This is a genomic window from Paenibacillus sp. FSL H8-0548 (assembly GCF_038630985.1).
Taxonomy (GTDB): Bacteria; Bacillota; Bacilli; order Paenibacillales; family Paenibacillaceae; genus Pristimantibacillus.
Genome location: NZ_CP152049.1, coordinates 1,112,743 through 1,155,000, shown reverse-complemented (window position 1 = coordinate 1,155,000; position 42,258 = coordinate 1,112,743). Strand labels below are relative to the sequence as shown.

Below are 42,258 nucleotides of genomic sequence, written 5' to 3'. Positions count from 1 at the left end.
CTTTGCGAAGCTTACTAAAGGGACTCGAGATATAGAGCGATGCAGTAGACTTTTTAGCTTTGCGCACATCCAGACTGCTGGAGCTAATTTTCCGCAAAGCATTTTGCAAGCCAAGAGAATTACGAGTCAGCTCTACCGCTGTAGCATCCGCCAAATACTCACGGTTTCTTGAAACTGCTAAATGGACGAACCTGGCTGCAAGCGGTGATAACAGAATAAAAATGAGTGCAACAATATAAAATGCTGGATGCGTTTTTTTATTGTCGTTCCTTCTTTGCGTAAATAACATCCTTGAGCCGATATCGGCTAAAATAGCCACGACGGATATTAAAGCAATCGAAATCGTCATTAGACGAATATCATAATTACGGATATGGGCAAGCTCATGGGCAGCAACCGCCTCGAGCTCCTCCCGATTCAGCTGCTCAAGCAAACCTGTTGTAAAAGCGACCGCGCCTTTCTCAGGCTTGATCCCTGTTGCAAAAGCGTTCGGAGAGGGATCGTTGATCACGTAAATTTTTGGCATCGGGATTCGGGCAGGTATACAAAGCTCCTCCACGATATGATAAAGCTGCTTATGAGTTTCTTCATTTGCAAGAACAGCCCCTGACATGCGAAGCACCTGCGAGCTTGCAGACATATAAGTAATCGGAACATAAACGAGCAATATTACCGCCGCTATGATCGCCCCGATCCATATATCCCCAAATCCCAAATAGCCAACTGCAATGCCCGCTCCAAGCACGATTACGCTAAAGAGCAGCACAAGCAGCACGGTTTTGCGTTTATTTTGTTCAATTTGCTTATAAAGCATAGCTTTCATCCTTTTCCTTGGGCGAGTATGAGCTTCCATATTAATTGGTTTCAGTAAGGAAGCTCATACTGCGTTTAGAATATAAGCCGAATATGATGCTCAGACCAGTAGAGGTTTCTATTCTTTTTTTAAAAGGTGATTTTCGGTACGATTTTCTCCGCTTCAGGGGTAACCAGCAGCTGCTCCTCTTTAAAGCTGAACATCCCGGCAATGATATTAGATGGAAATGACTCGCGCTTAATGTTGTATTCAGCAACTGTTTTATTGTACAGCTGACGGGAATACGCTACTTTGTTCTCAGAATTGGTTAATTCCTCCTGCAAGCTCATGAAGTTTTGATTGGCCTTCAAATCAGGATAAGCCTCACTAAGCGCAAAAATAGACTTCAATGCGCCTTGCAGCTGATTATCGGCTTCCATTCTCTCATTCGGCGTACCGCTGAGCATCTGATTACGAGCCTGAACGACCAGATTCAACGTTTCCTGCTCATGCTTGGCATAGCCCTTGACCGTTTCGAGCAGATTTGGAATCAAATCATGACGGCGCTTCAGCTGAACGTCAATCTGGCTCCATGCTTCCTTCACCCAGTTCCTCATCTTCACAAGCCCGTTATACGTTGCAATCACATAGATAACCAAAATAACGGCTATGACAATTCCAATAATCAATCCCATCGTTAGCACTCCATTCTTATTTCACATTTTTGGTTCAATTATCCTTCATTACGATTCGACCATCCTCATTCACAAATGCAAAGCCGCGCTCGATGGCACAGCTTATGCCGTTTCTAGCCGCTTTATCCAAAGCAGAGCCAGATCTTGCATAGCCAAGCTGCTTAACCGTTTGCTTTACTACATCCTCCTGCGGCAAGCTAATTTGGGTCAACAATACCGCTTTAATGACATTGGCCAGCTCTTCGGCAGGCAGCTCCTCTGCGCTTCGGCGATCTGTTTCGTTTGCAGCAATACGAAATCCGCTATATGCTTCAGGCTCTATATCTTCCGGCCATAGAAATAGCATGCCATCTGTATGTGTGCGCTGCAGGTTTAATTTTGCAAGAAGCTCCTCGAAATGACGCTCCAGCTTAGCCCCCATCCGCGATATTCCCCATGCTTGAAGAACACGCTTGATGAGAAGAGAACGGCTAATCGGCCCCTCCTCCTTAATAACTTGCTTCATTTGCTCCAAAATAAGCAGTGTATGTCCAGTATTGTAGAATGCCTCTGTAGAGAATGTTACCGGCTCCAGCGTTGAGCGTCTGTATACCGCTCCCCCGCTTAATATAGAAGAATCGTTTTCTTCCTCAATCGGATTCTGCGGAATGGCAACAAACATATGGGGCGAGGGCTTGGTCGTTTCTCTTCGGGCCGTGGCTGCTGATTGCTTCCGTGTTCCCGCATTTTCAATTGCCTTCTCAATCTTCCGCAGCTCCGCCTCTCTGTTCTCCCACCAGTCCGGAAGCCAAAGATGATGAAGACTCCAGCCAAGCTGCTCCAGCACCTGAATACGCAGGACGTCACGATCGCGAGCTGTCTTGGCATCCTTATACATTGGACCATCAAGTAATATACCGAGCTGATATTGACCGTGCTGCTTCGGATCTCGTATCCCCACATCAAGTCGATAGCCCGATGATCCGATATAAAGATCAACCTCGTAGCCTCGGCTAGTCAGCTCCTCTGCGAGCGCCCGATGTACATTAGGGATAACAAGCGTCTGTTTCGTCATTGCGGTAGTTGGCAATCCCTGCTTTCCTTTCTCCGCGTAATCAAGGAATGCCTTCAGGCCAATGACGCCTTCCGCGCTTGTACGGCTCGCGCTCAATTGATGAGCATGCAGCGTTGAGAATACCAGCATCTCTTGTCTTGCCCGCGAGACGGCGACATTAAGGCGCCGCCAGCCCCCCTTCCGATTCAGCGGTCCAAAGTTCAAGCTCACCTTGCCGGAGGCATCCGGACCATAACCGATAGAAAATAAAATAATGTCACGCTCATCACCTTGAACATTTTCTAAATTTTTGACAAAAATAGGCTCCGGAAGTTCTGGAAGCAGCAGCTCAAGCGATGGCTCCTTGCGCAGCGCTTCATCTAATAAGTCTTCGATAAGCGTCTGCTGCACGGAGCTGAAGGTAACGACTCCGATGCTCTGCTGGCGAAGGTCCTCATCCTTCAAGCGACGGACAATTTCAGCTACGACTGCATTGCCTTCGGCGCGGTTGTGCTTCGTTCGCCCACGGTCATAATACCCCTCTACCGGTCGCCATGAAACGCTAGAAACTGGTTCATCAGGTGAAGGGAAGGTCATTAGCTTGTTATCGTAATAATGAGCATTGCTGAATGCAATTAAGCTCTCATGGCGACTGCGATAATGCCAAGATAGATGCATTTGGTACATACCAAGCGCTAGGCAATCATCCAATATGCTCTCCATATCCTGAGCCATCTCGTTCTCCTCATCAAACTCCTCGCTTGATTTGGAGAAGAAGCTGGTCGGTGGAAGCTGCTTCGGATCTCCCACAATAACCGCTTGATGACCTCTTGCCAATGCGCCCACAGCTTCAGCCGTAGGTACCTGAGAGGCTTCATCAAATATGACCAAATCAAATTTAGGGCTCTTCGGGTCCAAATATTGAGCAACAGAAATCGGACTCATCAGCATACATGGCGTTAAGCGCGGCAGTAGGTTAGGGATATTGTCCAGCAGCTTGCGGATAGACATCGCTCTTCCTCCGCTTCGAATCGCCCGCTGCAAAATACCTGCTTCCGAGCTTTGAGCAGCCTCCTGCGACATTTGCGGTACTCTCGCTGAGAGCCTTGCCGCAATTTCCTGACGAGTAAGCTGTTCAAACCGCCGATCAGTCTCACGAAACCGATTTATTTTTTCTTCGAAAAGTGTACCAGAAAATGAACCTAGCAGCTCCTCTTGGTCAAAAATATAGCTGGCGCAGCTTTTATACAGCCCTCGTTCATATACAAGCATGAGCTCCGTATCGGGCATTTGCCCTGCTTCATGTGCAATAAGCAAAGCACTAAGACCAGCTTCCGCTGCTTGCTCCCGTATTCGGCGCCATGCGCACCAGTCGCGCAGCTCATGAAGATGAGCTTGCCAGCCTTCTGCTCGCAGCCGCATAAAGCCATACCAGCTCGAGTCACCTGCCTCAGCTGCAAGCTCATCTAGCTCCAAATGCAGCAGCTCGCTCAGCCGCTGTTCGCAGCCTTCTGCTTGGCTAAATAGCGAAGCCGCCTGACTGAATATCACGTTATGCTGAGCGAAAGCATGACGTCCCCCTTCTAATAAAGCAGCTATTCGTTCTTTTGTTTGCATCGCAGCATGCAGGTCCCCATGCCATTCCACTAAGCAGCTATGAAGAGAGCTTGCCCAGTCTGCAGCCTCTGAAATTGCTTGCCAATTGGCTTGCCCCTCATTCCAAAGCTCAGAGCCAAGCAGCTCTTTAGCACCATCAGCCTCTGATGCCAGCTTCTTCTCTTCCTCTTGCCACTGCACGATTCGAGATAAATGCTCCCTGGCTTGCTCCTTCTGAATGATTCGGCTAGGAGCCGCCATCGCTTTTAACTGTTTCACAATCCGCTTCTGCATAAGCAGCTTAGGCAGAAGCCACTTCAGCTCTGCTTTGGCCCATTCAGAGAGCAGCATGGGCGCATCCAGCTGAACAGCCTCTGGTGTGAAATGCTCGACAACGATTTGCCTAATCTGATCTCTTCGCTCACCTTGCTGGCTGAGCCTTCTCAGACGACCGACTGTCTGCTCTGCGTCAGCTCCTTGAAGCAAGGCAGGCAATACATCGGGAACGCTAAGCATCAGCCCAATGAGCTTCGCCAGCGTTTGGACCTTTGCATAACGAAGCGGCATGTGCGATAGCTGCAATATGCTCATCATCTTCTGCAAGGCATCCTCAACTGAGTTCATTACGCCGCCATACCCGAGCAAAGCTTGCTCTACATCCGACTTTAAGCTTTGCGTAAATAAGGTCACACGCGCATCACGCCATATATGTCCTGCTAGGCCGCCGCATTGCAGACTAGCAGCTAACAACTGCGCAACCAAGTCTCGCCACACGGTTATTTTTTCAGGTGTTAATGCTCCGATATCCGCCTGATCAAAGACGACGATATCTGGTCCAGTGCCCGTCTGCTCATAACCAGCAATAGCTTCAAATAAAGAAAAGCCAAAAGACTGCTTGCGATGCAGCGCTGATATATAGCCGTTTAGCTCGCCTCGTAGGTTAGCCAAGCGATCAGCCTCTTTGCTCCATTGCTCTGGAGGCATAACACGAGGGGCGTCTATAGCCGCGCCTAACTGATCCAACACAGCACGTTTCGTGCTTTTATTGGAGTGAAGCTCCAAGCAAAATGACCCCAAGCCGATATTCTCCAATCGTTTCTGTACGACGGATAAGGCGGCCATCTTCTCTGCTACGAACAGCACTCGCTTGCCGCTCGCCAATGCATTCGCGATCATATTCGTAATCGTCTGCGATTTGCCGGTTCCGGGCGGTCCGTGCAGAACAAAGCTTTGACCAGCGGCGGCAGCCCGAATCGCAGATAGCTGCGAGGAATCCGTACTAATCGGCACCAGCTGTTCACCGGGATGCTGCTCATCAAGCGGGGTCGTGCTAACTTCTTCCTGCTGCTGCCATTGCAGCTGATTCGCCATCAAGCTTGCCACAATTTTATTTTGCGCCAGCTCATTTGAACGCGTACGAATATCATTCCACATCACAAATTGGCCAAAAGAAAACAACCCCAAATAAGCGGATTCCTCCACATCCCACCTTGGCACTTGCAGCATCGCATGTCTTATGACATTGAATATTTGCTTCAAATCGACGCCCTTGTCATCACGCGGAAGTGTATCGAGGCCGCCAATCGCTATGCCAAAATCCTGACGCAGCATTTCGAGCAGCGTAATATTGATTTGCGGCTCCTCGTCCAGTCCGCGAACGATATACCCACTTCGTGACAGCTTCTTTATAATTTGAACCGGTATTAGCACAAGCGGCGCGTATCTCGGCAGCTCGCTTGCTGGCGACTCATACCATTTCAGTACGCCGAGTGCCAAATAAAGTGTGTTGGCCCCATTCTCCTCTAATGAAAGACGAGCAGAACGATAGAGATGCACCACCCTTTTCTCCAGCTCATTATCTTTCAAATCTACCCTCAGCCGCTTGCGATTAAATTCTTCACGCAGCAGCTGCTCCATGGGATGGTTGCTGCGAATGCTTTGAAATAAACTAATGCTGCGCAAATCATCCTGCCAATCGCTCGGCCTCGGCAACATTTCGAACTCTCCGCGCTCAGCAAGCTCATCCTCAAGCTCACCTAGCTGCGTCGTCATAATCTGAATGCTTGATTTCGTTAATTTGAAATTAATAAGCGTATTTCGCAGTGACAAATCCAGCAGACGACGTTCCCATTGCTTCTGCCTGCTAATCGGAATTGTATCTACCTCTATCGGCTTCTCCAGTACGTCCATGAGTTCAGGAGCCAGATGCTCATGTTCACTCTTTACCGGTTCTGCTTCGAGCTCCCATCCGCCGGACTTTTCCGTGCGAAGCGGCAGTGGGCGAATCCCGCCTGCGCGAGCTCGCTTAACATCGACGATACAATCAAACTTATCCGGATCATGCAAATGCTGATTAGCGCGGGCGGAGGCCTCATCAAATCGTGCCGTTTGCCCCTCATTCAGATAGGTAGCTTCTATCAAACAGATTTCATTAATACCCGGTGCAATTCTTTTGGTAAGCAGCGATATATCGTCCTGTACACTCTCAGAGAAGGTTTCTTCGATCAGCCATACCCCGACAAATGCATGACCTTCCGTGAAAATAAGCAAAGGATGCAAACCAACCGCCTCCAAGCAGGCAGCATAAAGCAGTGTTAAATCCAAGCAATTGCCTAGGCGATACGCGAAGATCGTATCCAACAGCCGAACACGCTGCCCGATTTGTTCAAAGCTCGGCGGAGCAACACAATAAGCAATGGCTTTGCTTTGAATGACACTATAAATAGCAGCCGCCTGAAGGCGAGCACGATTAGGGTCCTTGCTCTGGTAAGCACTAAAGGTCGGGCTGCCATTCCATTTCCCTAATGTACTAGCTGCCTCTCGCACTACCTGCAGCACCTGCGAATGATTAGGCGTCACAAACGACGCAGCCATCTCTGGCAATATGGCAAGGCCGCTCCATTCATCAAAAGCAAGAATCGTAATCGAAGCCCGCTCCTCGAAGCAAGACTTCTCATTTTGAATAACCGAAAGGGTAAGAAGTCCAGTCACACGCTCGGATAAACCCGCTAGGTAAGAGCCTAAAAGCTGCACATGCATAACACCCAAATCAATCGATTGCCCTGCGGGCAACACATCCAGCACCTTAGTCCACTCATATGCATATGCCGGTTCTGCCGACAGCTTGACCGTAACGAGGCGAATATCCTCCTCTGTCACATTGGTCAACACGATTTTCCTAACGATAGGGACATGATTTTGCTGCATCGCATAATTAATGACTTTGCTATATTCCCATTCGCAGCGAACGCTCTGATTCAACACATAAGCCTCCCAACCCTTTAGTAGCTTTCTAAGCTCTATCACGACCAAATAGGTAACTAACTTCTAATTTTATATTGATTCTATAATAGCATTTTATTTCCAATAATTAAGCAAATATCGACTTTTTATCACAAAAAACTCATCCTTCTTGTTGTATAATGGATGAAATAAGGAGGCAGTCATCTTGGAAGTGGAATACAGCTTACAAAAGGAAGAAAACCTAACCTTCAAACAAGGCGTTCAAGATTGCATTCCTACGCTGCTAGGCTATATCGGTATCGGATTGGCCGCTGGCGTTGTCGGCAATTCAGCTCATTTAAGCATTTTGGAAATTGGACTACTCTCGGCTTTAGTCTATGCGGGCGCCTCTCAATTTATCATTTGTGCCATGCTAGTTGCTATGAGTCCTCCTTCAGCCATTATTGCAACAACGTTTCTCGTTAACTTACGTCACTTCCTGATGAGTGCAGCGCTCTCCCCTCACTTTACGCGCTACTCACTGCTGAAAAATATAGGAATAGGAGCCCTCCTGACCGATGAATCCTTTGGAGTTACATCACTGCGAGTTTCCAAGGGACTCGCGATTAACGATCGGTGGATAAATGGGTTGAACGTTACCGCTTATGTTACGTGGATCGCTTCCTGCCTAGCAGGCGGCTGGATGGGCAGCTGGATAGGGAACCCGGAGGCGTTTGGACTAGACTTTGCATTAACCGCAATGTTCGTGGCGCTGCTCGTTCTGCAAATGATCGCTCTGCCAGCATCCAAGCTGAGACATTATCTTGTACTCATTGCCTATACGGTTTTAGCTATGTACATCCTATCGTCCTTCTTTTCTATTTATGCTGCAGTCCTTCTTTCCACTGTCATTTGTGCTGCGATCGGGGTGGTGAGCGAAAAGTGACGGTCGATCTCCATCTGCTTCTTATTATCGCAGGCTGTGCAATCGTAACGTTCATCCCACGCACCCTCCCGTTTGCTGTTATTCGAAAGCTCAAGCTGCCAGCCCCCATTGTCAAATGGCTCTCCTATATTCCGGTATGCCTGCTAACCGCACTTATCGTTCAAGGAGCTATTCGTCCAACTGCTTCGATACCGGCGATCAACTGGCTTCATTTAATGATCCTCGTGCCCACACTGCTGACGGCTCTAAAAACAAAAAGCTTGCTGCTCACGGTTGTCGCAGGCATTTTGACCGCTGCTTTGGTTAGGTGGATTTTCTGACGAGGTTCGTCTGTTAGGGTGTGAGTGTTATTACTGCAAACAAAAAAGCGTGTGTGGTGAGCAGCGGCTTTCCACATACGCTTTAAGTTTCCCGTACTCTTTGGAGCTTCACATTACCTAAAACAGCTCCACCTGCGTCACATCGCCCAGACGTTCCATCGATAATGGCGCGTGGTCGCGGAAGTAGGCTTGATTAATCGTCTTTTCCTTCGTCATAATTTGCTTGTCCGCACCCGCTGCATGGCGCAGCCTGCAGCTAAAGACGATGGGGAAATAATCCTGAAGAAACTTTCCTGTCGCATGCGCAGTCAATGCAATCATTTGAAATCCTAACTGCTCTGCAATAAAGAAAACCGGACTGAGTACATGATCACTTGATGCCTTGCCAAAGGGGTTGTCTAAAATTACTGCACGGTGACGCTTCATTCCTGTTTGAATATGCTGCCGCTTCTCAGCCGTATAATTAAGCAGCCCGAGGAATAAAGTCATATTCTTGCTCCACTTCTCACCGCCGGACCAATTGTTTGATTGCTCCCATGAGTAGGCAGCTCTAGTGAGCGTATTCTCATTCGTTACCTTGCGACAAGTTACCTTCATCGCTTTATCCTTAAGAATAACCTGAAGCAGCTGCTTTGTATCCAGCCATTTCGCCAAATCCTTTTTGACTGCAGCATCTTGTGCCTGTCCTTGCTCGTTCTTATATTTCTCATGCTCAAGCTGTGTTGTAATCCAGTCCAAATACTGCCGAATCGCGCCTTTTCCGTCTTGCTCCTCCCAATCGGGAATCGTGAACGTATAAATCGGCTTCCACTCGTTATCCGTTTTGACCCGTGTCTTATTCGGAATATCTTTAAGCTCCGCGGCAACCTGCTTCAAATGGGCATGGACATGGACGATATATTGCTCCAGCTGCTGATTATCCGTCCGCATCGTTTCCTCGGCAATATGATTGGCGTTATGAATTCGTTTCTGCATCGTTTCATGGAATGTAAGTATCTGCCCATAGGACGCCGCCTGTTCAACACCCTGTTCAGCCATTTCCCGAAGCTTCACATTATGAATATATCTGCGGCAAAAGCTTTTAAAACGATCACGCGCTTTAGCTAGCCGTTTCTCCTCTTCCTCTACTGCTTGATAGCAGATAGAGAGCTGCTCCAGCATCGCATGAACGATAGCGACTGGATTATAGCCGAAATTTGTAGTTGCTTCCGCTGGGAGATCCGCTGCCACAATGTGCGGATTTTCAAATCCATGCAGCAGCTTATACGGCCTTAGCTCATTTATCGCTTTCTGGATTTTCTCAAGCTGTGAATGAAGCAGCTTGCTTAGCCGATCAAGATCGCGCTTCTCTGTCGCTAAGAGGCTATCCTCTTCCTCCAGCCGCGACCCTATTGACGATAAGCTTTCGTGAAAGAGCAGCGGCTGTTCATCCTTATGCTCACGAGCATACATCACCAGCAGCAGCTTAACCTTCTCATCCTGACGAGTAAGCTTCTGATCAGCTTGCTTATATTCAGCAGTCAAGCGGTTTTGCTTCTCCTTGAGCTGCTGTAGATCTACGAGCAGTTCCTTCATTCGTTCTGTTCCGTTTAACGGAAAAAGCATATTAAGCAGCAAACCCGCATGCTCAGATTGCAGCCGCGTCATCTCATCGTCCAGCGTATTTTTTTTGGCCTTGGCAGCATCACGTTTCGTTTCCAGCTCGCTTCGACTCTTCGTTATTTGCATTCTGCGTTGAAACAGCCGAATACGCTGCTCCTTCAACCGTTCGATGTGCAGATCAGTTGCAAGCGGAAGGAAACCGCGAACTTCAGAGTATACATCCTGTGCCCGCAGCACCAGCAATTCATTCTCGGCCTGTTGCAGCTCCCGTTCAAGGACTGACAGCTGCTCCTGCAGCGCATTATAGTCTCGTTTCTGTAATGCTGCTCTTCTGTTAATCGCAGCAGCTTGCTCCTTGATGCTTGCAAGCTGCTTCTGCAGCTCAACGATCTCTTTCCCCAGCTTCATATACTTCTGAGCTTGAGAGAGCCAGTGGCTAAGCTGATGATGCTCATCCTTCTGCGTTTCGATTCTTTTGGCGTTCTGAGCGTGCGCAGCCTCATCCTGTTCGAGCAGCGACCGAAGCTGCTCCAACTCACGCTCATGCTGACGCAGTCGTTCCTTCCCCAAGACGATAAGCTTCTCAAGCTGCTGCAGCTGATCAAAGGGATACTCCTTAATGAAACGCGAGAATAGCTTACCCGCATCCTGCCAACTCGTCAGCTCTTCCTCCTGCAAGATTCGCGCCTGCCTTGAACGTTCCGCCGTTTCCAGCGCCTCATGCTGCCATTGCTGGAACGAGGCTCTCTCTGCGTTGCTCGCCCAATGCGCAGGCTCCACCCATTGCTGTTCTAGATCCGACTCCTCGCCCTTGGCAAATGCAGCAGCCTCGTCCGTAGAAAGAATCCGAATCGGATATTGAAGCTGCATGGAATAAGCGGACAGCCTTTTGCTCAGCTCAGACTTATCCGCTTCCAGCGTAATAAGCGTAAGCGCCCATAGCGATGAAACCGATTCTTCACTTGATAACGGCATATTTTCCAAATATTCAATGCCCGTCATAAGCACTGTAAACTGATTAGACCACTTTTGGATGACACTTGCTATAAATGAATCTGCAAAAAAACGATCCTGCCCCGCATAATCATCTACAAAACGAAAGGTTAAGCGCTCCTGCTGCAATAGCCGCTCCTTATCGCCTAACAGACGCTCAGCTTCCTCCTCCAGCTGACGCTCAATCGAGTCTTGTCGATCATAGACCGTTTGAAGTTTCTCCCAGGACGGACGCAGCCTGCTTAATTCAACTAGCACCGCTTGCTGAGCTTGCTGCTGTGCAGCCAAATCTGCCTCATGACCACTAAGGCTCTCAACCTCATGGCGTATCGCCGATTGAATTTGGGCCGTATGCTCCTGCAGCTCTGCTCTACGCTTAACTATTTCTCTGTTTTTTTGCTCAAGTGAAACATTGCTGTCATCAAGCTCCTGCTGCCTGACAATCCACAAGACCAGCTTGTCCTCTACCTTCTCCATCGCTGGATTGGCCAAGATTTCTTTGCTAATCTCATTTCGCCGCTGCTCCAAGGCACTCTCGCTCGTTCTCAGCTCAAGACTCTGGTCCTCACAAGCACGCAGCTCCTTACCCAGCTCCGCTACGCGCTGCTCCTCCAGAGCCAGCCTTTCGAGCCGCGCATTTATGTCCTGCTCTAAAAGAAGCTTTTCCGCTTCCCATCTATTCTCTAAAGAATCAAGCAAATACCGCAGCTGCCCGTTATTGCTTTCCCAAGCTTCGTCCAGCTCACGCTCATCCTCTGACTGCCCTAGCTCGCTAAGCTGCTGCTCCGCGGAGTGCTCCTGCTCCCTTGCTTCTGTTCTCTGCTTCTTATATTCGGCATAACGAAGAGAATAGTATTGCCGCTCCGCATTCTGCCTCTGTTCATCCACAAGCTGCTTATCATCGTCTACCAATTGAGCCATTTGCTGGCTAGCCTCCAGCTCCTGCCGCTCCCGTGCAATTTCTAGAGAATCCTTTTGCCGCTGTAATTGTGCTCTGCGATGATTCCATTGCAACTGCTGATCCTCAAGCTGTGTTAGCAAGCGACCCTGGGCATCCTCCTGTTCCTGAGCAGCACGCCAGTAGCCTTTAGCCTCACTCTGCTGCTCTCCATATATGATTTGCTTCGCATTCACCTTCTCATAGGCGGTCACGTAGGTATTAAGCTCAACCAAAATACGCTCGTTCTCTTCTACCTCCTCCTTAAGCTCCTTATATCGCTTGAAGATCTTGCGATGCGATTCAAATGCTTCCGCAAACTTGCCGTCCGCATAACCGGACATTGAATCCTCCACAACGGGAATGAGCAGCCGATCAAATAGAAGCGTTGTCGTCTTGCATTCATCGAAGAAATGCTCGATTCCGCCTTCCGTTTGATTGATTTTGGCTATCCAATCCCATTCTGCGGCAATGATATGCAGCTGCTCCTCCAAATATTTGTGATAGCTCTTAATCGTCGGAAACAGATGAGCGTTCATTCGTTTAGCTGTCATGGACTGATAATAGTCCTGTATTTCACCTTTTTCCGAAGGACGCGACTTGCCCTGCACTTTTTTGACAAACGGAATTTCATCGATACCATCCGCATCATGCGCAGCATAATCATACACATAACGAAGCGAGTCCAGACCAGTCCCCGTCAAAAACAGCGTGACGCAGGTGACCGCATATCTTCTAGGCCGCTCATTCAAAATCCACTCAATCGCCACATGCGCCGGACCATTTTCAAGAGAAAAAGTTTCCTTAAGCTTTCGCCCTGCCAGATCGCTATGCGGCAGTACTGCTTGGAGCGCAGTTTGAATAAATACCGTTTTACCGCCGCCGTTCTCCAGCAATATGGCTCCGTTATGACCGTCGAATTGAAAAACCTCGTCATTATATCGCTTATTTCCATCCTCATAAACGACATTCGTAAAACGAATTTTAGAGATTGCCGGCATGGCCTGCTTCCTCCTTCCTGCTATGCTCAAACTGATAAAGAAACTCTAATACCCCTCGGTTATATTCCAGCTCCATAAAATACCGCTGCACAACGATCTTGGATTTTTCTGTTAAAACCAGCTCCTGGTTTCCGATATCCTGAACTAGCTCCTGCGCAATCATAAACCGCTTTACCGTATCAATAAAGCTTACTCGGCTAATTGTATTTCCGCTCTGACGCTGCGCCGTTTCTTTCACATCATCCATCGCTTCCCACTTCTCAATGATTGAGGTCCAGTGGTAGGAGAACTCCTTCTCCATCGCCTTTAACTCCTCTTCAGAGTGCTCGGCAAGCATAACGATTCGCTCATTAACGAGTTCCGTCCACTCATCAAGCCGCAGGAAGCTGCGGGTCGGCTCAAGTGTCTGATAACTGTCATAGAAAGCACCGATAAGTACAATGATGCACACATACATTAAATAAAGATCCGCATTCACTGCATTCGTTCGCATGTAATTTTTTTTAATATAATCATTGCTCACATGGAATGGCGATAGCCGCGTCTCCGGAATCATATAGAGCTGTTCGCCTGCCACTACCGTCACACAATCCACCTCGCGCGCAAATTGATCCACAAGTCCCCGCAACGCATCATCTGCTACATATTCTTGTAAAAGCTCTTTCCCCGCATAAGTATCGCGTGCTAACTGCACATACATACGGAACGCCTTCATCACTACATTATGATCAATCGCCATAACCGTCCTCCTCCCATGACATCCACATGTTTTGGATCGTGAATCTCTCATTTACTTTAAAGAGTGATTTCGCCTCTCGAACATACAGTGTCCGCTGGCCGAGCTGACTAATCACAGACTCCAGCCACTGGCTCTTGTCCATATCCTCTGCATGCTGATTAACAGACTGAAGCGGACTTCGCTGATGCAGCAGCAGCCAAAAATCATAAAAGGAGCGCTTCGCAAGCAGCTTTTCCTGCCCAAGCTCCTTCACATGCTCGATCAAGCGCGAGAGGTCTACTCGGTTTTCTTCTTCCATTAAGCCTATAAGCAATTCCATATAATAAGAGAATGCGCGCTTGCGTTCCTCAATAAACATTTCACTCTGCTCTTCTGTCTGGGCCTCCATGAAGCTATTGTCCCTATCCGAGCTATCTTGCTCCTCTTGAATATTTTGCTCTGCCCAAACCGTTAGCAAAGACCACTGCTTCGACTGCTCCACATTCAACAAGGGGGCAATGATCCCTTTCATGCTCTCAAGCGGCAAGGGCACGCTAAAAATAAGCGATGCGATATCCTGCTCAAAGCTAAAGGAATGAAGTCCCGTATAATAGAGGGATTCCCTTGCTGCTGATAAGGCATGTGCTTTCAAATCCATGCTTTGGCGAAATAGCACCGTATGCTCGCCATGTACGCTCTCAAGCTCATTTCCTATTTTCAAAATCAGCTCATAAGGGCGTTGATCCTTGCTTCGCGCCGCCTCCGCCTGTATGCGATCCTTCGTATCCTTGCTAAATTGCCTTAGCTCCTCAAACTCTTCATTCTCCCTGTTCAACCGAGAATAAATGTCGTCGAGCAAAGCCTTATACCGATTAAACGTTTCCTCTGATACGATATTGCGCTTGATTTCATGCTCCAGCTTCTGCATTCTCTCCTGCAGAGATTCCACATCCACCCGCATCTCATTAATTTGCCGCAATGCACCGAGAAACTCACCCTTCTCCAGCTGCTTGCGCAGCACAAGCTGATGAATGGACAACTGAAACTCCATATAAAACTCTTTTGTCGCAAAAACGAGCTCCAGCCCATCCTCATCCAGCGTATAGTATTGTGTATTTGTTTTGAGATCAAATGCATGAGCGCGAAGAATGGAGATATGGGCTTGCTCCGCTTGCTTTGTCTCCCAGTTATAGAAGGAAAACTCCCGCTTCTTGCCCGATGCCGGCCGAAACACCTGTACGATCTGCCGCGCAAGCTCCTCGGCTTCAACCTCTGTCTCTCCAAGATCATAGACAGCAGCCGTAGCGCGGTACAAATACTGTGCAAGCTCCTTAATGCCCGCCTTGCTGCTGCGAATCAGCTTCTGTTCGAAGAAGAACAGCAGCGACAGCAGCCCAAGCTCCATCATATCAATAGGCTTTTGCTGACGATCTGTCCTTCGTTTGCCCCGCAGCTCAAACAAGGGATCAAATAGAGCAAGCTTCGTCATACGATCCTTGAAGCCATTCGTAAGCTGTTCCAAATTCAAATCTAAATGATCCATGCGGCCGACCTCCAAAGCGCTTTAAGCTCCGCTGTCTTCAATATTTCTTGCGGGTAATAGCCTCCGGATGCTAGACAGCTATTAATGCTAGCTTGCTCCGCCTCGGTGAAATGGGAGCTAAATGCTTCCACTGCGAGCAGATCCCGTCTTTGCGTTTCCTTGCCAAATACATTTTCCTTCGCCAGACATGCCCGGTAAAAAGGCAGCGCAAGCCGAGCCTCCGATTGATAAAGTAATTTCATCCTCTCATTCAGCGATGCCCAAATATTAATGCCTTCATGATCTATGTCTCCAAAATAATAAAAGTTATGCCGCGCTTCTGGCAATGGAAGCTGCAGCTCGAATAACTCAATGCTCTTAATAATCTTCTTCCCACAGCCATAGATCAAAGTCGAGAACTGTGTGTCAGCCAACGCTGGAAGCAAGCCTTGATAAGTCGTTTTATTCTCCACAATGAGATGAAGCTGCGCTGCAAGTCCCGCCTGTTGCGGGTTAAAAGCAAGCATCAACGGGTCTGCCACCGATATGATTCGCATCGACGACCATAGGCCAATTCGCTCGAGCAGCTCCATTCCGTTGTTTTCTGTAATCCATTTTTCATCACCAACCAATGCAAAGCTGCGCTCAGGAGCAGGGACAGACTCCTCCGGGAGCGACTCTCTTCTTAAATATTCATCGATCTGCCTAATTCTCGGCTCATCTTGCTGCCATGCTTCTGCTGGCAAGCTATAATAGGCATCTATTCGAATATGCGGATGCAGTTGAAGTCTTGCCTGCTGCAGCTGGCGATGCAAGTCCAGCTTAAACTTGCTTTTATTAATCCGATAGTTATAGGCAAGCGAGGGCTGCTTTCCGTTGCGTCCTTGTGCCTTTACCATCTGCAATGCTTCACTAGCCTCTAAAGACATAAGTACTTCACCAAGCTCCTGATAGCTAGTCGAACTAGCCGAGCAGATTCCCTCCAGCTCTGCCAAGGAAATGGTCTGTTTCTTGTGCCGACTCAAATAACTCTCTATTTGCTGCCTAATAGGCATATTTTCACACCTTAAATGACAAATTTAGTTCTATTATATCAAAATGCGATAGGTTGATGACATGAGAAACTTAAGAAACTGATTTGGAACAAAATCACCCTTACGGTTGATTGGAATTCGTAGAGGGATCCGCTCACACTTCTAACGGAAACCACAGACGCTAAATCGCCTTTATTTTTCGTTTCAAGAATGTAACGGAAACAGGGGCCTCTATTTGCACCCTACACGCCCGATCTCGCTTCATTTCTGCGGAATAGCGTCTCTGGCTTCCGTTAAAATGTGACGCTAGCCAAAAATGGAGCTTTAGCGTCTCTGGCTTCCGTTAGCTTTCGTTATCCGCTCTCCGGCTGCTCGCGCAGCATCGTTATCAACAGGGTCGGAAAATGCATAAAAAAAGCCGCTCGCTCAATTTAATCTGGCAATCGGCTTATTTGATTTATACAATCTTTATTGCAATTGAATAGAACCAGCATAAGAGTATTCGATGATTTGATCATCCACAGTTTCAAGCCATGCGCTTGTTCTATGCGCATAATCGCTAATTTCGCGAGAACCAAACGATTCAAAGTATGTCACTATTTCCGATAACGTCTGAAATTCGGCCGGCGAAAACCATTCATCTTGAAGCTGTCGCTGCGATGTGATAGAAATTCTTGTGTAACCATCATCACCTTCCTCAACCAAAATAGCAATTTGTCCGCTGCTTTCCATATAGGCCAGAACCGCCTCATATTCTTTGGGAACAGGTCCATATGGTTTGTGAATATACGTAACTCCACTTATTGAGCTTTGAAATCTCTTGAAGTGCAGAAAATCAGAATACCATAAAAGTTTCATTAGTTTTGTCTTTAATACTCCATGCTGTGTGAAAAATAAAATCATGTTTAAAAACTTATTAGTGTGAAAATGTACATCCCCATTACTTATAGAGTTTTCAAAAGGTTTATAGATCGTTTCAAATAAATGATAGCAGCTTCGTTCGTACTCACTCTCTCCAAACAATTCAAGAAACCTTTTTTCAACAATTTCTTTCTCTGAGGGCAGCAAGTTCAAAAGATTCGTCTCATAAAATTTGAGCATGTTTTCTGGTGCATACTTCAATAATTTAAAAATACCCATTTGGGTGACGTCCGGTGAAGATCCACCACGTTCGTATCTTTTTAAAGTGGACAATCCAATATTTAAAATTTTAGCAAATACAGGTTGAGTAAAACCAAAGTATAACCTGATTTTCTTTATTCCTTCCGCATGATACGTATGCTTTAATTCATAGGCTTGCTGTAATCTTCTTAATGTTAACGAGTCGAGTTCTTCATCAGAAACCTCTTGGCCACAGGCCATACATGCTGCAAAAACCTCAATGACCGAAAAAGATTCATCCCCATATGTCAAAAGTGCTTCTCTTTCTTTAATTTGAACTTCACGCTCACATCGGCACTCATTGCAGTAACGGATACGTTTCGTCAAGATCATTACCTCCAAAAATCCCAAATTTATATATAGGTACAACACCCCTCCTCATTTTAAACAGAAAGTATCAATTGATACTTTTATCATGCATTAATTCTTCAAAAGGTTCAATTGATACTTTTTGACGAGCGATGAATAGTTCCTCAAAATAAGTCATAGGCGAACTAAACCTCTGTAGTAACTCTACAGAGCCATACCATCCACATTCGCTGAGAAAAATAATTCTATTTTCTTAATAGTTGACGGGTCCAAATTAAATCCACCGCAGACGAACATGTTTTGCTGCGAATGATCGAGATAGGCTAGCTTGGATAATGTGTATTCCAATATAAAATGTCCACTCCGATCAACGCTTCTAATTGTAAGCATAAACTCGTTTGGACTCATGCTAGTAAGTAATGCCGCTACGCTGCAGTTTGTACAACGTAATCGACGTTACGTGCCTGAAACCAAGGTGAAACGGCTATCGCCGTCCTTTGGCGGCGCCAGCGCGTTTCATTCCGAGAAATATAGAGAAAGTATGGCGAAATGATATCCTTTCCTATATTTTGAAAAATTAAGATTTAGCGAAGCGAGAAGATCGTTCTGGAGAAACGAAGTGTTCGCCTTTGCAGCCGGATTCTTACCTTTAGATGTCTTAGGAAATCAAAGAATCTGGCTGCAACAGCGATCGTAAGAATGATCTTCTCGCGCAGCGACCAAAACGTAAATGTTTAGTTCAACTTATACATAAAAGAACTCTTATTATTCGATTCAATTTTCATTTTACACAGCTCCTTCACTCAGCTAGAAATTTTTGTTTATAAATCTATTTTATTGATATATACTTTTCTCTTTAGCATATTTTTTAGCAGGAACAGAAATAGAGAGGAAGAAGCAGTATGTTTAGAAATAGTATGCTAAAGCCAGTTGCCCAGCTCGCTCGTCAGTTTGAAACTGACCGAGCCGAATATACGAAAATTTTCTATTTGTTTGGTTATTTATTTTTTATCGTTTCTGCTTCAACCCTCAGCCGGACGGCTGCTGATACACTATTCCTCAGCCGATATGACGCTTCTGTATTATCTTATATGTATTTGCCCCAAGCGGCTACTCTCCTACTTACTGGGTTTATCTATCAAAGGTTATGCGGACGCTTCCGTACCGATCAATTAGTCGTTAGCGTTATTCTCTTCTCTTCCGTGCTGGCACTCCTCTCGCGAATTTTTGTCGGCATCGGTTTTAACTGGATTTTTCCTGTCATCTACATCGGATACGATGTTCTAAACTTTCTGATGATCGTATGCTTCTGGCAATTTGCAACCTCGATTATGGATGGGCGCAAAGCGAAGCGCATGATTGGTTTGGTCGGGAGCGGCGGCCTAGTCGGCGGTATTGTAAGCGGCTTCAGCCTAAAGCTGCTTGTGCAGCCATTAGGTACTGAGAATCTAATCTTCATCTATGCGGGCGCGCAGCTATTGTGCCTCCTATTCGTTATTAAGCTTCTGCGCGGAATACCAAGCCCTGCCGAGTTTTTTGCGATTAAATCCATTCTCAAAAAGACGTCCAAAGCACGCAAAAAAGCAACCGAAGTGAAGCAAGGCTTGTTCCAGAGTGTACCTCATCTGAAGTATGTCGCTATTATGGCTGGAACGCTCACCATATCCCTGACCCTGATCGATTATCAATTCAAAGTCATTCTTCGCGGCACCTTGCAAAATGAAGAGCTCGCCAGCTTTATGGGCAGCTTTTATGGTTTTGCGGGATTGCTGGCGCTCTTCGTGCAATTATTTATTTCTGGGAAAATGATTACCCGCTTCGGTGTTATGATTGCCATTCTTGTTTTTCCGATCGTGTTATTCACGGGAAGCTTTGCCCTCTTAATTATGCCTGTGCTTGCTATTGCAACTGCGGTTAAGGCTAGTGATAAGGTACTGGGGGATACGATTAACTCCTCAGTCAATCAGCTCATCATGTTCCCTGTTCCCCCTGAATGGCGCGGCAGAGCCAAGGGATTCCTCGATGGGATCGTACGCAATGGCGCCAAGGGGATTGCGGCAATCAGTCTCATTGTATTGTCACAGTGGTTTGCGATAGAGCAATTCAGCTATTTCATACTCGCGTTAATTGGCTGCTGTATTTTCGCCGCGATAAAAATCAAAAAGAACTATCTCAGCATGCTGTTGTCCACATTGCAATCAAAGGGTATAGACATGCAGGAAGAGCCGGATTTCGTGGACCCTGCTAGCATCCAGATCCTTGCAGCAGCACTGCATAGCCAAGACAAGCAGGAGTCGTTATATGCTTTTAAAATATTACGCGGCATTCCAGAATTTGATATGAATGTACATATCGAGCCTTTACTGAAGCATCCTGTTCAAGAGGTGCAGATTGAAGCGTTGAAATTCATTCAATTCGCGACGCCTGCAGGTGGAGTGTTAAAGCTTGAAGCACATCTAACCACAGAAGCTGCAATCATACGCTCCCACGCCATCTTAGCTTTGGCTGCCTATGCTCAGGATGAGCATTTGGATCGAATTATTTCCTACTTACATGAAGAGGATGTCAATCTGCGAGCGGCGGCTATCGTGGCGTTAATTAAATATTACGGAATCGAGGGCATGTTCCATGCTGTCGGCGTTTTAAAAGAGCTGCTCGAGAACGGCCATGAAGAAGAACGGATAGCGATGGCTGGCTTGTTCGGTCAAATTGGCATCGCTAGCTTTTATAAACCGTTAATTCCTATGCTGGGGGACTCTTCCTCCCTCGTTCGTATACGAGCACTAAAATCTGCTGCTTTGCTGCGAGTACCTGAGCTGGTTGCATACATTATTCCGCTGCTGAGTGATAGTAAAGTCCGCGAACAAGCGACGAATGCATTAAAGGGCTATGACGAGGCTGTCATTATTCCGCTGCTAGAGTCCTATATGGTCGCAAAGGAGCTCAATCTTCAATTGCCCCGCGTATTAGAGGAAATTGGAACGCAAGCTGCGCTGGATTGTTTATTGCAGCATTACTTGCTGTTTCCCAGTGAGCTTAGGGAAAAAGCACTTGAATCCGCAACACGGATTCATGCCGGTTCCAATCAAGTAGACAAAAAGCATGCGGAGCATTTGATTCATCAGGAGATTTCCTACTACTTCGAATGGGTAGAGCAAAGCAAAGCGCTTGGTCATTCGGATCATATGACCGAGCTTTCTGAAGCGATCGAGCAGATGCGGCTGCGTCATGTGAAGAGGATTTTTCAATTGCTGGCCTTTCTTTATGATTCGAAGGCAATCCATGCGGTACATGCCAATTGGAAAGACGGAGATGCTAGGCAGCAAGCCAATGCCGTAGAAGTTATTGACCAGCTGCTTAAAGGTAAATTGCGGGCAGATATGACCAAAATTATTTCATCCACATACGTGCCTAGCTATGAGGCTCCATCTGCCCTACGCGAAGAGAAGACATTGCGTTGGTTTTATGACCAAGGCGATCCGTGGTTGAATGTTAGTATTGATTATTTAACAGCGTCGGAAGAGAGCCGTGAACAACATACACTGATGAAGCAAATTCACCTATTAAAGCGTGTAGCCTTATTTGCAGGATTAACGGGCCGGGATTTCTTCAATATTGCTAAGCGACTGCAAGCGGTCTCCCTACGAAAGGGTACTGAAATCGTCCGTGAAGGAGAAAATGGAGATTCTCTCTACCTCATTGAGCAGGGCAACACAGGTATCTATGTCAATGGTGTCAAAGTTAACGAGCTTGGCGCATACGATTATTTTGGCGAAATGAGTGTCATTACGCAGAGGGTGCGATCTGCAACCGTAATCGCCGAGGAGGATGTCGTGCTGTATGAGCTGACCTCGAGCGCATTTTATGAAATTATTTTCGACCGGACGGAAATTGCAATGGAGCTGATGAAGCTGTTATCCCTCCGGCTGCGCTCCACGAATGCGAAGGTTTCCTCTTCACTATTGGAAGTTGTTCAAGAGGCAGCTGCCCCGGAGGGTGATGCGCTTATATCGCTTGCTGAAGAGGACCGAAACGAGACGATTATTAGACGTATTCTGGTGCTGCAGAAAATCAGTCTGTTCGCCCACTGCTCACAGGATGATTTTATTCTGCTCGCTCAAATGGTTGAGGAGTCGGTGTATGAGGCTGGTGAGAAGGTTTGTGCGATCGGTGAGGATGGAGACACGATGTATGGCATTATCGAGGGCACGATCCAAGTGCATAAGGGCTCTGAGCAGCTGGCCGCACTTGGGATAGGGCAATGCTTCGGGGAGATGGCAATCATCGATGGCCAGCCCCGCTCTGCCGATTGTACTGCCAGCAGCCGCAGCCTGTTGCTGGAGCTCACAAGGGAGCAGGTATTCGCTTTCTGCTTTCAGAAGCTGCATGTATTGAAGAGCTTGATGCGTGTGCTGGTGGAGCGGACGCAGGATACGGAGCGGTTGGTGTAATCGTTGTATTGCGAAGGAAAGACCGTCAGGATGCATGTACTGCATCTTTGACGGTCTTTCTCTTATCAAGCTGGTTTCCGTTTAGCCCATATGCTTTACGGACGTTTTTTTCTGCTTCCGCTGCTGCTGGAGCTCGTCCAGATAAAGCGTGAACTTCGAATCCCCGCTGTAGGAGATGCATAACCAATCCAGCGCCCGGGTCATCGCCATATAGAAGAGCGAAACCTCGCGTTCCTCGGCCTCCTCCAGCGAGAGCGGCATATTTTCCGAGTTCACGATGAATACGGCCCGAAAATCTTGGCCTTTGGCTTGGTCAACGGCCAGGATCTGAACACCATCCTTTGATTTGTCATTAGCCTGATGCGGCGTATCCGCATCATTTTCGGCCACCCAATGAAACGGAAGGTTTTGAAGCCCTAGCTCCTTGCGAATCAGATCAATATAGGACATATGATAGTTATTTTTTACACGGTACAAAATGGCCATTTCCGCATAGGCGACTTTCCGGTCGTTATGCAGATACTGAATGCGGCTTGCGACAGCCTCCATCTCTTCTTTCAAGCTATTGCTGCGTAATATCGCCGGCTCAGGCCCCTTGCGCTGCGTGCTTTGGGGAGGGATGATATCGACTCCATCGATCGAGCCCTCCTGCATGCTGCTTCGCAGACGCGAATGCTTCTGATAAAAGCTCCAAGCGAACTGTACGATTTGGGCTGAATTGCGATAGTTCATCGATACGATGCGAGAACGTCCCTTCGTTTCAGGGCCTGTATTTTGTAGGCTTGGCCTCAGCATATAATGAAGCAGCCTCAACCATTCCGAGTCAAACGCCTGCCCCTCATCAATGAGAATAACATCGTAGGACGGCAAAATGGCCTCTTTCTTCTCCAGCTTTACAATAATGTCAGACACATCGGCAGCTCGGGCATTTAACTTTTTAGAAAGCCACTCATGAAAATGATAGACCTCCACATTATGCTCGTGGATCTTCTTTTCCTTTTGCTCCTCAAGCATGAGCCAGTCAAAAAGATCCTCAGGCTCATCCATTAGCTCGTCAATGAGCTCCCGCAGGCTTGTCGATAAAGAAAAACTGTCGCTCAGGACAAGGATTTTCCAATCGGGATGCTGCTTGGCAAGCGCTTTGGCTCGATTGGCGAGAACTTTGATTCGTCTACTGGCGCCTGCTGCCTTACGGCGTGTGCCAGTGAGCGAGTTCGTCCTATTTTCCGAATGTAAATCCGCCGTCTTAATCGGGTGCAGTGACAGCAGCAGCTGATTCTGATCGTCTTTCTGCTGGCGGTATTCGGCGCTGATACGCACCTCAGGCTGCAGATAAGAGCGAATGGACTGAATTTGCTCGTTCGACAAAATAATACTACTGCGGCTCCATACCGTAAACATGCTATGAATTTTTTCGATAAGAAGCTCGGCAGAGAAACCCGCCTCATCAGGGTCAACCTCGTCACGGCAAAGCACAAACTGTGGAGAAATGACGTCGTACAAATGGTGCTTTTCGAAATCCTCCTGCTCCATTCGCGTAAAAACCGTACCGAAGCCGCAGCGGAATTTGAGCTGGCGTCCTTTCTCCTCCAAGAGATGCGGATCTTGTTTCAGCATGTTCGAGACATGCCGTGCTTTGTCCCTAGCTTGCTTATATGGATTGGTGACAGCCTCTATGCGTCCCGTAGACGAGTGAAGCTGCCATTCGTCTTGATCAATTTGCAGTAAAGCTGACCGGGTATAGTTCCAAACTTCAAGAACCACAACCCCCAGATCTGGACCGATGATGACAAAATCAAGCTGTACCCCTTCGATTTCCGGTTCGTAATACACCACGTAGTCATCCGCTAAATGCTCCTTCAGCGTTCGAAACAGCATTCGCTCTCCCGCAGTGGCACTCGTCCGTATCACCTCTGGGACCATGTAAGCCATCCTTTGTCACCTCCAGTTCTGTTTTTGCTGGTTGATGATAGTATAAAGCTCGGGAAGGAAACAAGCAAAAATATTTTAGAGGAAGGGAGAGTTTAGTCTCGCAGAAGTAGCTCGACTAATTCCTCGTTAACACTTCTAATAAATCTATGGTAAACTATTTGAATATTCGACAACCCGCAGTTTCCCCCATCATCACCGCTATATCAAGCTCTCATAGTGAAAGGAATTGACTATGTGAAAAATAGAAAGACGCTCACTCTAATTATGATCGCTGTCACTCTCTTAACAACGTACTTTGTCCTTCAATCATTTCGTATATTCGACTCCAATACATTCGTGGCGAAAAATGGTGTTCTTTCATTGCAGCATTGGGATTGGCAGAATGAAAAAACTATAGCGCTTGATGGAGAATGGGACTTCTATCCAAATGAGTTAATTGTGCCAAGCCCGGATGAGGATGTCTTTGAACGTTATAAGAACAAACGCCAATCCATTCTAGTACCTACAGCGTGGGATCGCAATCTAGCTGAGAGCGCTACTCCTTATGGGACAGGGACGTATCGCTTGCTTATTCATGTTCCGGAGGATGATCTTTACGGTGTAAAGCTGAATACGATTCGAAATGCCAATAAAGTGTATTTAAACGGGGAAGAGCTTGGCTCAGCAGGTGTTCCTTCAAAAAGCACCGAAGAATATCGCTTTGATTACAAAAAATATATCGTTTTGGGAAATAGCGGGAATAAACAAATAGAACTTGTTATACTAGTTGCCAATTATGACTATGCTGTTGGTGGGATTGTCAGTTCGCTCCAATTCGGTCTAGCCGATCAAATATTAGCAAAACAAGGCCGTGAAAAATTCATTGAAGCCTTTCTCATTTCCGGCTATTTTCTGTTTTCATTTATATACTTTACGACATATTTACAACACAAACGAAAATTCCGGTATGAGCTCTATTTCAGTCTATTCAGTTTAGCGCAAGCTGTACATATATCTACGATAAATGAAAGATGGATCTACTTACTATTTCCGGAGCTCAGCCCAGCCTCACAACTAGGAATTCAAGCCGTTTCACTTACACTTTTCGTATTGTTTTTCCTACTATTTGTTTATCATTTCTTCAACATGTCTGCCAGCAAAAGGATCGTCACTGCATTAAGTACAATCTTAGGATTCCAAGCCTTGGCAGTGTTTGTGTTAAGCATGACCATTGATCTAATGGTAAAGGTTCCATTTCCGTTCATTCAACTCATTATTTCAGGGACTACTGCTATTGGTTATGTGTATATTTTTATTATGCTGCTAAAAGCCTATAAGCAAAAAACGGATGAGTCCGACTATGTGCTGATCGTTGTTTTCGCTTTTGCTGTTTATGGTATTCTACTTGCAATTGTCCTGCTATTTGATGTGGATATCGAAGTGCCGTCACTTCTTTTATTTTTAATTATGGTGATGAGCTTGGCGCTACTAATGAGTCACCGGTCACAGCAGGCATATAATAAAGTGGAGGAACTGTCTAATGAATTACTTGAATTCGACCGAATGAAGGATGATTTTCTAGTCAAAACATCTCACGAGCTCGGCACTCCGCTCCACGGCATTATGAATCTTTCTCAATCGCTGCTGGAGGGTGTAGAGGGGCCTTTAAAAAGAAAACAGCAAGAAAGTGTTATTTTGATACACTCGGTTAGTAGAAGATTGGCAGGCCTAGTTAAGGATCTTTTATTTATTTCTAAAATAAAGCAAGGTGAGATGTCTTTTACATCCCGACCGGTCGAAATTCGAATTATTGAGGAAGTGCTCGCTGAGATTGCCTATGTTATGCCGCCCACTCTGCCTGTTCAATTGATCAATACGATCCCAGAAAATTTGCCGCTTGTCTACACCGATGAGCAAAAGCTAAAGCAAGTTTTCTTCAATCTGATCTACAATGCGATTAAATTCACCAAGCAGGGAACGATCACGATCTCAGCTCAAATCATAGAGGAACAGATGCACATATCGGTTGAGGATACAGGTCCAGGTATTGCTTCAGATTACCAAGAACTCATATTTACTACCTTTTATCAAGTTGAAAGCAGCCGGACTAGGAAATCAGAAGGACTTGGTTTGGGATTAAGCATTACCAAGAAAATTGTGGAGAGTGCAGGCGGACGTATTTGGGTAACTTCTGAAATAGGTAAAGGCTCATGCTTCACTTTTACGATCCCACTGGCTACTAATCAGCAGCTATTAGGGTTTAATGAAATAAACAATCACAAAATGAACGAACAAGTTACGTCTACCCAAATGAAAAATCGGGAGATGAAGCAGTCGCAGGTTATCCTGCCAACAAAAGTAAAAGGATCAAAACCGCATACGATATTAGTTGTAGATGACGAGCCTGCCAACTTGAAGGTGCTTATTAATATGCTCCATTCACTTCATTATAACGTAATTGCAGTAGGCAGCGGGCAGGAAGCACTCGACATCATTGAAACAGAAAAAGTGGATCTATTAATTTTAGATTTAATGATGCCCCATATGACGGGATATGAGGTTTGCAAAACGATCAGACAGAAGCAAGACTTAGTAGATTTGCCTGTCATCATATTAACAGCAGCAGGACAATTGTCTGACTTAGTTGTATCCTTCCAATTAGGAGCCAATGATTACTTGCAAAAGCCTGTTAATTCAAAGGAATTAGAGATGCGGATCGAGTCCTTATTATTAATGAAAAAGTCAGCGCAGGATGCTGTGGAGCATGAACTCAGCTACTTTTATGCTCAGATTACACCGCATTTTTTATACAACACACTCAATGCGATTATTTCGCTAAGTTGGTCTGACCAGAATAAAACTCAAACTGCATTAGAACATCTTTCTACCTATTTCCGAGGAAAGCTGGATTACCAGAAGCAGCGCTCACTCGTCCCTTTGGAGGAAGAAATACAATTAGTGATGGCTTACCTAGCAATAGAACAATTGCGCTTCGAAGAAAGGCTTCATATCGAATATAATATCGACAAAACGATTCAAACCTATATCCCGGCAATGACACTGCAGCCGCTAGTGGAAAATGCTGTTACTCATGGGATAATCAAAAGTGAAAAAGGTGGAACGCTGCGTCTTTCTATCGAGCGGGAACAGCAGCATATCAAAATCACGATAGAGGATAATGGTGTAGGGATTCCTCTAGAAAAGCAGCAAGAGCTAATGCGTGGTCGAAATGAGCGATTGGGCTTCACAAATCCATTTAGAAAGCTTTCACTTATTAAAGGAGCTCGTTTTCAAATGAACAGTGAAGTGGGCAAAGGAACAACGATCATCATTCATATGCTCGAGATCAAAGAAAATAGGCAGTTGTTGTAATTTTCACTCATACATAAGTGAAAACGCCTAATCAACCAGGCTGTTCTTGCAAAGCTTATTTCTCCACGACTGGGACATGGCGAAATGAATACCACGATGAAATGAAGGACGTAAAATTAAATTACGTCCTCAATTCGTCCCCAACTCCTTTATTCACTAACTCAAACCCCTATAGATCAAGGAACAAACATTTTCGATATGTTTGGTACGCCTATCATCAAATATTCTTGAGCGATAATGTCACATCTCATTTATTGATTTCGAATCATCAATATTAAGCACTCCACATGTGTTGGGTCCGTTGCGAGAGTTCCTTATAGATGCTGTTGCCCCTCATAGCGATCAGGAGTTGCATAACCGTTTCAAAGGGCAGCTTATATTGAGAGTGCTTCATTCATACATTACGTTGAAGATAACCGTCCAACCCCTAGTACCCTACTAGCCAAATCTACTTGCTCGTGATCGAGCTCAACTGTCACAGGACCCAAGCGCCGTTGCTCACGCCACGCCCGTAAATCCTCTTCTGTCTCCAGCTTTAGCTCTGCAATCTCTAAAGCTCGGTCGAACACATACTTTGAAGTGTACAAGAGCGTATAGATTCCTCGTCCCCCCGGAATGATCGGCTTATCCCGCTTTACCCACTCGCTTACCGTAAACTTCACATACAGCTTTTCTTCTGTACCTGGTCTTGCTGGCCGCTCGGTAATCTCTTTGCGCCGTATGACCTTCCAGTCCACGATCTTACCGTACCAGTGTATACCCGTTTCCCCGCGTGGCTCAAACTTCTTGATCGACTGATAGAGTGCCACGTATTCTAGCTGAGTGAGCAGCTTGTGGTCGGAGATATTTTCGAGCGGTACATGATAAAATTTAAGCTGAAGTGCATCATCAAGCTGCTGTACTTCTCGAAGCGAGCCTACCAGTACATTTTTGCCAATAAGCTTGTTCTCGTAATAATTCTTCGTCCCACGCGGCCTTGCGGATCGCTCGTATGCCTTCTCAGGACTATCCATAATGATCTCATCCAGGAAGGCTTCCATCAGCTTGGTGGATCCCGGCAAGAACGGTAGAGCTCCCACATTAATCAGCTCAATGCTTTTATAAAATTTATGCTCTTGATACTGCTCCTCGTTGTGATAGGGAAAAAGTACATAAGCCCCGAACATGCTGCGTTCCAGCTCTTTCCCGCTTCCCTCTGCGTACACAATAGCGTCACGGTATCGATGCATCGTGTTAATATCCGACTCCTCCGGTCCTGGAAGCTTGTAATCCCTTCTGTAGGGAGTCCCCTCATACGCTGGATTGAGCCGATACTTCGCATCAAAAATATACTTATATTCCGCATCGGAATCGTTCTTCTTCAATGTCAGCACATTGTCAGGCCTTTGAGAAATCGTCGGCGTTTGCTCACCACTTGGCAAGGTGTTGTAGTAAAGTGTAAATATTTCGCCATTCCGCGGATTACGGTAAACCATCCTTGCCTTTTGCGATTTGTCTAGAGTAACAAACACGCCCGTGCGGTTCACCTTAATAATGTCTTGCTTCAACAGCTCATACTTACGACTCAGCAAGTCATGGATCTTAAGAAAGCACCAGTATTCATATAGCTGTGCCAGATCCTTCATCGATAATCGGAACAGATCACTCTGGATAGAGAGTCCCTTCATCAACATCAAATAGTTACGATACACCTCACGGTATCCCGGCGCCATTTGAAGCACAAGTGACACGGAGAGCTGCCTCATCTCCTTAACGTTCAAAAAGTCTAGCTTGAGCAGCCGTTGTAGCTGCGATTGCATATCATTCAGCTTCCGCGCAAGCAATGGATCCTTAAGGCGTCCCTTCTCAGTTAGGCGAGTTTTCAAGTCTTTCAGCTTGCTGGCAATACGGAGCAGAACCCAACGAATAAAACGATTCTCGTTCGTATCGTAATCCACATGCCTCTTCGTCTCAATCGCATGGCTCGGGTAATAACGTTGTCCGTTCATTGGAATAAAACCAAGCTTATCGTCCTGTACGAGCAATTGCGGACGCTTGGTCAGATAGGAAATACTCTCCTTACCCGTCTTCTTCAAACGGCCTGCTTCTACTACTCGGTTCTCCACTTGATGTTTGGAGTGAGGTGAGCTATTAATCCGTTCCACCGCCTGCACAAGCTGAGCGAATACATGCTGAAGGATCGTGAAGAACTCGCTCAAGCTTTGATGGCGTGTTTCCTTGAGACCTGTTATAAGTGTATGTGTCTAATCTCGCACACCTTCTAGGACTGAACATTCGTGAGAAAATCAAGGATACCTAATCAGACAGGAGGTTGCCTCATGAAAAAAAAACAAAGCTGCTGTGAGTGGACTGCCCACATTACGGAATACGAGATTAACGTACTGGAAGATGTCTGTGTCCTTTCACCAAGTTGGTGAACTAAACTCAGCATTACATTGAAGATCGCTATCGCTAATTAGGTGGTACGCTCCTGTTTGAAAATTACAATTAATAACACAAAACGTGTAAAATGTTGTAAAATATTATCGAATGCCATAGAATAATAGATGGTTTGAGGGGTGCTTAATGATAGATGAATCCAATCTTAAGGATTTGAGGAAACATAGTAATGATTTAGCGAAGTTTATGTACTATTTAGAAATGTATGATAGACAAAATCAATGGTCTCAAGCTGCTGAATGGTTAGAGATTGCTTCAGGAATCAAAGAAATCAACTTTGATTTAAACGATTTTAACGATTCCTACGGTTGGTGTGGTCATGCAGACTCATATGATGACCGAAGAGAATTGCTACTTAAGAAATTTATAACGGAGATTTCAGTTTTTAATTTTATATGGGGATCTTTAGAATCATTGATTGATATTATTAATCCCCCTGAAGCTCCTAAGTATCGAGGGAAAATTAATAGTTCATGTTATTACTTAAAGCTTACCGATTCTTTGCCCCTTCCGTTATACAAAGAACTCTTAAGTAAATTAAATGAACATTTTTCAGAGTTAAATAGTTATAAAGATATTATAGATGAGTTTAGATTAAAACCTTTTTTGAATATTTCGGGAGTTGCTCTAAATGTAATCTATAAAGTAAGAAATAGACTTGCTCATGGGGCACTGCATTTTCCTCAACCAGAAGATGATGAAGATATAGAATACGAAAACAGACAAATACATCTCATTCAATTATGTTCAAGACTTATTTTGCTCTCCGTTCAAATGCTTATTATCAGCCATTTCAAAAATAATAATATTACCATTAGTATTGATGGATATAGTTCATTAGACTTTAATTTTTCTGGTATAGACCGGGACACAACCGTTGCTGATATTACTAGAGGCTTACACATTATTATTGAAGAAGATGATAATCAGTTAACATTGAATTTAAATTTATAAACATCATATAATCTAAGGTGATCATACAATGGAAGAAATAGATCTTATTCGTAAAATACATAGTACAAAAATTGAATTTAAAATGTGTCCTGATTTATGGGGGTTAGAAGGTATTGATTTTTCACAAACAACATTTAAGGAAACTAAATTTTTAAATGATTTGGGTACAGCAATGCATGAAAACATGAACAACTTACCCTCAACAAGTGGAGGCATATACTTTTTTTACATAAGACCGGGTATACTGCCTAATACAGACTATCTAGTCTATATTGGGCGTGCTAAGTATACTGATTCACAGAATTTAAAAAAGCGATGTAGAAGTTATTTTCAGAAATATCCAAATGAACGGCCCAAAATAAATACGATGATCCGGGAATGGGGACCATATTTGCATTTAAGATATATGGAGCTTACTGACAATCATCTCATATCGTCTTTTGAAGAAAAATTAATTAATTCCTTTATCCCACCATTTAATGATGAAATTCCGAATAAAACAATAAAACGCGCAGTCAGCGCATTTTAAAAAGGGGGGTGTGTTAAATGAAATTGCCAGCGATTAGAGGAGAAATAGGTGTTTGGAAATATTATGTATCAACTATGAGCTTCTCTGATATAGCAAATCATGTTAAGGAAATTAATGATGAATTGCATAAATCGACTACTCTAAGTAAGATGATTCAACGTAGCATCACAGATAACTACAAAAAAATTACAAGTTACATATTAAATCAGAATGAACGTTTTTTCAATTCACTTGTACTCGCTGTTTATGACGGAAATCCTGAATGGGTAGAAGTTGAGATTAGTTATGAAGATGGTGAAGAATTTTTCAATATGGGCTTTTTAAAGCTTTCTGGTACAGAAAAGATTTTTCCTGTAGATGGACAGCATCGCGCTGAAGGCATAAAAAAAGCACTTGAAGAAGACAGTAACTTAGCAGACCAGAGAGTGCCTGTTATCTTTATTGGACACAGTACTGATGAAGAAGGCATGCAAACAACAAGAAGACTATTTAGCACATTAAACAGATACGCTAAGCCTGTGAGTATGAGGGATATAATAGCACTAGACGAAGACGATGTTGTAGCAATTGTCACTAGAGAACTTTTGGTCAATTACCCTTTATTTAAAAATGAACGAGTGTTTGACTCAAAGGGTAAACCTATACCTGAAAATAATAAGAAAGCTTTTACATCGGTAATCACACTGTATGATTGCAATAAAGAACTATTAAAACAATTCAAGACTATACAAGGCATTAGGACACCTCTTTCCGATTACCAAAGGCTACGTCCCACTGACGATGATATTGAGGCATTTAAAGTTTACGTTTTTAATTATTGGCGCTTATTTAGCGAAAATTTAAATGTAATTAAAGAATTCACATCATCTGATGGAGATACAGCGGCAGAAGCCTTCCGAAACAGGGATACTGGTGGACATTTGCTATTCAGACCTATTGGTTTATTACCATTTGTCACTGCAACGTTAGAAATAAAAAGAAGAAACGAACAGTCGTCAATAGAAGAAGTTATGAGTAATTTTAATAACATTAATATGACTTTAAACGATCGTCCATGGATTAAATTTCTCTGGAATGACCACGAGAAAAAGGTAATCTCTGGTGATAACCAATTAGTTAAACTTTTATTGCTTTACATGTACAATCCAGAATTATTAAGAGAGAACGAAATGAATAGCCTTGACGCAAAATATAAAGGTAAAATAGGTGATACACTTGAGGCACTCGATGTATTACAACAGATTAGGACATAAAAAAGAAGCCCACTCAACGGCGAGTTAGCCATTTTCTAATAGCAGAGCCAGCTTTTCTCTTTCAGTCATTCTGAAGTTTCGCAACCCATCCCATCTTTTCGTCCAGTCTATCATGTTACTGCATGCCACCCAGTCCAAAGGTAGACTGTGAAAGATGTCCTCAATCAGACGGCATAAATGTCCAAATACAGTATTTAAGCCGTTATGCATTAGGTTAAAGGGTCCATTTTTCAGCTTTACCCCAAAAACAACGTTGATGTGCTGTATGAGCCGTTTGAATCTGTTTTGGATTTGGACATTGAGGATCGATTTTTTCCGCAAAGGGATAAACCTTTGACCCCTTCCGTCCCCAGCACCTCATGCAGGTGCTGGGGGCTGCTTGTCAAGGCTAATAGAATGCTTGAAGACCTTGACTGGTTCACGGTTCTGATTGTAAATGTCAACATAATGATTCATTCACTTCGATATAGGATGTCATTACATAAGCCCCACGTCCAAAAACTGTTGAAACAGCAGGGTTTAGGTTATTCCATGTCTAGGCATGGAAACTGTTGGGATAATGCTCCTCAGGAATCGTTTTCCGGCCACATGAAAGACCATGTAGACAATCACAGCTACACATCTCTCAAAGTGTTGCAACGTGAAATAGATCGTTATATTCATAATTACAATAATCGCAGATATCAATGGGGATTAAAGAAGATGACCCTGCTCAGAACGAGGGCACTGAAGAACTAGCGTTATTAATTAGTTAAAGACATGTTTCAAATCAAAAAGGCGACATTTCGTTCAAATTAGAACGGAATGTCGCCTTTTCTATGTTCTTTTAGGTCAAGTCCATATTTGTGTGTAAAATCTCATCTAGCTTAGCGGAATGGATATCAACGTTTTTTTCGCCATTCATGGTAGGCAGTCATGTCCATGAATTTGCGGCTGGTTTCCCAGTGTTCTTCAATTTCCATGAGCACAGCCCCAATCATGCGTACCACGGCTTCTCGATTTGGAAAGATGCGAATCACGCGTTCACGTCGACGAATTTCACCGTTCACACGTTCAATGCCGTTTGAAGTCCGCAGTCGGACGCGGTACTCCTCGGGATAGATCAGCATGGCCGTTGCATCGTCAAAGCCGTTCTCGAGCGTATCCATCGCCTTTGGCGCTTTCTCTTGAAAAGCGGCTAACGTTTCCTTCAAACATTTTCGTGCAACTTCTGCATCGGTTGCTTCAAAGATCGAACGGACCATCCCTTTAATGCTGGTTTGTAGTGTTTTTGGGGCAGCATCCATGATGTTTCGCATAAAATGGGCCTGGCATCGTTGCCAGGTGACCCCTTGAAAATGTTGACGAATCGCCTTCACCAAGCCGCCATTCGTATCACTCGTGATGCAATCGACGCCATGCAATCCGCGCTCCTTTAAGCGGCTAAAGAAAGCGCCCCAGCTGGCTTCAGACTCGATATCACCGATCGCAAGACCGAGAATTTCTCGATTACCGTCGCTATTCACACCATAGCCAATAAAGACGCCTCGTGATCGGATTCGGCCGTCTTCCCGTACTTTCACATACATTGCATCTACGGTAACAAACGGATAAACCATTTCCTTCAGCGAGCGGTTATTCCATGCCTGAACGATGGGATCAAGTTGCTTGCATAAATCACTGACGGTGGATTTTGAAAACGCTCGTCCACAGAGTTCTTCCGTAACACGAGCGACTTTGCGAGTGGAGACGCCCTGAACCACAAGCTCCATCAACGTGACCATAAGGGCTTGCTCACTACGCTGGTAACGTTTAAATAGCTCCGTCGAAAACGTGTCGTCTCTAAACCGCGGGATCTGCAAGGTAATACTGCCCACCCGTGTCGTAAGGCTTCGAGAGTAGCTTCCATTCCGTTGGCCTTGCCGTTCAGGTGTACGTTCATACTCGGAAGCGGCTAATTGCTCTGTCGCTTGGGCTTTCAAGACTTGATTCAAGATGGTCTCGAGCAGGGCAGCTACGCTCGCATCTCGAGATTCTCCGATAAACAGCTGGTTTAATCATTGGTGATCTAGTGTAACCTGATATTGAGCCATGTTTAAATACTCGCCTCTGGAATGGTCTGGTTAACTTCTTCTAGATGAGTATTTACTTTATGGCTTACTTTTTATGAAGATCACCATTTTACACAATTATATGGACTCAGCCTTCTTTTACTTTGATTCTTTCATGAGGGTAATGATTAGTTTGAGATTAACAGAAAATATCGCCATGACACCTTGTAATTGCATACCAATTAGACCCGAGGATGATGCCACATCATATCCGTGTCTATGCTTGAGCTCACTATTTTCCGCCTCGATTTTATATCGCTCTTTCGATTTCTCTTTGAATTCATCACTGTTCTGAAACGCTTCTTGTTCTTTATGTTCTGTCGATTTGATGGTTATAAACTAGGTTTTACTTTTCGCTCCTTCTTTATGACATCCATCTCTGATATTATCTTTCTCAGAATAGGCTGTGTCCCCAATGACGGTATCAATCTTCATACCCGTATTACGGCTTTTTTCAATCAATGTTTGAAGTTGTTTTCCATCTTTCTTTTCACCCGTTGTGATCACCGCTGCTGTAATGATTCGTTCTTCATTCGTCGCAAGATGTGTTTTATATCCAATGAAAGATGAGTCAGCTGTTTTGTGACCCACACCTGCATCCGGATCATTTGCGAATTGAAGATGCTCTTCGTGATCTTCTACGATTTCTTTTAAATAGTTCAGCTTTTCTTTTGCTTATGGGTATTCGCGAATCTTTTTTTCCTTTTCCACAGCCTGAATGACTGTTCGGCAATAGTCCAGTTCGTCTTCCAATTTGTTTGTTGTTGTTTTCGAAGGGAATTTATCTTTCATCTTTTCATCCATTTGATAAACGGCTTTTCATTGCAGCTTAGACTTCTCCATTAAAATCTCTTTGGAGGATTTTTGATTGTAGCGCGCTTTTGAATGTGTGGTATCTACAATAATCGCGCTGCTTTTTATGATTTCTTTTTTCAATGCGATTGCGACGGTCTTTTGAATCAGCATGTCGAGTAGGTTGACATCTTTCAAGCGAAGCTTACGAAACTTGGTTAGTGAACTGGGATTGATGACCCCATCTTCTGGCGCCATATCTAAGAAATATTTGAGAAACATGTCATATTTAGAACGTTCTACGATATCCACATCCGACAGATCGAAGATCGATTTCAACAACAAATACTTAAGTATCCGAATGGGAGGCACTGCGTTACGACCGTTATCGAGGCAATATTTATCTTCTAGTTCTTCATGGACGAACGAGAAGCCTACAAGGTCATTAATCTGACGTAGCATATTATCTTTAGGTGCGACAATGTAATATATTCCTATATATGGACTGAGATTTAAGGTTTGTTGGTTTGAAATCATCCGGGTCACCACCTAATTATGATTACCTCTATTATACAAGAAAACAGGACACCCTTCCGCTAGAATTTCCGGGAATGGTATCCTGTTTATGAGTTTTGGACTTTTTCAGCGCCTTCCTCAGAACAGGAATCGTCTATTATTGGCTGCCTAACAGTCTTCTTTTTAGAGTTACTTGACAAAGGGTCCAGATCAATTCGTCACACTGTTTGAAAGATGTTTAGATAATCATTCTTGTTTCACCTCTAAGCATAATACCTCTTACACATCAATCTCATCGTTTTAATTTCTCTTGTACCCTCAACTTAGGTGGGGAAAATCAACGTGTTCATTCATTTCTATCCTCAATGATTTTCAACAATTTAATTGGATCCTCGAAATATGAATCGTCAATTTCCTCGGTTTCATCATTATCTTGGTATTCGTACTCGTAATCTTTATCCTCATCTTCGTCATCATCTACTTCCAGTTCATTTTCAAACATATATATCAAGAGATTCTTCTATGCTTAGTTCTTCATCTTCATCTAAGTACAATTTTAATTGCTCTACACCGACTTCCTCCCTATCCTTATAAATGGAATTTAGTAGGAGGGGGCGACTAGCCCCCGTCCTCTCACACCACCGTACGTACCGTTCGGTATACGGCGGTTCATGTCATATTCCGCAATCGTGTATCTCTCCGTCAAGCTCTGTAGCTCATTGGCTGTCCAATACTGGTTCCCCAATGCTCGGCTAAGGACTGGACTGAGCGCGATACGCCAGTACTTCTTCCTCGAGTTCCCCCATTCGTAGGCCTTGTGTTTCGGAACACCCAGAGAAATCAATTCTCTCACCTTCGTTTTCGGTAATTTCCACTGCCTCCACTTACACATTCGTAGTCTTCTTCTCGTCCATCCGTCCAGTTCTTGAAACACACTCTTCGTCTCTGCTATTGCGTAATAACCGCACCGCCCATCAAGTATTGGTTCAGCTCCCTCATCCGTATCTCCATCGGAATTGAGCGGCTCCGCGATGTCATCGCTTTTATCTTTGCTTTAACTCGTCGCAAAGATGGTTTAGCAATTCTAATCTGCGGCTTCGCTTTCTCCATGCCGAATGTAAAACCTAGAAACTTGCGGTTCCATGGTCGATCTACCACACTTTTCTCTTGATTCACTTTTAATTTCAGCTTCCGTTCGATGAACGAGACAACGGAGTTCATGACGTGCTGACCTGCCTTCCACGTCTTCACGTAGATATTACTGTCGTCCGCGTAACGAACGAACCGGAGATTTCGTTTCTCCAGTTCTTTATCCAACTCGTCCAAGACTATGTTGGATAATAGAGGACTTAATGAACCGCCTTGTGGTGTTCCTTCTTCTGTTGCTCGAACCAGTCCATTTTCCATCACACCTGCTTGCAAATACGAACGAATGAGCTTCAACAATGCTTTATCCTTGACTCGTTCTGCTATTCTTGCCATCAGGCGGTCATGATGAACGCGATCGAAGAATTTCTCGAGATCGATGTCGACTACGATCCGGTATCCCTCTTGCATGAAGCCTCTCGCTTTCCTTACCGCATCATGTCCTCGTCTTTGCGGACGAAATCCATAGCTGTGTTCGGAGAACCTGGGGGCAAATACGGGGGTCAATACTTGCGTGATCGCCTGTTGAATGAGGCGGTCTGTCACGGTTGGGATGCCTAACGACCTTGTTCCACCGTTCGGTTTCGAGATTTCGACCCGTCGGACTGGACTTGGTCGGTAGGTTCCCTTTCGTATGCTTTCTCGAATGGTCGGCCAGTTTTGTACGAGGTGTCCGCGTAAGGATTTTACCGACATGCCGTCTACGCCATGGCTTCCCTTATTCTCCTCAACTCTTGCTAGAGCCCTTAACCCATTTGCTCGTGACAGAACTTCCTCGATCATCTTTCGATACACTCCCTGCGTGAACGTTTCTTCTCTTTGTACCGTGGATGAGCTCTGCCCTTCTGAGTATCCTTGCGTATTCACCGCTACTTCCCTCAGATAAGTCACTTCAAAAAAAAAAAAAAAAAACCGGGATTGTCTGCTTTGAACACCCATCCTCGAACGGTCAAGTCGTCTCTTTCCTATTCCATGTTCAGCCCTTCAGCAACCTGTTGCAACAACTTGCCTACTATGGCTTCTGCTGACTTCTGTACATTCAACTAACCCTCTCGGACTTGCTTGTATCTGTTAACTTAAAAGTACGCCAGCATAATCATTTAAAACTCCCCCACTTAAACCGATAAACCCATAGAGTCAGAACGATGATATGGGGGCAGGGAGAGATGATCAGCTTGATTCAAAAACAGAACATAATCTTGATGAATTATCGTGATGGAAGGTCGCAGAGAGAGATTAGCCGAATGATAGGCGTGGATCGTAAGACGATTCGTAAATACATTGAGCGGTATGAAGATCAAAGAAAGGAACTCATTAGCGGAGAAGATGGGCAGATTGAACTTATTCGAAGTATTGTAGAAACGCCAACGTATACAACTGGAAAGCGCCCGAAACGTAAGTTAACAGCAGCCATGGAGCAGATCATTCAGGCGCATCTAGAAGAAAATGAAGAGAAACGGAGAAAGGGACAACGTAAACAGCAGAAAAAGCCGATGGATATCTATGAAGCGATGGCGGCAGATGGTGCGAATATTAGTTACAGTACTGTTTTGCGTGCCATTAGAAAGCTGGAGCAACAAACGAAAGAAGCCTACATTAAAGCCTCTTATGAGCCTGGCGATGTATGTGAATTCGATTGGGGTGAGGTCAAACTTACGGTGAATGGAACGCTCCGAGTATTCCAAATGGCTGCCTTTACCTCTGCTTATGGGAACTACCGCTACGCTCATTTGTTTACCAAGCAGACCACCGAATGCTTTCAGGAGGCGCACGCCAGATTCTTCGCACAGGTAAATGGTGTATACCAAACGCTCGTCTACGACAATATGAAGGTTGCCGTTAAACGCTTTGTCGGCACGGAGAAAGAACCTACCGATGGATTGCTGCAACTGTCTGTTTACTATGGCTTTGGATTCAGGTTTTGTAACATCCATAGCGGCAACGAAAAAGGCCATGTGGAGCGTACGGTTGAGGTCGTCCGGCGCAAAGCATTCGCTTTTCGGGATACGTTTGAAACCTTGGAGGAAGCTAATGCCTATCTGCTCGGAGTATGTGAACGACTGAACCATAAGTCGCAAGATAGCCGGGAAGGTAAGTCAGCGATAGCCTGCTTAGAGGAAGAACGACCTTTCTTATTCGTGAAACCACCCCTGTTTGACGCCGCACGTGTTGTACATGCACGGGTAGATAAATATGCAACGGTCATTGTAGACCAAAACCATTACTCCGTTCCCGATCATCTGGTTGGCAAGCTCGTCCTGGTTAAGATCTACTCCGGTCTTATTCAATGCTTTTATGAGGAAACAAAGATCGCCGAACATAACCGACTCGTTGGATGCCATGAATGGCGATTAGAACTGGACCATTACCTTGATACCCTAAAGAAAAAGCCTGGCGCATTAGCCGGTAGCACGGCACTTGCGCAGGCTCAATCCCACATCAAACACATGTATGAGACTTATTATACCAGACGTGAAAAGGATTTTGTAGAGCTGCTGCACTATTTACGTGACGAGGCCAAACTAGAAGAAGTGCAGCGTAGCATTCAGCAGTTGTATAAGATACACCCAAGCCACGTGACGACGGTTAAAGTGAAAGCCCTATGCGCCAAAGGACGGGAAACGGTAGTTCCAACCTTGCAGTCTTCACAGGCATCGCAAGCCATTTTACAGCACGCTGAAGCACAATTACGTCAATATGACGATCTGTTTGGCACCCATACCTTACAAATGGAAGGGGCGATTGCATGAGTCAGTCCCCCCGCAAAGCTTGGATGGAGTCGGTAATGGCATCCAGTGCGGAATTGAAGCTTTCTATGATACGGCAGTATGCCGAGGAACAGATCCGAGAAGCCAACCAAAAAGAAATGTGCTATGAGGAGTTTTTGGCGAACCTGCTGCAAAAAGAATGTGATGCACGTCTTGAAGCATCCCGTTACAACCGCATTCGTTTAGCCAAATTTACACACAAGAAGTATCTGGAAGATCTGTCTGTTAGTGATTTGCCTGAAGATGCCCAGAAGAAACTGAAACAATTGAAAAGCCTAGACTTTATTACAGAGGGACGCAATGTGATTATGTCTGGAAACCCCGGAACCGGTAAGACCCATATGGCCTTAGGACTTGGCATTAAGGCTTGTATGGAGGGCTACAAGGTATGGTTTACAACCGTTCCCCTGTTGATAAACCAGATAAAAGAATGCCGTGCACAGCAAACGCTGCGCGCCTTTCAGAACCGCTTCGAGAAATACGATTTGGTTATTGCTGATGAGATGGGCTATATCTCATTCGACAGAGAAGGCTCGGAACTCTTATTCACCCACCTGTCTCTTCGCGCCGGTCGGAAATCTACCATTATTACAACGAACCTATCCTTTGAACGTTGGGGAGAAATCTTCCAAGATCCAGTCATGACCGCAGCGATGATTGATCGTTTGACGCATCAATCCTACATCGTCAATATGAATGGCAATTCGTATCGCATGAAAGAAACGAAGGAATGGCTCAGCAAGCAGCAATTTGGATAATTTAAACAACGCTTCATGATCTATTGTTGTTATGGCATGGAGACCCCTCAGATACTGTGTACTATTTTTCACAGGTGGGGGAGTTTTAAATACTCATGTGGGGGATTTTTCAGTTGACAATTACACTTGCTTACGACTTTCGGTCGCTTATTGTACAGATCTCCCCAGGTAAGAACGTTATCTTCCTCTCCATCTATCTGCTCCATTTACTCTCGTACGCCTTCGGGAGTATGGGCTTTGATTTGTTATGCAACCTCACCCAACGTACGCTAGCCTTCTATTAAGTTCGTGTTCCTCAGACCGGAGATTTGCCGCCGGCTTCCTTCAGATTCTGCCTCACGGCGGACACCTTTGCCTTGAGCTATGGATACTACTGCCTTCACCATTCGGGACTTGAACCCTAGAGATAACGCCCATGCTGGGCGCACATAAAAAAAACCAGTCCTTCGACTGGGTTTTTACTTGGTTTATAATAAAAACATTTATAAATAGTAAATAATTGTCTTCACCTTCAATAGAACTTAAGATTTCGCCTTTAGTTCCCGAGAAAAATCAACTCAATGTCAGTGGTTGACCTTTTCTTTTCAAGAAGGTAAATCCCCCTAAATTCTCTAGATTAACCTCTATCATTTATTTATTGATTAATCGCGGTTATTTCATATATATGAGCTTTTGATTATCTTTTGATTAATTTTCATTGTATAAATTGAGTCAAATCAGCTAACTGATTACTGGTTAAAAAGGGAACTTGAGCATAAATTAATCCTAACTCCCCCTGTAGCCTTGCAGCTAAATGTCCTTTACCCAGAAGCTTTTCTGCTCCCTTTTCCCCAAGTGATATCTCAGACGTTCCAATACTTTCTACTCGAAGGATAAGGCGGTTTCCAAGGTTATCCCTCAACTGCACAGGCAACACATTCGCATCTGGACGTTGAGCAGCAAAGATCAAATGAATTCCCGCTGCCCGCGCCTTAACACCTAATCGTTGCACAATAGAGGAAACAGCACCCTTATACTCATCGATAAGCATCCATTCAGCAAATTCGTCGTGGATCAAGAAAATAAGCGGTAATTTCTCATTAGCGGTAGCCTTCATATTAAAATCTTTTAAATTATTAACTTTGAACTCTTTAAATTTCTGATACCTGTTATTCATCTCAACTACCAATTCTTCCAATATCTCTGCAGCTTTATTCTGATCATCAATAATTCCTTCAACTAAATGAGGAAGATTCGCAAGATGCATATAATCAACGCCATACTTAGGATCTATTAAATAAATGTGCGCCAAATCTTTACTATTCGTTACACAAATATCGAGAATGAGATTTTGCAACAAGACTGATTTACCACTGCCTGTTGCTCCAGCTATGAGTGTATGAGGAGCATGCTGGGCA

General features: G+C 44.9%; 23 protein-coding genes and 3 pseudogenes (2 of these 26 cut by a window edge). 10 read left to right on the top strand and 16 right to left on the bottom strand.

Annotated elements, in window-relative coordinates:
* From htpX to MHI37_RS04750, 3 genes are all read right to left on the bottom strand, one after another.
* Positions 1 to 814, bottom strand: the 5' portion of a protein-coding gene (htpX, locus tag MHI37_RS04760; protein WP_076337940.1) for a zinc metalloprotease HtpX. 71 nt of this gene lie to the left of the window's left edge; only the first 814 of its 885 coding nucleotides appear in the window; the start codon lies at positions 812 to 814; its stop codon lies beyond the left edge, outside the window.
* Between the two features lie 128 nt (positions 815 to 942).
* Complete coding sequence (locus MHI37_RS04755; protein ID WP_076337939.1) at positions 943 to 1,488, bottom strand: LemA family protein; 546 nt, start codon at positions 1,486 to 1,488, stop codon at positions 943 to 945.
* Between the two features lie 34 nt (positions 1,489 to 1,522).
* Complete coding sequence (locus MHI37_RS04750; protein WP_083676368.1) at positions 1,523 to 7,378, bottom strand: DUF3320 domain-containing protein; 5,856 nt, start codon at positions 7,376 to 7,378, stop codon at positions 1,523 to 1,525.
* A 184-nt stretch (positions 7,379 to 7,562) separates the two neighbouring features.
* Between MHI37_RS04750 and MHI37_RS04745 the strand changes: the two genes are divergently transcribed.
* A complete protein-coding gene (locus MHI37_RS04745; protein ID WP_076337937.1) occupies positions 7,563 to 8,285 on the top strand; it encodes an AzlC family ABC transporter permease in 723 nt (240 codons plus the stop codon).
* On the top strand, positions 8,282 to 8,605 hold the full coding sequence (locus MHI37_RS04740; RefSeq protein ID WP_076337936.1) for an AzlD domain-containing protein: 324 nt from the start codon (positions 8,282 to 8,284) through the stop codon (positions 8,603 to 8,605). Before MHI37_RS04745 ends, MHI37_RS04740 begins: the two co-directional genes overlap by 4 nt.
* 117 nt (positions 8,606 to 8,722) lie before the next feature.
* On the opposite strand, the gene MHI37_RS04735 is transcribed toward MHI37_RS04740, so the two are convergent.
* From MHI37_RS04735 to MHI37_RS04710, 6 genes are all read right to left on the bottom strand, one after another.
* Positions 8,723 to 13,138: a hypothetical protein gene (locus tag MHI37_RS04735; RefSeq protein WP_076337935.1), complete on the bottom strand. Its 4,416-nt coding sequence runs from the start codon at positions 13,136 to 13,138 to the stop codon at positions 8,723 to 8,725.
* Positions 13,122 to 13,877: a DUF6063 family protein gene (locus MHI37_RS04730; RefSeq protein ID WP_076337934.1), complete on the bottom strand. Its 756-nt coding sequence runs from the start codon at positions 13,875 to 13,877 to the stop codon at positions 13,122 to 13,124. Before MHI37_RS04730 ends, MHI37_RS04735 begins: the two co-directional genes overlap by 17 nt.
* Entirely contained in the window at positions 13,867 to 15,399 is a 1,533-nt protein-coding gene (locus tag MHI37_RS04725) for a replicative DNA helicase (RefSeq protein ID WP_076337933.1), read from the bottom strand. Before MHI37_RS04725 ends, MHI37_RS04730 begins: the two co-directional genes overlap by 11 nt.
* Positions 15,387 to 16,433, bottom strand: a complete 1,047-nt coding sequence (locus MHI37_RS04720; RefSeq protein ID WP_076337932.1) for a Wadjet anti-phage system protein JetD domain-containing protein — start codon at positions 16,431 to 16,433, stop codon at positions 15,387 to 15,389. The genes MHI37_RS04725 and MHI37_RS04720 overlap by 13 nt, the downstream gene beginning before the upstream one ends.
* A 447-nt stretch (positions 16,434 to 16,880) precedes the next feature.
* Positions 16,881 to 17,900 (bottom strand): type II TA system antitoxin MqsA family protein, encoded by a 1,020-nt coding sequence (locus tag MHI37_RS04715; RefSeq protein WP_076337931.1) that lies wholly within the window; start codon positions 17,898 to 17,900, stop codon positions 16,881 to 16,883.
* 186 nt (positions 17,901 to 18,086) lie between these two features.
* A complete protein-coding gene (locus MHI37_RS04710) occupies positions 18,087 to 18,272 on the bottom strand; it encodes a hypothetical protein (protein WP_144023727.1) in 186 nt (61 codons plus the stop codon).
* A 512-nt stretch (positions 18,273 to 18,784) separates the two neighbouring features.
* Here MHI37_RS04710 and MHI37_RS04705 point away from each other — a divergent pair.
* Complete coding sequence (locus MHI37_RS04705; RefSeq protein WP_076337930.1) at positions 18,785 to 22,333, top strand: Npt1/Npt2 family nucleotide transporter; 3,549 nt, start codon at positions 18,785 to 18,787, stop codon at positions 22,331 to 22,333.
* A gap of 81 nt (positions 22,334 to 22,414) precedes the next feature.
* Here MHI37_RS04705 and MHI37_RS04700 read toward each other — a convergent pair whose 3' ends face one another.
* Positions 22,415 to 24,265, bottom strand: coding sequence for a 3'-5' exonuclease (locus tag MHI37_RS04700; protein WP_076337929.1), 1,851 nt, complete (start codon positions 24,263 to 24,265; stop codon positions 22,415 to 22,417).
* A 234-nt stretch (positions 24,266 to 24,499) separates the two neighbouring features.
* On the opposite strand from MHI37_RS04700, the gene MHI37_RS04695 reads away from it, so the two are divergent.
* Positions 24,500 to 27,616 (top strand): ATP-binding protein, encoded by a 3,117-nt coding sequence (locus tag MHI37_RS04695; protein ID WP_083676367.1) that lies wholly within the window; start codon positions 24,500 to 24,502, stop codon positions 27,614 to 27,616.
* A 401-nt stretch (positions 27,617 to 28,017) separates the two neighbouring features.
* Here the strand turns inward: MHI37_RS04695 and MHI37_RS04690 are convergent, their stop codons facing one another.
* On the bottom strand, positions 28,018 to 29,847 hold the full coding sequence (locus MHI37_RS04690) for a DUF2357 domain-containing protein (protein ID WP_083676366.1): 1,830 nt from the start codon (positions 29,845 to 29,847) through the stop codon (positions 28,018 to 28,020).
* Between the two features lie 334 nt (positions 29,848 to 30,181).
* Here MHI37_RS04690 and MHI37_RS04685 point away from each other — a divergent pair, with 334 nt between their 5' ends.
* From MHI37_RS04685 to MHI37_RS04670, 4 genes and pseudogenes are all read left to right on the top strand, one after another.
* Positions 30,182 to 31,009: a hypothetical protein gene (locus MHI37_RS04685; protein ID WP_076337928.1), complete on the top strand. Its 828-nt coding sequence runs from the start codon at positions 30,182 to 30,184 to the stop codon at positions 31,007 to 31,009.
* 28 nt (positions 31,010 to 31,037) lie between these two features.
* Complete coding sequence (locus tag MHI37_RS04680) at positions 31,038 to 31,538, top strand: hypothetical protein (protein WP_076337927.1); 501 nt, start codon at positions 31,038 to 31,040, stop codon at positions 31,536 to 31,538.
* A 17-nt stretch (positions 31,539 to 31,555) separates the two neighbouring features.
* Positions 31,556 to 32,791 carry a DNA sulfur modification protein DndB gene (locus tag MHI37_RS04675; protein WP_076337926.1) on the top strand — a complete coding sequence of 412 codons (1,236 nt, stop codon included), beginning with the start codon at positions 31,556 to 31,558 and terminating at the stop codon, positions 32,789 to 32,791.
* 451 nt (positions 32,792 to 33,242) lie between these two features.
* Positions 33,243 to 33,529, top strand: a pseudogene (locus MHI37_RS04670) (IS3 family transposase); the annotation flags it as partial.
* Positions 33,530 to 33,672: 143 nt separating this feature from the next.
* Here the strand turns inward: MHI37_RS04670 and MHI37_RS04665 are convergent.
* From MHI37_RS04665 to ltrA, 4 genes and pseudogenes are all read right to left on the bottom strand, one after another.
* Positions 33,673 to 34,818 carry an IS256 family transposase gene (locus MHI37_RS04665; RefSeq protein WP_179090251.1) on the bottom strand — a complete coding sequence of 382 codons (1,146 nt, stop codon included), beginning with the start codon at positions 34,816 to 34,818 and terminating at the stop codon, positions 33,673 to 33,675.
* Between the two features lie 162 nt (positions 34,819 to 34,980).
* Positions 34,981 to 36,210 (bottom strand): annotated as a pseudogene (locus tag MHI37_RS04660) (transposase).
* A gap of 325 nt (positions 36,211 to 36,535) precedes the next feature.
* Positions 36,536 to 36,691 carry a hypothetical protein gene (locus MHI37_RS04655; RefSeq protein WP_179090249.1) on the bottom strand — a complete coding sequence of 52 codons (156 nt, stop codon included), beginning with the start codon at positions 36,689 to 36,691 and terminating at the stop codon, positions 36,536 to 36,538.
* Positions 36,692 to 36,880: 189 nt separating this feature from the next.
* Positions 36,881 to 38,118: pseudogene (gene ltrA / locus MHI37_RS04650) on the bottom strand (group II intron reverse transcriptase/maturase); the annotation flags it as partial.
* 383 nt (positions 38,119 to 38,501) lie between these two features.
* On the opposite strand from ltrA, the gene istA reads away from it, so the two are divergent.
* Positions 38,502 to 40,085 carry an IS21 family transposase gene (istA, locus tag MHI37_RS04645; protein ID WP_076337923.1) on the top strand — a complete coding sequence of 528 codons (1,584 nt, stop codon included), beginning with the start codon at positions 38,502 to 38,504 and terminating at the stop codon, positions 40,083 to 40,085.
* Positions 40,082 to 40,861 carry an IS21-like element helper ATPase IstB gene (gene istB / locus MHI37_RS04640; RefSeq protein ID WP_076337922.1) on the top strand — a complete coding sequence of 260 codons (780 nt, stop codon included), beginning with the start codon at positions 40,082 to 40,084 and terminating at the stop codon, positions 40,859 to 40,861. Before istA ends, istB begins: the two co-directional genes overlap by 4 nt.
* A gap of 694 nt (positions 40,862 to 41,555) precedes the next feature.
* On the opposite strand, the gene MHI37_RS04635 is transcribed toward istB, so the two are convergent.
* Positions 41,556 to 42,258 carry the end of an FtsK/SpoIIIE domain-containing protein gene (locus MHI37_RS04635; RefSeq protein ID WP_076337921.1) on the bottom strand. It continues 4,631 nt past the right edge of the window, so 703 of the gene's 5,334 nt are visible here — the last part of the coding sequence; its start codon lies beyond the right edge, outside the window; it ends in the stop codon at positions 41,556 to 41,558.

What these genes read in the sequence shown, in the direction of transcription:
- MHI37_RS04755 (WP_076337939.1), bottom strand. Translation starts at nt 1,488, where the DNA reads ATGGGATTGATTATTGGAATTGTCATAGCCGTTATTTTGGTTATCTAT.
- MHI37_RS04735 (WP_076337935.1), bottom strand. Translation starts at nt 13,138, where the DNA reads ATGCCGGCAATCTCTAAAATTCGTTTTACGAATGTCGTTTATGAGGAT.
- MHI37_RS04730 (WP_076337934.1), bottom strand. Translation starts at nt 13,877, where the DNA reads ATGGCGATTGATCATAATGTAGTGATGAAGGCGTTCCGTATGTATGTG.
- MHI37_RS04725 (WP_076337933.1), bottom strand. Translation starts at nt 15,399, where the DNA reads ATGGATCATTTAGATTTGAATTTGGAACAGCTTACGAATGGCTTCAAG.
- MHI37_RS04720 (WP_076337932.1), bottom strand. Translation starts at nt 16,433, where the DNA reads ATGCCTATTAGGCAGCAAATAGAGAGTTATTTGAGTCGGCACAAGAAA.
- MHI37_RS04710 (WP_144023727.1), bottom strand. Translation starts at nt 18,272, where the DNA reads ATGCTTACAATTAGAAGCGTTGATCGGAGTGGACATTTTATATTGGAA.
- MHI37_RS04705 (WP_076337930.1), top strand. Translation starts at nt 18,785, where the DNA reads ATGTTTAGAAATAGTATGCTAAAGCCAGTTGCCCAGCTCGCTCGTCAG.
- MHI37_RS04700 (WP_076337929.1), bottom strand. Translation starts at nt 24,265, where the DNA reads ATGGCTTACATGGTCCCAGAGGTGATACGGACGAGTGCCACTGCGGGA.
- MHI37_RS04685 (WP_076337928.1), top strand. Translation starts at nt 30,182, where the DNA reads ATGATAGATGAATCCAATCTTAAGGATTTGAGGAAACATAGTAATGAT.
- MHI37_RS04680 (WP_076337927.1), top strand. Translation starts at nt 31,038, where the DNA reads ATGGAAGAAATAGATCTTATTCGTAAAATACATAGTACAAAAATTGAA.
- MHI37_RS04675 (WP_076337926.1), top strand. Translation starts at nt 31,556, where the DNA reads ATGAAATTGCCAGCGATTAGAGGAGAAATAGGTGTTTGGAAATATTAT.
- MHI37_RS04655 (WP_179090249.1), bottom strand. Translation starts at nt 36,691, where the DNA reads ATGTTTGAAAATGAACTGGAAGTAGATGATGACGAAGATGAGGATAAA.
- istA (WP_076337923.1), top strand. Translation starts at nt 38,502, where the DNA reads ATGATCAGCTTGATTCAAAAACAGAACATAATCTTGATGAATTATCGT.
- istB (WP_076337922.1), top strand. Translation starts at nt 40,082, where the DNA reads ATGAGTCAGTCCCCCCGCAAAGCTTGGATGGAGTCGGTAATGGCATCC.